Below are 55,794 nucleotides of genomic sequence, written 5' to 3' on the forward strand. Positions count from 1 at the left end.
CGACCAGGTCGAGGCCATGACCATGGGCGACCGGGTCGCGGTGATGAAGGACGGCGTCCTGCAGCAGTGCGACACCCCGCTCAACCTGTACGACAGCCCGCGCAACTTGTTCGTGGCCGGCTTCATCGGCTCGCCCGCCATGAACCTGATGGAGGGCGACGTCGCCGAGGACGGCATCCACATCGGCGACTACGTCGTGAACGTGCCGCGCGCAGTGCTGGCCAAGGCCTCGAACGAGAAGCGGCTCGTGCTCGGCATCCGGCCGGAGAACTTCTCCCTCGGTGAGGGCAACGACGGCATCGGCATCGACGTCGCCGTCGTCGAGGAGCTCGGCGCGGACGCCTTCGTGTACGGCACCGTGGCCGGTCTCGCTGACGAGGACAAGCTGACCGCTCAGCAGATCACCGCCCGCATCTCGTCGCGGAACCCGCCCGAGCGCGGCTCGACCATCCGCCTGCGCATCGATCCGGAGCACGTGCACGTGTTCTCCCAGACCGACGGTCGTCGGCTGTCGGAGAGCTACGCCCGGTAGGTCCTGACGACGAGGGGTTCTTCGTGACCAAAGGGGGCCACGAAGGACCCCTTCGTCGTTCCCGGACGAGAGTGGGTCGTCGTGTCCGGACGCGAGCTGAACCGGCCTCGGTCGACCGGCGGTCCGCCGCGCGGATGGAGCCGCACCGTGCCGGACGATGACCGCAGCCCACGGCTGGTCTCCGTGGTCCCGTTCCTGTTCGGGGTGGCGATGCGCTCGCGGCTGCCGGGCACCGTGCTGATGCGGCTGCTGGTCGACGTCGGGGCCTCCGAGAGCGCGGCCCGCAGCGTGCTGGCCCGGCTCCGCGGGGACGGCGCCGTGACCACCCACCGCCGTGGACGCACCACCGACTACGAGCTGGCCGGGCTGGTGGGGGAGGCCTTCCTGCGGGCCCGCGCCGTCGGCAACCCCGATCTGCAGCCTGCGCCTGCGGCGACTCCGTGGGCGGGGGACTTCCACGGTCTGCTCTACGGCGTGCCCGAGCACCTGCGGTCCCACCGGGACCGGTTGCGCCACGCCGCCCGGCTGGCCGGCTACGCCCCGCTGCGGCCGGGCCTGATGATCTCCGCCTGGGACGGGTGGGCGATGCTGACCGACGTGGTGGCCACGCTCCCCGAGGTGATCACGCTCTATCCGGTGACTCTGCGCCTGACCCCGGACGACGCCCGGCGGGCGGCAGGGGAGGCCTGGCGGCTGCCCGAGGTGGCCGCCTCGACCGAGGAGCTGGTCGCCCGGATGGTCGTGGCGTCCGATGCGGTGTCCGCACCCGGTCCGGACGAGCTGCGGCGCTACGTGGAGCTGGCTCTGCCGGCGTACCACTTCTTCGTGGGCATCCCGCAGCTGCCGACCGAGCTGCTGCCGGACGCCTGGCCCGTCCCGCGCCTCGTGGCGGCGCTCGCCGCCGTACGGGGCGGGGTGGGCGCGGCGGCGGAGGCGTACGTGGCGTCGGTGCTCGACGGCGCTGGACCTCCGTCGACGCCTGCGGGTGGATCCACCTGATCGGGTTCAGATCGGTTCACGGTCTGCGACACTGATGCCATGAATGATGCGGTCGTCGGGTCCGGGCGTGGCACCCTCATCCGGAACGGCGTGGTCGCCTTCGTGACCGGGGCGACGATCATGATCCTGCTGCACGAGACCAGTCACGCCGTCGCCGGCGCCCTGCAGGGCTACGGCCCGACCCAGCTGCCGTTCGCGGTCGGCTACACACCCGAGCCGCCCGCCGGGGCGGCCGCCCTGACCGCGATCGCCGGACCCCTGTTCAGCATCGTCAGCGGCCTGCTGCTCTACGGGATCGACCGCGTGGTCCGACCCCTCCGGGCGCGACCGTACTGGCGGTTGGTCTGGCTGTGGACGGTGTTCGCCAGCCTGCAGGAGGGTTTCGGGTACTTCATGATCGCCGGCCTGGTGCCGGCCGGGGACACCGCCCGTGCCTTCACCCTCTGGGGTCTGCCGACCTGGATGTTCTTCGCGGCGACGGCGTTCGGCGTCGGCGGGCTGTTCCTCACCGCCCGGCTCTTCGCCGACCCCGTCATCGAGCTGAGCTCCTCGATCACCGACCGTCGGGCGATCTCGGTCTGGCCGTGGCTCTACGGCACGATCGGGCTGGTGCTGCTGATGGGTCTGTACGTGGTCGCGAGCCCTCCGGTCGGCGCGGGAGACGTCGTGGCCGTGATGGCCGGCGCCGTCGCGGTGGGGGTGTACGCGCCGATGTCCATGATGTTCCGCAGTGGGCGGGTCGCGGCCGCGGACCCTCCGCAGGTGCCGACGCACCCGAGGGCCGGCTACGCGCTGCTGGCCGTGCTCGTGGTGATCAACCTGGTCCTGACCCGCGGCTGGCTCTGGGTCTGACCGAGCCCTCTCACCCCCCGCGGACGGTCAGCCGACGCGGCGCCACCACGGCAGCGACGTCAGCGTCACCGCGACCTCCGTCTCGGCCGGCCCGGTGATCTCGCCGCCGTCCGCGTCGACCCAACGCCCTGGCGGCACCTGCACCGTGCGCGTACGGGCGCCGGGCTCCAGCACCGGCGCCACCAACAGGTCCTCGCCGAGCAGGAACTGATCGTGGACGGTGTCGTAGCCGCGGTGGTGGTAGGCCAGGGGTCGCAGGATCGGCTCACCGCTCTCGGCGGCGTGCCGGACCAGGGCCATGATCTCGGGCAGCAACGACTGCCGCAGGTCGACCGTCGCGCGGACCGCCGCGAGGTGCTCGTCGTCCAGCACCCGCCAGGGCGCCATCGAGAACTGCATCATGGGGAACAGCGCCGAGCACTGGGCGAAGCGGACGAACAGCTCCTGGTCGACCTCGGCGTCCTCCCGCACGTACGCGACGTCACCACCGCCGATCATGTCCGGGCAGTTGAACACGGCCCCGACGAGGCCCTGCGCGATGGACTCGGGGATGAGGGAGCCGAGGCCGCCCGCACCCCACCGGCACGGCTTGTCGTGCAGCCGCTGGGCCAGCGGTCGACCGCCCATCTTCCAGCAGGCTCGCAGCTCGTTGAAGGCGTACTCGGCGGCCAGGCCGGCCCAGGCCTCGCACTGCCCGACGGGGCCGTTCATCGCCCGGGTGCGATCCTCCGGCCGGTGGTCCCGGAGATCGCCGGCGTCGAGCTTGAAGCCGTCGACCCCCAGGTCCTGCAGCGCCCGCAGCTCCCCGCGCAGCCAGTCAACGGCCGCGGGATCGGTCAGGTCCGGCACCGCGCTGTAGCCGTTCCACCAGCGCCGGATGATCGGCTCACCGTCGTCGCCGGTGATCAACCAGCCCGCGCGTACGGCGTCCCGGAAGCTGTCCCCGTCCGGGCTGAGGAAGGGCACCAGCCACAGCATCACCGGGAAGCCCCAGTCGTGCAGCCGGTCGATCATGGCCTGCGGGTCGGGGAACTGGACGCCGTCGAACTGCCAGGCGCCGTAGTCGCGGGACCAGCGGTCGTCGATCATCAGCAGACCGGGCGGGAAGCCGGCGTCGAGGATGCCGCGGGCGTAGGCGAGCACGCGGTCCTGGGTCGGCCGGTGCGGCATCTCCATCCAGGTGTTGTACTGCGGGGCGGTGAACATCTGCTCGGCCGGGAACGTCCCGCAGGCAGGGAAGTAGCGACCGGACACGGCCCGGTGGGCCGTCGCGAGCGAGTCACCGGACGCGCCCTGGACGACGTCGGTCCCGGCCACGTCGAGACCCCCGGCACCGTCGAAGGCGAAGGTGAACGGGTGCTCGGACCACAGGTAGCGGCCGGCGCTGGAGACGAGCACCGGCGCTGACTGGTTGGCGCCGTCGCCGGGGTGCTCGAGCAGGCCCGCGTTGGTGGCCAGATCGCGCCGGTGGGGGCGGTCGCCGAACGGCATGACCTGGCCGTCTGCCACCGCTCCACCCCACCAGCGCTCCCCGGGTCGCAGGTCCAGGTGCAGCGAGGTCAGCGGCGCGGCAGTCACCCGCCGGAGTCTGCTACAGCCCGGCGGGTGCCGGGAAATCCTCGACCGGACGACGGGGCCCGGTCTGGCCGCTCGGCGAGCGGCGGCGGATCGACGCCTCAGCGGGCGACCGCGCGGGTCGGGGTGGCCGACCCCCACTGCTGGCGCATGGTGCGCGGGCCCCGGGCGCGCAGCTGGGCGATGATGCCGAGCAGGGCCAGGGCCCCGTTCAGGACGTACCACCACCCACCGCGACCCATCTCGGCGTTCACGCTCTCGGTCGTGAGGCGGTCGAGGCCGAGGGTGCCGATCACCAGCATCACCCCGGTCACCGTGACGCTGGCGCCGGCCAGAGCGGTGAGCACGACCAGGAGGACCGCGGGGAGGTCGGTGACGACGGCGATCACGGCCAGCAGGGCGCCGACCACGAGGCCGACGACGACGGTGGCCGTCGGTGAGCCGGCCCCGGTCGCGGCCATCACCGAGGTGCCGATGGTGAAGCCGATGGCGGCCATCCCGATCACCACCGCGACCTGGTAGGAGAGGTAGGCCAGCACGCCGAAGACCACTGCCCCGACGAGACCGACGATCCAGCTCAGGGCCAGCTGCCCGAACCCGCTGTCGGTGGCGCCGGCCACCAGACCGGCTCCGAGCAGGAAGCCCACGAACGCGCCGAACAGGCTGATGATCAACCTCATCGTGACGTAGCCGCGGAAGCACAGCAGTGCCCCGATCAGCACGGCGATGATCCCCACCACGATCGTGTCCACGTCTGCCTCCTCGTCGGCGGCCGACGAACCGTCCGCCGTCCTCCATTCTGACGAGTCCGGCCAAGGACCGCCGCGGTCGACGGCTGAGGGAGTGCTGAAGATCAGCTCGGTTCGTGCACCCGGTGCTCGAGGGTGGTGGGCTGGTCGCTGGCGATGCGCCAGTGCGCGTTGCCGTCCTGGACCAGCCAGTCACCGATCCGTCCCTGCCAGGTGACCTGCGGTCGGGTGCCGCGCGCGCGACGCCGGAAGGTCACCTCGTCGGCGTCCAGGGTGAACGAGTCGGCGCCGAGCGCCTCCTCGATGTCCAGCAGGTTGTGCTCCAGCAGCCGGACGGCTCCTGGGTCCCGCGCGAGCGGGTGGGTGGAGTTCTCCATGAAAGACACACCTTCGTCGTCCCCGAGGCGGCCCGAGAACCCCACGATACCAAGATCAGCGGTGGGGTCGGGTCTACCGCCGAGGGACAGGCTCAGCTGCCGGTGAGGTCCCCCGGGGCGGCGCCACCGAGCTCCAGTCCGTCTCGACGAGCGGCGGCGCGGGCCTGTTCCAGCACCTCCCGTTCGGGCCGTCCCGTCGCGGCGGCCACCCGACTCACGTCGTCGAACTCGGGGTTGAGCTGTCGGATGCCGGTCGCGTCGTGGCCGATCTTGATCCGTACGGGGTGCTCGTCGACGTCGACCGAGGCCCAGCCCCGGGCGAGCGCGGACCGGGTCACCTCGTGCTGACGGACGCCGAGGGTGCTGGTGTGATCGATCATCATCTGCCGCAGCCGGGTGGCGAGCCCGGGCTGGGTCAGCACCGTGAGCACGTGGGCGGGCCGCCCCTTCTTCATCACGATGGGCACCAGCCACGCGTCGGCGGCACCGGCGCGCAGCAGGCGGTCGAGGACACCGGGCCACAGCCGCGGGTCGAGGTCGTCCACCCCGGCCTCCAGGATGATCATGGTCTGGCCCTCGGTCGCCGCGCCGGTGCTGGTGGCCAGCTCGCCCAGCAGCACCCGGGTGACGTTGGGCCGCCCGGGGAAGTCCTTGGTGCCCGCGCCGGCCCCGGACGCCTGCACCGTCATCGCCGGCAGGTCCTCGCAGCGCTCCGCCAGGGTGGCCACCAGGGCCATCCCGGTCGGGGTGGTGAGCTCGCCGGTCCCACCGGCCTGCACCCGCCAGCCGACCGACAGCCGGACGACCGCCGGCACCGGGACCGGGAGATCGCCGTGCGCGGCGCGGGTCCGACCCGAACCGACGGCGACCACGCCCGCACTGAGCGTGGTCACCCCGAGATCCGCCAGCGCCGCCGACACGCCCACCACGTCGGCGATCGAGTCCAGGGCGCCCACCTCGTGGAAGTGGACGTCGTCGACGGCGATGCCGTGGGCGGTGGCCTCCGCCTCGGCCAGCCGGGCGAACGTGGCCAGGGCCCGGTCGCGGACCGGGGTGCTGATCGGGGCCTCGACCAGCCGGTCGCGGATGGTCGCCCACCGGCGGTGCGGCAGGTCCTCGGTGATCACCTCGACGGCGATCTTGGTGGCGCGCTGGCCGGCGCGGGTGACCTCGGCGGCGTCCAGCCGGACCGAGCCCGGCACGACCGCGTCCACCGCCGCCTGCACCACCGCGAGGTCGGCGCCGGCGTCGACCAGGGCGCCGAGCAGCATGTCGCCGGCGATGCCGGCCGAGGCGTCGATCCAGGCGTGCCGACCCGAGCTGGGTCCGGTCACGGCGCCGCGATCTGGGCGGCCAGGTGCCCCGCGCCGTAGCCGTTGTCGATGTTGACCACGGCGACCCCCGGTGCGCAGGCGTTCAACATGGTGAGCAGGGCGGCCAGCCCCTCGAAGGCGGCCCCGTAGCCGACCGAGGTCGGGACGGCGACCACGGGCGCGGCCACCAGGCCTGCGACCACACTCGGCAGCGCACCGTCCATGCCGGCGGCCACCACGATCGCCGAGGCCGCCCGCAGTCGAGGCACCTGCGCGAGGATCCGGTGGAGTCCGGCCACGCCGACGTCGACGACCAGCTCGGCGTGCCGGCCGAGGTAGCGGGCGGTCAGCAGGGCCTCCTGGGCCACCGGCAGGTCGGAGGTGCCGGCGGCCAGCACCAGCACCGGCCCGCCGGTCGGCTCGGGCGGCGTGGGGGGCCAGGCGACGATGCGGGCGGTGGCGTCGTACGCGGCGTCGGGCAGCACGGCGTGGATGGCCTGCACGTGCTCCTCCCGCACCCGGGTGAACAGGGAGACCTGCCGCTGGTCGGCCAGGGCGGTGGCGATCCGTCCGACCTGGTCGGCGGTCTTGCCCTCGCAGAACACGGCCTCGGGGTAGCCGCGCCGGTCCAGGCGGTCGAGGTCGAGCTGGGCGATCTGGTCGAGCCCCCCGGCCGTTCCGCCGGTCTCGACGACGTCGGGGCGGTCAGCCATGGTGGACCGCGACCAGGGGCAGGGTGAAGGCGCCCGACTGCATCCCGGCCAGGTCGAGCGTGACGTAACGGAAGCCGGCGCCGCGGACGGCCCGGAGGACGTCGCTGCGCAACGGGTCCACCGCGATCCGGACCAGGTCGTCGACGGTCAGCTCGAGCCGGGCGATGTCCCCGTGGTGGCGCACCCGGAGATCGCCCAGACCGAGGTCGCGCAGGGCCTCCTCCGCCCGGTCGATCTGGGCCAGCTTCTCCGGCGTGACCTCCTCGAAGTGCGGGATCCGCGAGGCCAGGCAGGGGGAGGCGGGCTTGTCGGCCACGTCCAGGCCCAGCTCGCGGGCGATGGTCCGGACGTCGGCCTTGGTCAGCCCGGCCGCGGCCAGCGGTCGGCGTACGTCGTGCTCGGTCGCCGCCCGGGCGCCCGGACGGTCCGTCCGGCGGACGTCGTCGGCGTTCTCCCCGTACGCGATCGCGTCCAGGCGCAGGGAGCGGGCGACGCCGGCGTCGATGGTGGCGAACAGCTCGTCCTTGCAGTGGAAGCAGCGGTCCGGGCCGTTGGCCCGGTAGGCGGCGCGGTCGCCCTCGGCGGTCTCGATCTCCACCACCTCCGCCCCGATCTGACCGGCCACGGCGTGGGCGCCCCGGCGCTCGCTCGCGGCCAGGCTGGGCGAGACCCCGAGCACCGCGACCACCTGGTCAGCCCCGAGGACGCGGACGGCGAGGGCGAGCAGCACGGAGGAGTCGACGCCGCCGGAGAAGGCGACCCCGAGTCGGTGCACTCCGGCGAGGTCGGCCGCGACGCTCCGGACGGCCTCGGTCAGCGGCGTGGCGGGGGCGGCGAGATCGGTCACGTCTGTCACCCTAACCGCCGCCGGGGAGGGGGCGGGCCGACGTGACAACCTCTGGCAACGTCGTTGTCCGGGTTGGCCCCGGCTGCGAGAGTCAGCACCGAAGAGGCAGTCGGAGCGATGGAGGTGGCGGATGGTCAGGGCAGCGGTGATCGGGTGCGGGGACGTGTCCGTCGTGCACCTGGAGGCGATCCGTCGGATCGAGGGCAGCGAGCTCGTCGCCGTCTGCGACCTCGACCCCGGGGTGGCCCGGTCGGTGGGGGAGACGTACGGCGTGCCCGGCTTCACCGACCCGCTGGCCATGATCGAGAGCGAACACCCCGACGTCGTCCAGATCAGCACCCCTCACGACCAGCACGTCGACCCGGCGATCGCCTGCCTGGAGGCCGGGGTGGCGGTGCTGTCGGAGAAACCGGTGGCGGCGACCGTGGCCGAGGCCGAGCGGCTGGTGCGGTGGTCGGCCGAGCACCCGGAGGCCACTGTCGGGATCTGCTTCCAGAACCGCTACAACGCGACGTCCGTGGCGATCCGCGAGCTGCTGGCCTCCGGCGAGCTGGGGACCGTGCACGGGGCTTTCGCCACGGTGGCCTGGCACCGCAGTCCCGCCTACTACGAGGCTCGGCCGTGGCGCGGGCAGCGGGCCCGCAGCGGCGGCGGCACCTTGATCAACCAGGCCATCCACACCATCGACCTGCTGCAGTGGTTCCTCGGCGACGTGACCGCCGTCGGGGGCCGCGCCGGCACCTACGTGCTGGGCGACGTGATCGACGTCGAGGACTCCGCCCAGCTGGTCCTCGACCACCCGGGCGGCGTCCGCTCGGTCTGCTTCGCCACCAACACCGCGGCCGTCGACTTCCCCGTCGGCATCGAGATCGCTGCCGAGAACGCACAGCTCTCGCTCCGGGGTGACCTGACGGTCAGCTGGGCCGACGGGCGGGTCGACGTGGTGCCCGAACGCCGGGCCGAGTCGGGTGGACGCTCCTACTGGGGGGTGTCCCACGAGCTGCTGATCGCGGACTTCCACGCCCAGGCGACGGCCGGCAAGCCGTTCTGGATCGACCCGGCGGAGGGCATCAAGGCGTTGCAGATCATCGAGCAGGTCTACGCCCTGAGTCGCTGAGGGCGGGGACAGCCGTCGGCATGGTTCGCGCTGCGGAGGTGAGGTCGTGAGACCCCTGCTGCTGACCGGTCCGCCGGCCGCGGGCAAGAGCACGACGGCCCGGGCGCTGGCGGCCGGCCTCCCGCTCGCCGCGGTGGTCGACGTCGACGACATCCGGCAGCTCGTCGTGTCCGGCCACGCAGCGCCCTGGCAGGGCGTGGCCGGAGCCGACCAACAGCTGATCGGGGTCGAGAACGCCGGCGATCTCGCTCGCCGGTTCGCCGCCGCGGGCATCGACGTGGTGATCGCTGACGTGCTCACGCCGGACACGGCGGCCCGCTACCGGGCCGGCGTTCCCGGCGTGCTGATCGTCCACCTGCAGGTCTCGCTCACCGAGGCCCGGCGTCGGGCCACCCGACGTCCGGTCCACCTGACCGACGACGAGTTCGTGCTGCTGCACAGCAGTCAGCCGGACGACCGGGCTCTCTACGACCACGTGATCGACGTGGACGGCCTGGACCACGCGGCGCAGGTCGAGGCGGTCCGCCGGGTCTGGTCCTGACGCCGCCCCCTGCGTCAGCAAGCGGGTCAGAGCAGGTCGATCGTGGCGTCGACGACGGCTCGCATCCGCCCGGCACCGTCCTCCACCCGGGCCAGGGCGCGGAGACCGACGATGCTGGTCATCAGCAGCCCGGCCACGGCGTCGCTCTCCGGGGTGGACCGGAGCTCGCCCGTCCGCTGCCCCTCCCGGACGAGGGTCGCGAGGACCTGCTGGGTGTGGTCGAGCAGGCTCCGGATCGCTGTGGCCACCTCGGCGTCGGCGGCGCCGAACTCCACCGCGCTGTTGATGGCCAGGCAACCCCGGTGCTCGAGCCCGGCGAGATCGGTCTCGAGCGGGAAGAGCAGCGCCGCCCGCAAGCGGTCCTTGACCGGCCCCGAGCTCTCCAGCCAGGAGGAGACCACGGCGTGCTGGCCGTCCAGATAGCGCTGCAGGGCGAGGTCGTAGAGCTGACGCTTGCCGCCGAAGGCGTGGTAGAGACTGCCCTTGCCGATCCCCAGCGCCTCCGACAGTCCCTGGGGGGTGGTGTCGGCGTAGCCCCGTTCCCAGAACACGTTCATCGCCTGCGTCACGGCGGTGTCCGGATCGAACTCCTTGGGTCTGCCCACCGTATGAGGGTAGATCGTTGTGTACCTACGGTTCAACTAACGGTTCGGCGGGTGCCGGGCGTCATCGGCGTGCGGCCAGCTCGGCCCCGGAGGTGGGGGGCAGCCGCCAGGCCTGGACCAGCGGCACGACCATGATCAGCGCCAGCCCACCGAACGCGTACGCGTAGGCGGCGCCGCCCGTGTCGCCGCCGGGCACGAGATGCTCCCCGGTCCGCAGCAGCAGGGCACCGACCGCCACCCCGAGCCCCCCGGCCAGCTGCTGCAGCGTGGCGGACAGGGTGTTGGCCCCGGCCATGCCGGTGCCCTCGATGTCGGCGAACTGCAGGGAGTTGTAGGCGCTGAAGCCGATGGAGCGGAACACGCCGCTGAGCAGCAGCAGACCGCCGAGGACGACCAGCGACGTGCCGGGTCCGACCAGACCGAGCGCCGCGATGATCACCGCGCCCGCGGAGACGCTGCCGATCAGCACCCTCCGGAAGCCGAACCGGCGGATCAACGGGCTGGTGGCCGGCTTGATCGCCACGTTGCCCAGGAACAGCAGCAGCAGCATCGTCCCCGACAGCACCGGGGAGAAGCCGAAGCCGACCTGGAGCAGCAACGGCACCAGGAACGGGACGGCGCTGATCACCAGCCGGTAGAGACCCCCACCGAGGTTGCTCACCGCGAAGGTGTGCACCCGCAGGGCGTCGAAGCGCAGGATCGGGTGCCGAGCGCGGCGCAGCCACCAGCCGGTCAGCATGATCACGACGGTGGCGGTCAGGGCGGCGGTCAGCACGGCGCCGGTGTCCAGACCGCCCTGGGGCTGGAGCAGCTCGATGACGATCATGAACGAGGCCAGGCTGCCGGCGCACAGCAGGAAACCCCACCAGTCCAACGGTGGCTGGTCGTCGGCCCGGGTGGTCGGCACCACCCGGAGCGTGATCACGAACGCCGCCACCCCGAGCGGGACGTTGATCAGGAAGATCCAGTGCCAGCTGGCCACGGTGACGATCCAGCCGCCCAGCGTCGGGGCGATCACCGGGGCCAGCAGCGCCGGCCAGGTGAGGTAGGCGATCGCATCGAGCATGTCGGCCTTGCTGGTCTCCCGCAGCACCACCAGCCGACCGACCGGCACCATCAGGGCACCGCCGAACCCCTGCACGATCCTCATGGCCACCAGCACGGGCAGGCTCGGGGCCACCGCGCAGGCGATCGAGGCGAGGGTGAACACCGCGATGGCCACGGCCAGGATCCGACGCCCGCCGAAGCGCTCGGTCAGCCAGCCGCTCACCGGGATGCCCGCAGCCAGGGCGATCAGATAGCCCGTGATGGCGGTGTTGACGTCGACCGGGGCCACCCCCAGGTCGGTGGCGATGGCCGGGGCCGCGGTGGACAGGATGGTGCCGTCCAGGATCTCCATGAAGAAGGTGCCCGCGACCAGCAGGGCGAGCGGCCGGTTGAGCCGCGATCGGGAGGTCACGCAGGCGTGCCCTCGGGCGGTTCGGTCCGGTCCTGACCGGGGCCGGTCCAGCCGCCGCGCTGCAGCCACTCCGCGCACAGCCGACTCCAGCCGGCGACCGCGGGGTCCTCGGGAGCGAGCCCCAGACCGTGGCGGCCGTGCGGCAGCACCAGCAGCTCGGTCGGCACGCCGCGCTCGGTGAGCGCCTTGGCGTAGCGGAGGGTGTTGCCCACCGGCACCGCCTCGTCGTCGGCGGTGGACCACAGGAACGTGGGCGGGACCCGGTCGTCGACCAGGCGCTCCAGCGACAGCGCGGCCCGCGCGTCCGCACCCGGGTCCGGGCCGAGCAGGTTCTGCGCCGACCCCTCGTGCGCCTCGTCGAGGAAGGAGACCACCGGGTAGCACAAGATCGCGAAGGCGGGTCGCGGGGTCTCCGGTCCGGCGAGCCCGACGCACAGGCTGCCGGCCAGGTGGCCCCCGGCCGAGGAGCCGATGACGCCCACCGCCGCCGGGTCCACCGCGAGGCCGTGATCACCGTGGCGCACGTGGTCGAGCGCCCAGGCCGCGGCGGTCACCGGCGCGGGGTGCCGGGCGGGGGCCACCGGGTAGTGCAGCACGAACGCGTGCAGGCCGAGACCGCTGAGCCACTGGGCGTAGTCGTGCCCCTCGTGGTCGGCCAGCGTGCCGTAGCCACCTCCGGGCAGCACCAGCACGGCCGGCCGCGGACCTTCGGCGTCCGCGGGGTAGGCGTCAAGGCGGTGAGCCGGGGAGGGGTCCGGACGATGAGCCGGGGAGGCGTCCAGGCGATCCGATGGGGTCACCCGTCACTCCCCTCGAAACCGACCTCGCGACCGTCGGCCTCGCCGGCGCCGCCGGCCGCCCCGGCGCCCGCGCGCAACCGGTAGAGGACCTCGCCGGCGTGCGGCTCGACGAAGGTGTCCGGGTCGGCCTCGTACGCCGTGACGTCGACCTCGGCCGGATCGAGGTAGCCGAGGTTGACCGCCTCCACGTCCGCCCGCGGGATCCCGGTGGCCAGCGTGACCGCCACCCGGTTGCGCTCGCCGTGCTCGGTGTCCCAGGTGCCCTGCCCGCGCAGGTGGGTGGAGTGGGCGAGATCGCCCCAGGGACGGTCCGCGAACCGGTCCCACTGCCCCAGGAAGTAGTCGCGGTTGTGGTAGCCGATCTCGCTGATCTGCGGGTGCATCACCGAGATCTGGGTGATGTGCGGGGCGTAGATGATCACCTCGCCGCCGTCGGCCACGATCGGCTCCAGCTTGTAGAAGCCCTTGGCCGCGGTCCAGATGTCCTCGTACTTGGTGGGCATGATCGACAGCACCCGCCGGTAGGACCGGTCGAGGTAGCTGACGTGGGTCTCGGCGGAGACCGCCGCGCACGCCGCCCACGCGTCCTCCGGGGTGCCGAAGGCCGCTGCGTGCAGGACGTCGGAGCCGGACTGCACGACCAGGCAGAGCGCCAGCCGGTCGGCCGGGATCAACGAGGCGGCCTCGTTGACCAGCGCCCGCACCGGGGTCACGCCGCGGGTGCCGATCATCTCCGCGCTGGTGATCAGGGCGCCGACCCAGTGCGACACGTCGATCAGCTCGGGGCCGGAGACCCCGGGGAAGAAGTACTTGTTGCCGCCGGAGAAGCCGACCACCTCGTGCGGGAAGACCGGCCCGACCACGATGGCCACGTCGGCCTCGGCCACCCGGCGGTTGATCCGGACGGTGACCTCGAGGTCGGTCATCAGCCCCCCGGTGAGCTCGCCCATCCGCTCCCGGCCGATCACGCCCAGGGTGCTGAAGGTCTCCGGCAGCCAGGACTCGTGGTTGACCACCTCCCAGCCGGGATAGGTCTGCTCCAGCTCGCCGACCGGGTAGCCGAGGTGGGACCCGAGGGCCTCCTCGGACATCGCCTGGTGGGTGCCCAGCGCGATCAGCACCGTCACCTCCTTGGCCCGGCCGGCCAGGGCCCGGTGCACGGCCCCGAGGATCAGCGGCAGCGGGCAGGTGCGGGTCCGATCGGGCACCACCAGACAGATCCGCTTGTCGTCCAGGTCCGCGCCGGCGAGGGACTGCTCGACGAACGCCGCCACCTCCGCCTCGCTCAGCTGCGCGCCGACGCCGCCGATCGTGCGGGCCCGGTGGGGATCGCCGGGTTCGGTGCCGTACGCCTCGTCGCTCATCTCAGATGCCTCCGGTCAGCCGATCGCGGACAACTGGATGATGACCGCTGCTACCAGATCGTCGTCGCTCTGCAGGTCGGCGGCAACCTCGTCGGCCGGACCCAGCAGCGCCAGCACCGCCCGGACCGCGGTCTCGTCGTCGTCGCCGACCACGGCCAGGTAGGGCTCGGCGCCGCCGTCGTTGAGCGGGGCACCAGCACCGCGCAGGTGGCGGATCCAGGCGGCCACCACGGTGGCGCACCCCAGCGGCACCCGACCGGCGGCGCGCTCGGCGCGGATCACCGGCACCGTGCGGACCACCACCTTGGTGGATCCGTCGGCCACGATCTGGGCCAGCTGGTGGCGGATGCGGGAGTTGGCGTAGCGCTGCAGCAGCGCCGACCGGTACGCCGCCACGTCCTCGGCGGGGAGCGGCAGGTGCGGGGCGGCCTCGTCCCACAAGGCCTCCACCCACTCCCGGCAGGCGGGGTCGGCGATGGCCTCGTCGATGGAGGCGTGGCCGCGGATGCTGCCGGCGTAGGCGAGCAGGGAGTGCGAGCCGTTGAGCAGCCACAGCTTGCGCTGCTCGAACGGGGTGACGTCGTCGACCACCCGGGCCCCGGCGTCCTCCCACCGCGGCCGCCCGGCCGGGAACCGTCCCGACATGACCCACTCGTGGAAGGGCTCGGTGGCGACCGGTGACGCGTCGACGTAGCCGAGCTCGGCGGTCACCAGCGCCCGGTCGGCGTCGGTGGTGGTCGGGGTGATCCGGTCCACCATCGAGGAGGCGAAGTCCACGTGCTCGGCGATCCACTCGGCCAGGGCCGGGTCGACCGCCTGGGCGAGCTGGGTGACGACCGAGGCCGCGACCTCGCCGTTCTCCGGCAGGTTGTCGCAGGACAGGATGGTGATCGCTCCGGCACCGGCCGCGCGACGGGCGGCCAGGCCGCCGACCAGGCGAGCGGGCAGAGTGGTCACCGGTGCTGCCGGATCCCCTTGCAGGGCGGCGATGTCGGCGACCACGGCCTCGGTGCGGCGCAGTTGACGGGCCGCGTCGGCCAGGTAGCCCTGCTCGGTCACGGTGATGGTCACCACGGCGACCTCGGGACGTCTGAGGTAGTCCAGCAGCGCCTGGTGGTCGGCGGCGGCGTGCACGGCGGTCAACGAGCCGACCAGCTCGAACGCGTCGCCGTCGGAGGCCCGGGTGATCAAGGTCGACAGGCCGTCCTGCGGGGCCAGGGCGTCGGCGGCATCGGGGCGCCGTCCGGTGAAGGCGGCGATGCCCCAGTCGGCGGCGTCACCGGCGTGCGCGGTGTACCAGGCCTGGTGGGCCCGGTGGAAGTTGCCGAGACCCAGGTGCACGATCCGCACCGGGGCGGCCGGCGGGGTCCCCGGCAGGGCCCGGGACAGCCGGGGCGGGGAGTCGGTGGTCCGCTCGGGGGAGGTGCTCACAGCTTGAACGCCCTTCGGGGGTTGGTGTCCACCAGGTCGTGGATCGCTTCTCGGGCCTCGTCCTCGTCCAGGCGGTGCTCGGCGACCAGCCGGGCCAGGTAGGTGGCATCCAGCCGGCGGGACATGTCGTGGCGCGCGGGGATCGAGCAGAAGGCGCGGGTGTCGTCGATGAACCCGGACGTCTTGGCCAGACCCGCCGTCTCGGTGACCGCGGCGCGGTAGCGCAGGATCGCGTCCGGCGCATCCAGGAACCACCACGGCGCTCCGGCGTACACGCTCGGGTAGAAGCCGGCCAGGGGGGCGATCTCGCGGGAGAAGGTCGTCTCGTCCAGGGTGAACAGCACCAGCTGGAAACCCGGGTGGGTGCCCACGGCGTTCAGCAGCGGCCGCAGCGCGTCGGTGAACTCCACCGCCACCGGGATGTCGGTGCCGATGTCGTGGCCGTACGCCTGCGAGCTCGGGAGGTGGTGGTCCCGCCGCACAGCGGGGTGCAGGGTCATCACCAGCCCGTCCTCGGCCGACATCAGACCCATCTGGAACAGCAGGTGCCGCCGCAGGGCGACGGCCTCGTCGGGCCCGATGTCGCCCTGGCGGGCCAGCGCGTAGAGGTGCCGGGCCTCGGCGTCGGTGAGCGGGTCGGTCCGGGGGTCCAGGTGGCTGTGGTCGGCCGACACGGCGCCGTGGGCGATGAAGTGCGCCCGTCGGGCGGCCATGGCCGCGAGCCAGCCGGCGTACTCGCCGGTCTCGATGCCGGACGTCTCGGCCAACCGGTCCACGTCGGTGTTCCAGGTCGGGCTCAGCGGCTCGAGGTAGCGGTCGGGCCGGAAGGTGGGCACCACCCGGGCGTCCCAGCTCGGGTCGTCGGCCAGCCGGCGGTGCGCGGCCAGGTCGTCGCACGGGTCGTCGGTGGTGGCCAGCACCTCGATGCCGAAGCGGTCGAACAGGGCCCGGGCGCGGTAGTCCGGGTGACCCAGCCGCTCGGCGATCTGGTCGTAGACCGCGTCGGCGGTCGCGGCGCTGGGTCGCACCTCGATGCCGAAGATGTCGCCGAGCTGGGCGTCCAGCCAGAACCGGACCGGGGTGCCGCGGTAGGCGCCCCAGTGCTCGCACAGGATCCGGAACGCCCGCCGGGAGGCGGCCTCGTCGAAGGAGTCCTGTCCGACCCCGAGGTCGGCGAGGTCGACCCCGTGGCCGTGCAGCAGGCGGGTGACGTAGTGGTCCGGGGTGATCAGCAGCGAGGTCGGGTCGGCGAACGACACGTCGTCGGCCAGCCACTGCGCCGGCACGTGGCCGTGCGGGGAGATGATCGGCAGCTCCCGTACGCGGTCGTACAGCGACGACGCCAGGCGGCGGACGCCGGGGTCGGCCGGGAACAGGCGGTCGGGGTGCAGGGCGAGCGGCGGGGTGGTCACTCGTTCATCGTGGCGGAGGGGCGGCACGCCCACCCAGCGGTTGCCGGGAGTTGCCGAACTGCGGGCCCCCGGGGTCGGTCGGTGCGGTCAGTGCGCCGGACCGGTCGAGCCGCGGACGACGAGCCGGCTCGGCAGCAGCAGGGGCGCCGGCTCCGCGGTGGCGTTCCGGGGACGCTGCAGGTGCTGGACCGCCGCGGACCCGAGGCTGGCCAGTGGCGAGGCGAGCGTGGTGAGTCCGGGCACGACCAGCTCACCGTCCCGGATGTTGTCGAAGCCGATCACGCTGACGTCGTCGGGGACCCGTCGGCCGGCCTCGGACACCCCCTGCAGGAAGCCGATCGCGACCAGGTCGTTGTAGGCGATCACCGCCGAGGTCGGGTTCTCCAGCCACTCGGCAGCCGCCTCCCGACCGCCGGCGATGGTGGGGCGGTGCGGTCCGCTCCGCCGGACCCGGAGGGCGAGCTGCTGCCCGGCCTCCAGCACCCCGCGCCAGCGCATCCCGTCCGACCAGGACGCCTCCGGCCCGGCCAGGTAGGTCAGCGAGCGGTGGCCGTGGCTCAGCAGGTGGTCCGCGGCGAACCGCACCGCCTGCACGGTGTCGGTGGCCACGGACGGCACCTGGTCCACCATCCGGTTCAGCACCACCACCCGGACCGACTTGGCCAGCGTGCGGATGGCGGCGTCGGACATCCGCGAGGAGGCCAGGATGACCGCGTCGACGGCCGGGACGATGCGCTCCAGGGCCTCGTGCTCCGCCGCGGCGGACTCCTGGCTCTCGGCCAGCACGAGTGTGCAGCCGGCGTGCCGGGCAGCCCGCTCGGCGCCGCGGATCATGCCGTAGAAGACGGGGTTGGTGATGTCGGCGACGACCATGGCGATCAGCGACGTGTCGGTCTTCGGGTCCCGCTCGGTCTCCTCGGTCCGGTAGCCGAGACGGGCGGCGACCACGCGCACGTGCTCGGCGGTCCGGAAGCTGACCCGACCCGGCTTGGACAGCGCCCGCGACACCGTCGACGCCGCCACGCCGGCCGCCTCGGCGACGTCGTAGATCGTGACCGGTCCGTTCTCCGCCTCGCCGCCGTCGGAGCCCACCCTGCTCACCTTAGTGTCGCCGCCCACCCCTCGCTCCGACCGGATCCCGGCGAGTGTGTTGACGTTCACATGCGGAGGTACAACGATGTAGCGATGTCCACCGCGCGCGCCGTCATCAACCTCGACCTCCCCGGCCCGACCATCAGCCGTCACGTGTACGGCCATTTCGCCGAGCACCTGGGTCGCTGCATCTACGGCGGCTTCTGGGTGGGTGAGGACTCCGACATCCCGAACCAGGGCGGCATCCGGCTCGACGTGGTCGAGGCGCTGCGGGCGCTCCGGATCCCCAACCTGCGCTGGCCCGGCGGCTGCTTCGCCGACGACTACCACTGGCGGGACGGGATCGGTCCCCGGGAGCAGCGGCCGCGGATGGTGAACTCGCACTGGGGCGACGTGGTGGAGGACAACGCCTTCGGCACCCACGAGTTCCTGGCCCTGTGCGAGCTGCTGGATGCCGAGCCGTACGTGAACGGCAACGTCGGCTCCGGCACCGTCCGTGAGATGGGCGAGTGGGTCGAGTACCTGACCCGGGCGGACGACTCGCCGATGGCCTCGCTGCGGCGGGAGCACGGACGGGACGAGCCCTGGCGGGTGCCGTTCTTCGGCATCGGGAACGAGCCGTGGGGGTGCGGCGGGAACATGCGGGGAGAGGCGTACGCCGATCTGGCCCGGCAGTACTCCACGTACGTGCGGGACCACGGCGGCAACCACGTCTACCGGATCGCCGCCGGGGCGCACGACGACGACGTGACCTGGACCCGGGCGCTGATGGAGGCGCTGACCCCGTTCGGCACCCCGCTGGCCCGACCCGGTGTCTTCCAAGGGATCTCGCTGCACTACTACACGACGGCGGGTCCGTGGACGGACAAGGGCTCGGCCACCGTCTTCGACGACGACGACTACTGGCGGACCATGGCCGCCTCGCGGCGGATCGAGTCGATCCTCGCCGCGCACATCAGCGTGATGGACGCCTACGACCCGCAGCGGCTGGTCGGGCTGGTGCTGGACGAGTGGGGCACCTGGTGGGACGTCGAGCCCGGCACCAACCCCGGGTTCCTGTACCAGCAGAACACCCTGCGGGACGCCCTCGTGGCGTCGGTGCACTTCGACGTCTTCCACGCCGTCGCCGAGCGTCTGGTGATGGCCAACATCGCCCAGACCGTCAACGTGCTGCAGGCGATGATCCTGACCGATCCCGACTCCGGTGCCCTCGTGCTGACCCCGACCTACCACGTGTTCGCCATGAACGCCGGACACCAGGACGCCGCCCGGTTGGACGCCCACCTGCTGGCTCCCGACCACGTCCGGCGGGTGGCCGAGGAGGAGGTGCCGACGGTCTCGGTGTCGGCCAGCAGCAAGGACGGCGGCGTGCTGATCTCGGCCTCGAACCTGGACCTGACCGAGCCGGTCGAGCTCACCCTGGACCTCCGGGGCGGGCGGCTGGCCGAGGCGACCGGGCTGGTGCTCACCGCCGACCGGGTCGAGACCTACAACGACGCGGACCGCGCGGACGCGGTGACTCCACGGCCCCTGGACGTGATCACCGACGGCGACGTCCTCCGGATCACCCTGCCGCCGCACGCGTTCGTCACCGTACGCGGGACACTGGTCTGATCGTGGTCGGAGCGGCGACGCCCCTCGCCCGACGACCGTGTCGCGGCTGCGGTCCGGACGAGGCCCTGACCCCGGAGCGGGTGCACGCCGAGGTGGTCGATTAGCTGCGCTACGAGGTCGACCTCGCGGCTGACGACGTCCGCGACGCCCGCCTGCGGGTCTGTGCCGGCTGCTCCCGGCTGGCCACCCACACCTGCCTGGACTGCGGTTGCTACGTCGAGTTCCGGGCGTCGCTGCCGACGAAGCGGTGCCCGCGGGGACTCTGGTCGGCCTGAAGCGTGCGGAGAAGTCTCTCCGGCTGACGCCCCGCGCGGCGTGGCGCGGCCGCCCCGGCCCGATCGGGGAGACTTCTCCGTGGTCGGTGCGGATGCCGCCGATGCGCCACCCGACAACTTGCGGCAACCCCTACCGCCGCGGCGGTGGGCGATGAGGGAATGGCTGTGTTCCCTCCCAGCAAAGGACTGACACCCGATCATGTGGACCCTCTCCGGATTCTCCGACGAGATCGACGACGACTTCGCCACCCAGTGCCGGGTCGTCACCGACCTCGGCCTGACGCACATCGAGATCAGGAGCGCGTGGGGGACCAACATCCTCGACCTCGACGCCGACCAGCTCGCCACCGTGCAGCGGCTCCTCGCCGAGCACGGGCTGCGGGTCTCCAGCATCGGGTCGCCGATCGGCAAGATCGCGATCACCGACGACTTCGGGCCGCACCTGGAGCGGATGCGGCACGCCGCCGAGATCGCGCAGCTGCTGCAGGCGCCGTACATCCGGCTGTTCTCGTTCTTCATCCCGGCGGGCGACGACCCCGACGACCACCGCGACGAGGTGATCACCCGGATGCGGGCGATCGCCCGGGTCGCCGAGGAGGCCGGCGTGGTCGCCGTGCACGAGAACGAGAAGGACATCTTCGGCGACATCCCCCGCCGGGTCCTCGACATCGTCACCACTGTCGACTCCCCGAACCTCAAGCTGGCCTGGGATCCGGCCAACTACGTCCAGTGCGGGGTCAAGCCCTACACCGAGGGCTACGCCGACCTGCGACCGCACACCGTCTACATCCAGATCAAGGACGCCCTGTTCGCCGACGCCTCGGTGGTCGTGGCCGGCGCCGGTGACGGCGAGGTGGCTGAGACGATCCGCGCGCTGCGGGTGGACGGCTTCGACGGCTTCTTCTCCCTGGAGCCGCACCTGGGGACGCAGAACGCCCTCGGCGGCTTCTCCGGCGCCGACCTCTGGATCCAGGCGCACACCGCCTTCACCGACATCCTCCGCCAGGAAGGGATCGCGTACGCATGAGTGACGCCGCACCGACGAACCGCCGTCGGATCGCCCTGGTCGGCGCCGGGGTGATCGGACGCCACCACGGCCGTGTGATCGACCGGCTGGCCGACCGGCTCGAGCTGGTCGCCGTGGTCGACCCGCACCCGGATCGGGCCCAGCAGATCATCGACGAGCACGGCGGCACGGCGTACGCGAGCCTGACCGCGGCGCTCGCGCAGGCCGACGTCGACGTCGTGGTCGTGTGCACCCCGACCGGCACCCACGGCGAGCTGGCCATCGAGGCGCTGCGGTCCGGCAAGGACGTGATCATCGAGAAGCCGGCGGAGATCACCGTCGAGCGGACCGACGAGATCATCGCCGCCCAGCGGGAATCCGGCCGGCTGGTCACCGTCATCTCCCAGCACCGCTTCGACCCCGCCACCGAGGTGACGGTGGACGCCATCGCCGCCGGTGAGCTCGGCCGCCTGACCTCCGGCATCGCCTCCGTCGACTGGTGGCGCGGCCAGAGCTACTACGACTCCGGCGACTGGCGCGGCACCTGGGAGCTCGACGGTGGCGGCGCGCTGATGAACCAGGGCGTGCACACCATCGACCTGCTGGTCGCCACCATGGGCCGTCCGGTCGAGGTGTTCGCCTACACCGGCACCCTGGCCCACGAGCGGATCGAGGTCGAGGACGTCGCGGTCGGGGTGGTGCGGTTCGCCAGCGGTGCCCTGGGGGTGCTGCACGCGACCACCGCCGCCTACCCGGGGATGAGTGCCCGGCTGCAGGTGCACGGCGACAAGGGCTCGGTGATCATCGACAGCGACGTGCTGAGCTTCATCCACCGGACCCCGGCCGAGGCGAGCGCCGACGAACGCGCGTACGGGGAGTCGTCCAAGACGATCAACCAGCTGGACGAGTTCCCGGAGGCCTCGGGCGCGACCCTGAGCGCCGGCGCCGACCCTGGTCAGCTCGGTGCGGTCGCGCACCGTCGCCAGTACGAGAACTTCCTGTCGGCGTTGGACGGTGAGGCCGAGCTGCGGGTGAGTCTGGAGACCAACCGGCAGGCGATCGCGATCATCACCGGGGTCTACGAGTCGGCCCGGACCGGGCGTCCGGTGGCCCTGACGTGACCCGGTTGGCCGTCAACCCGATCCAGTACTGGGCCAGGGCCGGCCGGACCCGGGAGGTGCTGGACGCAGCGTTCGCCGAGCTCGCCGCGATCGGCTTCACCGCCGTCAAGGGCGACGTGCCCGACGGGATGACCGCCCCCGAGTACCTGGACTGGTTGGCCGGCTACGGGCTGGCGCCCTCGGTCAGCCTGTTCAGCTCGGCCTTCGACGAGACCGTCGACATCGCCGCCGAGACCGAACGGGCCAAGCGGTTCGCCGCCACCCAGGTCGCCCTGGGTCTGGACCGGACCATGGTGTCCTCGGTGGCCGTGCCGGCCCGGATGGAGCGTCCCGCCGTCGGCGCGGACTTCAGCCGGAGCCGGCTGAACCTGGCCATCGAGAACTGCGGCGTGATCTGCCAGGTGCTGCGGGCCGAGGGGCTGCGCCCACTGCACCACTCCCACGTCGGCGGTGTCTTCGAGACCGAGCAGGAGATCACCGCCCTGCTGGACGATCTCGGGCCCACGCTGATCGGGATCGGTCCCGACACCGGGCACCTGCGCTGGGCCGGTGCCGACCCCGCCGCCGTGCTCACCCGCTACGCCGACCGGGTCGGCGCCCTGCACCTCAAGGACGTGTACGCCGACTTCCTCGACGGGCGGGCGGGGGACGCCACCTACCGCGACCAGTCCGACTCGGGGCGGTTGTGGGCCGAGCCGGGGCTCGGCGTGCTGGACATCCCGGCGATCCTGGCCGCCCTGCCGGCCGACTACGACGGCGATGTGATGATCGAGGTCGACCACCCCAGCACCCCCACCAGGCGCGAGTCGCACGAGATCTCGTACGCGTGGGCCCGGCAGCACCTCCCGACGCTCGTCTGACCCACCCTCACCCGCTGGAGCTGCTCGGGTTTGTCGGCTCTGCTCGATCTATAGACCGAGCAGAGCCGACAAACCCGAGCAGATGGGTCGCCAGGGGAGCGGCGGTCAACGGGTCTCGAGCACCTCGACCTGGTCGCCCACCCGGACCGACCCGTACAGCGCCTCCGGCACCCCCGCCCCGTACGGCGCCTCCGGCACCCCTGACCCGTACGGCGCCTCCGGCACCAGGTTCACCGCGAACCAGGTCTTGCCGTCCCACCGTCGATGACGGGCCAGGCTGACCAGGGGCTCCTTGGTGCGCGTCGCGGTCACCGGGTCGATGGTGGTCAGGACGCACCGGTCGCAGAGCTTCACGACCCGGAACACGACCTCACCGACCCGGACCCGCCGCCAGGTGTCTTCGGCGAACGCGTCCTCTCCCCGCACGATGAGGTTGGGCCGGAACCGGGTCATCGGGAGCGGACCGTCCGCGGAGCGCGGACCCTCGGCGATCCAGGTGTTCAGCTGCGTCAGGGACTCCTCGGTGGCCAGCAGCAGCGGGTAGGCGTCGGCCAGGGACACGGTGTCGTCCGCCGCACCGTACGCCGGGTTCACCGGACGGCGCCGCGGGTCGTCCAGGTACACCAGCCGCAACGACCGACCGATGACCCCGGAGAACCAGTCGCCGGCGACCGGGTCGGCCGCCCGGGCCAGCAGTCGGTCGTCCCAGATCTTCACCTCCACGAGAGGGCCGGACGCTGGTCGGTCGACGTCGAGGTCCTCGATGTCGGGGGCGCTCAGCAGCAGACCGCTGTCGGTGATCGACGGCGTGATCAGCACCAGCCGGTTGGCCTCGCGGGCCGTCACCGCCTCACCGGACGGGTCGACGACCATCCAGCGTCGGTCGCCGGTGAGTCCCCAGGGTTCCACGGTGGCGACGTCCAGGTCCTCGCCCCGGCACGACTTGACGGGGTAGCGGCGGAGCCCGGTCAGCCGGAGCCCGCCGGTGTCGGTGACGGTCAAGGGTTGGTCAGTCGACGATGGAGTTGATGCTCCGCTGCACGATGAGCGGATCGGGCGGGTAGACGACGGCGGCGTCCTTGCCCTCGTAGTCGAACTGGTTCAGGAAGAAGCGCATCGCGTTGATCCGGGCCCGCTTCTTGTCGTTGCTCTTGATCGAGGTCCACGGGGCCTCGTCGGTGTCGGTCCGCAGCACCATCGCCTCCTTGGCCTCGCTGTAGGCGTCCCACTTGTCCAGCGACTCCAGGTCCATCGGGGACAGCTTCCACCGTCGTACGGGATCGATCTGCCGGATCGCGAACCGGGTGCGCTGCTCGGACTGCGTCACCGAGAACCACAGCTTGGTCAGGGAGAACCCGCTCTCCACGAGCATCGACTCGAACAGCGGCGCGTGGTTGAGGAACTGCTCGTACTGCTCGTCGCTGCAGAAGCCCATCACCCGCTCGACCCCCGCCCGGTTGTACCAGGACCGGTCGAACAGCACGATCTCCCCGGCGGTCGGCAGATGGCTGACGTAGCGGTGGAAGTACCACTGCCCGAGCTCGGTCTCGGTCGGCTTGGTCAGGGCCACGGTCCGCGCCGCCCGCGGGTTGAGGTGCTCCATGAACCGCTTGATCGTGCCACCCTTGCCGGCCGCGTCGCGTCCCTCGAAGAGCACCACGATCTTGCCTCGGGTGTCGGCGACCCAGTACTGCAGCTTCAGCAGCTCGATCTGCAGGGCGTACTTCTCCGCGTCGTAGGCGTCCCGGTCCATCCGCTCGTCGTACGGGTAGTCCTCCCGCCAGGTCTCGACCGGGTCGCCGCCGGGGTCGATCAGATCCGGGTCGGAGCCGTGGTCGTCGTGGTTGACGGTGAAGCCGTCGCGCAGGAGCTGGTCGAGGTACTCACGAAAGTTCTCCCGGATGATCACGGGCTCAGTATCGTCCCGGCGGGCGAACAGCCGGTGAACGGGTCGGGGCCCCGCTGCCCCACCTCCGGGACGAGGAACGGGCTTGACGGATGCACAGGACCTTTCCACGATGGTCCCATCGGTGACGAGGGATCCTGGGGGTCGCGATGTCGGAGGCAGTGCTGCTGGTCGGGACGAAGAAGGGCCTGTGGATCGGTCGCAGCGACGAGCGACGACGACAGTGGGAGTTCGGTCCGTCGGAGTTCCTGATGGAAGGCATCTACGCGACCTGCATCGACACCCGAGGGGCGACCCCGCGGGTGTTCGTGAGCGGCCACAGCGAGCACTGGGGTCCGGGTGTCTACCGCTCCGACGACCTGGGGCGGACCTGGACCGAGACGCAGGGTGCGGCTGTGCGCTTTCCCACCGACGTGGGCGAGAGCGTCGAACGCGTCTGGCAGATCCAGCCGAGTCCCGCCGACCCGGACGTCGTCTGGGCCGGGACCCAGCCGTCCGCGCTGTTCCGGTCCACCGACCGCGGTGAGTCGTTCGCGCTGGTGCGTTCCCTGTGGGACCACCCGCACCGGCCCGAGTGGGGGGCGGGTTTCGGCGGCCAAGCCATCCACACGATCGTGCCGGACCCGACCGACCCGGACCGGGTCACGGTCGCGATGTCCACGGGCGGGGTCTACCGGACCGAGGACGGCGGCGCGTCCTGGAACCCGTACAACACCGGCATCAAGGCCTACTTCTTCCCCGACCCGTGGCCGGAGTTCGGCCAGTGCGTGCACAAGGTGGCGAGCCACCCCGACCGGCCCGACCTCATGTACGCCCAGAACCACCACGGCGTCTACCGCACCGACGACGGCGGATCCACCTGGACCTCGATCGCCGAAGGGCTGCCGGCCGACTTCGGTTTCCCGATCGTGGTCCACCCGCACGACCCGGAGACCGTCTTCGTGTTCCCCCTGGTCGCCGACGGGGCCCGGATCCCGCCCGACGGCGAGGCGCGGGTCTGGCGCTCCACCGACGCCGGCCGCACCTGGGCGGCGTCCAGCAGGGGGCTGCCCGACGAGTTCTACGCCGCCGTCATGCGCGACGCGATGTCGGCCGACAACGCCGAGCAGACAGGTCTCTACGTCGGCGCCCGAGACGGCTCGGTGTGGGGCAGCACCGACGACGGCGACTCGTGGTCCGAGATCGCCCGCCACCTGCCCGACGTGCTCTGCGTCCGCGCGGCGGTCCTGTGATGGTCGCCTTCACGGGTGTCTCCCACGTGGCGTTCACCGTCACCGACCTCGACGTGAGCCAGCGCTTCTACACCGAGGTGCTCGGGTTCGTCGCCGTCCTGGACATGGGCTACGGCCGGATCTGCATGCATCCCGCCACCGGGTTCAGCATCGGTCTGATCCGTCCCGAGGGAGCCGAGGGTCGTCCGTTCACCGAGCTGGCCACGGGTCTGGACCACCTCGGCTTCACCGCCGCCTCCCGCGCCGAGCTGGAGGACTGGCAGCGCCACCTCGACGAGCACGGCGTCAGCTACACCCCGATCCGGGACATGGAGCTGGGCTACCACCTGAACTTCCGTGACCCCGACGGCATCGCCCTCGAGCTGGACGCACCCAACGAGCTCGGCCGGCAGGCGCGGCTGGCGATGGCGGCGGGACCGACGCCGGCAGAGGTCGCGGCGTTCGTGGCCGCGAACCTCGGACCGGAGCTCGTGCCGCAGCACCCCTGAGCGTCGTCGGGCGACCGTCATCAGCGGTCCTGCCCGTAGAGGGCTGTCAGTGAGCTGCGGCACAGTGAGGTCCACCTGCCGGATCGCGCAGGCCCGAGAGCGTCCCGACCCGAGGAGCCGAACGTGCCCGGAAACCCGCCTCCCTTCGACAACGAGACCGACGGTCTCCTGCTCTACCTGGTCCAGCAGCGCGACGGGCTGCGCTTCGCGGCGTACGGGTTGACCGAGGAGCAGCTCCGGCTGAGAGCCACCCCGGCCAGCGCGCTGACCGTGGGAGGGCTGCTCAAGCACGCCACCGTGACCGAGCGGGGGTGGATCGACATCCTGGCCGGGGAGCTCGCGCAGCCGTCGCAGGAGGAGTACGGCGCCGACTTCGTCATGGCCGACGACGAGAGTCTCGCGTCGCTGCTCGAGCTGCAGGCAGCCACGGCGGCCCGCACCGAGGCCGTGGTCCGGGGACTGCCCGACCTGGAGCAGGCGGTGCAGCTGCCCGACGCGCCCTGGTACCCGAAGAACACCGCGGGGTACTCCGCCCGCTGGATCCTGCTGCACGTGATCGAGGAGGTGGCGCGGCACGCCGGCCACGCCGACATCGTCCGCGAGCACATCGACGGCGCCACGATGTACGAGCTGATGGCCGGGGCCGAGGGCTGGCCCGCCACCGACTGGTTGACCCCCTGGCAGCCGCCGGGTGACCGTCCCTGAGGTGCTCGGCACAGGTCGTGCACAGGAAGTAAGGGTAACCTTCCTCCCATGGCTGACAGTCCCCGCACGTCCCGTCCGACCCGTTCCGCGACCGTGCTGCGCAAGGAGTGGCTGAGTCCTGGCATGGTGCGGCTGCACCTCGGGGGCGACGACGTCCGGGGGCTCGCCGAGCTCACCTTCACCGACCACTACGTGAAGCTGCTCTTCCCCCCGGCCGGGGCGGACTACAGCTGGCCGTTCGACCTCGAGCAGGTCCGGGCCGAGCGCCCCGCCGACGAGTGGCCGGTCACCCGGACGTACACGATCCGTGCCTTCGACCCGGCGACGGGGGAGATGGCTATCGACTTCGTCGTGCACGGCGACGCCGGGTTGGCCGGACCGTGGGCCGCGACGGTCGAGCCGGGGGAGTCCATCGGCTTCCACGGTCCGGGTGGGGCGTACGCGCCGGATCCGGCCGCCCCCACCCACCTCCTGGTGGGGGACGAGGCGGCGCTGCCGGCCATCGCCGCCGCGCTGGACGTGCTGGCGGCCGACGCCGCCGCGGAGGTGTTCGTCGAGGTGGCCGACGCCGCTCACCGGATCCCGCTGCGGGAGACCAGCCGGACCCGGCTGACTTGGGTGCACCGCGGCTCGCAGCCGTACGGTGCGTCGCTGGCCGCCGCGGTCCGGCAGGAATGGGTTCCCGACCCCGAGGCGCAGGTCTTCGTGCACGGCAACGCGGAGCTGGTCAAGGACCTGCGGCGCTTCCTGTTCGTGGACCAGCGCCACGACCGGACGCGCGTGTCGATCTCCGGCTACTGGCGCACGGGCCTGAACGAGGACGGCTGGCAGAGCTCCAAGCGCGTCTTCACCCAGCAGATGGAGAACGAGGAGCAGGCCGCCCTGTGCTGATCGCCGGACGGGGGCCCGGGGGCGGTGACGGTATCGTCCCGGCTGGGACTCCGCCGCAGAGATGAGGATCCGATGAGCAGCAACGTCGCCGGTTGGCGTGCCAGCCACGTGCCCGGCCGGTGGCCCGTGCTGATGGGGCCCTCGAGCCTGGTCGTGCTGGATCCGTCGACGTCGCTCGATCTGACCGGGTTGTGGGAGAAGGTCGTCGGGAGCGCCTCCATGGTCGAGCTGGTCACGGCCCTGGCCGCTGTCGGTCCGGACCAGAGCCCCGATCTCGTGGCGCTGTTCTGGTCGTCCACCGGGATGCGGTCGCTGGTGCGCGGCAACATCCGGCTGCTCGATCCGACGACGGCCGAGGTCGTGGCCGACGGCGCGGGGATGCTCACCTGGCGCGAGGTCGGTCTGGACGACCGGCACCAGCTCGAGATCGACCTGGGCGCTGGTCCGGTCGGGACCCGGGGTCTGCCGCTGGTGGTCGGTGCCGTGCGGGCCGGGGCGATCAGGGTCGAGGCCGGGGCCGCCTCCGTGGTCATCTCGCCGCAAGCCACCTCCTTCGAGCACACGATCCCGCCGGACGAGATCCCGGGCTGGTCGTCCGCGGGCGCTCACGATGCGACCCCGTTGGAGTCGTCCGAGGCCGATCCCGTGGCGGCCGGGGCTCTCTGGCCACCGGCCCGGCGGCCACCCCTGGCCGTTCCAGCCCTCTCGCCCCCCTCGGCCCCGATGGACACCCCGGCACCCGTCACCCCTGCCGCCCCGACCCCGGTGTCCGCCTCCGCCACGAACAGCACGTCATCCTCGGGTTCGACGCCCGCGGAGGACGATCCGGACTCCCCGCTGGGGGAGAACCTCACCCGTCGCACGTCGCCGCCCACCCCGGTCGAGGTGGTGGACCCGGACCGCTACGAGATGGAGAACGCCGACACCGCCTTGATGGCACCGGTGACCGCCCCCCCGTCGACCCTGGAGCCGTCGCACCCGCACGACCACGGCGACGTCCCGCTGGTCCAGGCGGCGATCTGCCTCGCGGGGCACCCGAACCCTCCGTACGCGGACCGATGCGGGCTCTGTGGTGCACCGGTCCCCCCGCAGACCACGCAGCCGGTGCCGCGACCGGTTCTCGGTGTGCTCCGTTCGCCGGACGGCTCCAGCGTGCCCATCGACCGACCGATCCTGGTCGGGCGGGCGCCGGTGCTGCGCGACGACCTCGCCGAGGTGCCGGTCTCGATGAAGGTGCCGAGTCCCGGTCAGGACATCAGCCGCACCCACCTGCTGGTCAGCCCGGACGACTGGGAGATCCGGCTGACCGATCTGCACTCGACCAACGGCACGACCGTCGTGCGTCCCGGGCCTGGGGTGGAGCGCAATCAGCTGCAGCCGGGGGAGCCGTACGCCGTCGGTGTGGGCACGGTGGTCGAGCTCGGGGACGGCGTCGCCGTCCTGGTCGACGGACCACCCCCGCCGGGGGCCTGATCGCTCGGCGAAATCGTCGCGGTTGGTCAGTGAAGCCATACCCCCGGTGGCTTGGGTAGGGTCAGGGCACCACCCGCGGGGCGATGGGAGATCACGTCATGCCCAACTCACGTACGACTGGTCTGCCACCGGGCGTTCAGGTCGGCGCCACCGGCCCGAGAGCGCTGGCCGCTCTCGTCGAGGTCGGCCCGGTCTGGCTGCTCGGCGGGCTGGCGCTGCTCTTCGGACTGGTGCTCGACGGCTCGGTCGTCGTGGTCGTGCTCTGTCTCGTCGTGGCCGTCGCCTGGGGGGCGCTGGTCTGGGCCCAGCGAGCCTCGCGCGCCGCCGGGCCGGGCATGCGCCTGGACGGCGTCCAGATCGTCGGGCTGAGCGACGGACGACCGCTGGGCTGGGGCCGGGTGCTGGTGCGCTGGCTGGTCTTCGCCGGACTGACCGTCACCGTGGTCGGCCTGATCGCGATGCTCGTGGTGATGACCCGACACCCACGCCGGCAGGGTTGGCACGACCTCGCCGCCAACGCCGTGGTGATCAAGGAGCGCCCGCTGGCGCCCCCGCGGTCCAAGTCTGCGGTGGGTCGGGCGACTGCGGGCACCAAGGCAGGTGCCCGACCACCGGCCTCGAAGGCTCCCGCGGCCACCAAGGCCGCCGCCACGGCGAAGCCGTCCGAGGCGATGTCCACGAACGGCGGCTCGGCTCGCCCGGGCGAGGTCGAGGAGACCGTCGTCGTCGCGGAGCCGGCTGGGGATGCCGACCGGTCCGTCGCCGACGAGACCTCGGTCGACGGTCGGGATCCGGTCGACGGAGAGAGCGCGGACGACGGCGGGAGCGCCGGTGACGGCGCAGACCCGGAGACGGCGGACCCCGTTGTGCTGGCCGAGTGGATGCTGCGTCTGGACGACGGGCGCGACGTGGCCGTCGAGCGCCTCGTCCTGCTGGGCCGCAACCCGCAGCCACGGGTGGGCGAGGAGGACGCGACGCTGATCAAGGTGAGCGACGAGACCCGTACGGTGTCGAAGTCGCACCTGGCGGTCGGCGTCGACGCCAGCGGTCTCTACGTGATGGACCGCGGTTCGACCAACGGCACCATGGTGACCGCCCCGGACGGTGGCCAGCGACCCTGCCCACCCGGTGACGTGGTGGACGTGCCCGGCGGCTCGGTGGTCTCCTTCGGTGATCACTGGCTCGAGGTCCGTCGACCCGGCCACTAAGGTCGTCGTCATGCTGCTGTCCGACCGCGACATCAAGGCCGAGATCGCGACCGGCCGGATCGGCCTGGAGCCGTACGCCCCGGACCTGGTGCAGCCGTCCAGCATCGACGTCCGGCTGGACCGCTTCTTCCGGGTGTTCGAGAACCACCGTTACCCCCACATCGACCCGGCCGAGGACCAGTCCGAGCTGACCCGGCCGATCGACGTGCAGCCCGACGAGCCGTTCATCCTGCATCCGGGCGAGTTCGCGCTCGGCTCCATCTACGAGGTGGTCACCCTGCCCGACGACGTCGCGGCCCGGGTCGAGGGCAAGTCGTCGCTGGGTCGCCTCGGACTCCTCACCCACGCCACGGCCGGCTTCATCGACCCCGGCTTCAGCGGCCACGTCACCCTGGAGCTCTCGAACGTCGCGACCCTGCCGATCAAGCTCTGGCCGGGGATGAAGATAGGCCAGCTCTGCTTCTTCCGGCTGAGCTCACCGGCCGAGCACCCGTACGGCTCGGCCGTCCACGGCTCGCACTACCAGGGGCAGCGGGGTCCGACGCCCAGCCGATCGCACGTGAACTTCCACCGGACCCGGATCTGAGTCAGCTCGCCCGGTAGACCGCGATCTCCCCCGACGCGGTGCGGCCCCGGATGCTCACGTAGGGCTCCCCGGCGGCGGGAGCGCTGCAGGCGTCCATCGCCACCCGGACGGCTCCGCTGGTCGAGCTGAGGTCGAGCCAGGCCGGCAGCCCGTCGGCGATCCCGACGGTCAAGGATCCCGACGCCGTCCGCAGGTCCACCGACCCACTCGTCGAGGGCAGCGAGATGTCACCGGAGCCCGACGACGCCCGCAGGTCGGCAGCGGCCAGGCACCGGACCAGCAGGTCGCCCGAGCCCGACTTCGCGATCACGGCGCACCGCGCCTCGTTGATCACGATGTCGCCGGAGCCGCTGGTCACCCGGGCAGCAGTGCCGGCCAGCACCCCCACCGACACCCCGCCGGAACCGGAGGTGAGATCGAGGTCGACGGCCTCGCTCAGGCTGATGTCGCCGGAGCCCGTGGTGAGCCGGCTGCGGCCGAGCGGCACGGTGGCGGTCACGTCGGCCGACCCGGTCCGCGCCGTCAGTGCGGTGCCGGCGGGTACGCCGATCCGGATGTGAGCTGTGTGCTGGCGGAACACCTGGTCGGGGAACCAGATCCGCAGGGTGTCGCCGTCGTGCCGGATCCGAGCCTGCTGCAGCAGCTCGTCGTCCCCGCTGACAGTGCCCTCCACCATGTCCTGGCGTGGTCCGGGCTCGACGTTCACCGAACCGCGGCCGAGGTTCTCGATCAGGACCGACCGGACGCCGACGGCGTCGAACGTGCGGGCGGTCATCGGACCCAGCCCTGGACCGAGCCGCGGCGGCCCGGCTCGGGTTCGGGCAGGTCACCCGGTCGGCGACCGCGGCCACCGAAGAACCCGCCGGCGCCGAACGGCCCGTTCGGTCCGAACACCCCGTACGGTCCGAAGGGGCCGCCGTCGCCGGGCGGAGTCGGCGGTGCGGGCGGCGGGGGTGCGACCGGGCGCTCCCCGAGGGCGTCCATGATCGCGCGCAGCAGCCAGGCGTTGGTGGAGAGGCCATCCCGATCGGCTTTCTCGTCCACCTTCGTCTTGACCGAGGCCGGCAGGCGCAGGCTGATCCGGGACACCGGCTCGTCCTCGTCGATCTCTGTGGGCTCGTCGGTGTCCGGGGCCCCGGGGGAGGCGCCGTCGGGGGTGGCGTGGTCGTCGGGGAGCAGCAGCGTGGGCTCCGGGCCCGGGGCGGGCACGACGACCACCAGCTCGGGGTCGGGGCCGCTCATCCGCAGCTCCACCGACGTCGGCGCGGTCTCGGCGCTGATCTGTGCGGCGGCATCGGCCAGGGCGCGGATCAGAGCGAGCCGGGTGCTGGCCTCCACAGCCCCTCCGAGGCGCTCCGCGGTGAGCCGGGTCGTGTCGTCACCGAGAGCGGCCGCGTTGCTGACCCCTTCTCGTACGGTCTCCAGATAAGGCGAAAGATCCATGACATCACTATGACGTCATGGTGATGTCAAAATCAAGACCTTTGGCGTCGCCACGATGCCGGTCGATCCGGGGAGAAGGTGGGGGCCACGCCGCAGCGCCTACCTGGCTGTCCCGGACGCGGCGCTTAGGGTCGACGTGGTCGGCGGCGCGGGCGACGACCGGTCGTGGCCCGACCCGCACGGGGCGTCGAGGCCTACCACGTCGAGGTAGCAGAGGTTTCGCGTGATCCAGTTCGAGTCAGTCTCCAAGACCTTCCGGGACGGGACCACGGCGGTCGACGACCTGAGTCTGACGGTGCCCTCCGGCCAGATCACCGTCATCGTCGGCCCGTCGGGCTGCGGCAAGACGACGACGCTGCGGATGGTGAACCGGATGCTGGAGCCGTCCAAGGGCAAGGTCACCTGGGACGGCAAGCCGATCAAGTCGCGCCGCAAGACGGCGCTGCGGCGTCAGATGGGCTACGTCATCCAGAGTGGGGGGCTGTTCCCGCACCGCACCGTGCTGGAGAACATCGCCACCGTTCCCGATCTGCAGCGCTGGGACCGGCAGAAGTCGCGCAAGCGGGCCATCGAGCTGCTCGGCAGCGTCGGGTTGGACCGCAAGCTGGGTGACCGCTACCCGGCGCAGCTGTCCGGTGGCCAGCAGCAACGCGTGGGCGTGGCGCGGGCGCTGGCGGCCGACCCGCTGGTGCTGCTGATGGACGAGCCGTTCTCCGCCGTCGACCCGGTGGTCCGGGGCGAGCTGCACGAGTTCTTCCTCGCGCTGCAGCGCGACCTGAGCAAGACGATCATCATGATCACCCACGACATCGACGAGGCGATCAAGCTCGGCGACCAGGTGGCGATCCTGCGGGTGGGCGGACGGCTCGCCCAGGTCGGCACCCCGCAGCAGCTGCTCGACGAACCGGCCGACGCCTTCGTCGAGGGCTTCGTCGGTCGGGACCGCGGCTACCGGTCGCTGTCCTTCCAGCCCGCCTCGGGTCTGACCCTGGGCGGTGTCCAGGTCGTCCGCGAGGCCGGCTACTCCGGTGGGGACGAGCCCGTCCTGGTGGTGGACGGCGACGCCCGACCGGTCGGCTGGTCCGACCCGTCCCGACCCGGCACGATGCTGGCCCTCGGGGCCACGTTCGACGCCGAGACCGACTCCCTGCGGACCGCACTGGATGCCGCCCTCACGTCCCCGGTCGGCCTGGCCGTCGCCGTGTCCGGCGGGTCCCACCGGTATGCGGGTGTCGTCGACGCCGACATGATCCTGCGGCAGGTCACCCAGACGCGGGCTCGGATCGCGGAGTCGATCGCGGTCCGCGCGCACGACGAGCAGCCGCTGCCGGTCGGACCGGCCACGGCAGGACCATCCGCCGAGGGCGGGTCCGAGACCCCCCGGGGTCCGGGAGCCGGCGACGAGACGGCAGCTGGCGACCGGGCGGCTGCGGGGGAGGACCTCGATGCCACCTCCATCCGGGACGACTCCGACGCGACGTCCGTCCGCGGGGTGCCGCCGGTCGCGGCCGTGGGCACGGTCGGCGCCGTCTCCGTGGCGGGTGTGGTCGCCGCGCAGTCGGCGGACGAGGACCCCGACGCCACCCGGATCTCCGGTCCGTTGCCCGCCGACGACGTCCACGCGCGCGAGGACGAGGAGTCTGCGGCGTGGTCACGGCCCGACGACGCCGCCGCCGACCAGCCCTGGTCCGCCGCCGACGCCACCTCCGACAAGCGCTGGTCCGCCGCCGCCGACGACGCGCTGAGCAGCGACCGGAGCGGGCAGGACCGACGCCAGCTCGCCGACGACACCTCGGACCCGACCTCGGCCGGACCGGAGCCGTACGGCAGTGAGGTGCCGCCGGCCGGCGACGAGTCGATCGGCACCGCCTACGACCGGCAGCTGGCCGAGGACGACGAGTCGTGGTCCGGCGCCGCCGGGGCCCCCGACGACACGCCCGGCACCCACCCCGCCCAGCCGGTCGTGGAGCCTCCTGTCGCCGAGAGCGCCAGGGCTGACGACTCGACCCCGCCCCCCTGGCCACCGCGGACCGAACCCGGCCAGGAGCCGGCTCCCGACGACCCGTCCCAGGGCGACGGGTCGGGGTATGCGTCGCAGACACCGCCACCGGATCCGTACGACACGCCCCTGTCCCCGACACCGGACCCGAGCGGGGTATCGGGGCCGTTCGGCGGCGACGTGTCCCAGGACGATCATGATCTGGAGACGCCGGCTCCCGCCCCGGAGTCCCGGCCCGCCGAGGATCCGGCTCCGGCGGACGGTCCCGCTCCCGTCGACCGGCAGGCCGACGACGATCACGAGCGCGGGTGGCCGCGATGATCGACTGGGTCTGGATCCAGCGGAACCTGGGCAACATCGCCCAGCTGCTGGGCCAGCACGTCGTGCTGGCCGTCGTGCCCGTGCTGGCCGCGATCGTCATCTCGATCCCGCTGGGCTACCTGGTGTTCCGGACCGGTCGGTTCGCCAACGTCCTGGTGGCCCTGCTCGGGGTCGTCTACTCGATCCCGTCGCTGGCGCTCTTCGTGGTCATGCCGGTGCTGCTGGGCACCAAGATCTTGAACCCGGTGAACATCGCCGCGGCGCTGACGGTCTACTCCGTGGCCCTGCTGGTCCGCAGCGTGGTCGACGGCCTGCGCTCCGTGCCGGGCTCGGTGAACGCCTCGGCGTCGGCGGTCGGCTACGGCCGGCTGCGACGGCTGTTCCGCGTCGAGCTGCCGCTGGCCATGCCGGTGATCTTCGCCGGTCTGCGGGTGGTCACGGTCTCCAACATCGCCCTGGTCAGCGTGGGTGCGGTGATCGGCACCGGTGCCCTCGGTGAGCTGTTCACCCGCGGGCTGAACAGCGCGTTCCTGACCCCGATCCTGGTCGGTCTGGTGCTCAGCCTGCTGCTGGCGCTCGTGGCCGACGCGATCATCCTGCTCATCCAACGCGGCGCCCTGCCGTGGTCCCGGGGACGGAGGACCGCATGATCTGGGAGTACCTGCTGGACCCCACCAACTGGACCAACCCCGACGCGGGCATCTTCGTCCTGATCGGCCAGCACCTCGCGTACACCGTGCTCGCCGTGCTCGCCGCCGCCGTGATCGGCATCCCGTTCGGGATCCTCATCGGACACACCGGCCACGGACGCTTCGTCGGCATCGGCCTGAGCAACGCGGCCCGGGCCATCCCGAGCCTGGGTCTGCTGGTGCTGGTCGTGACCCTCCTCGACACGGGCATCGGCCCGGTCATCGGGGTGCTGGCCATCCTGGCTCTGCCGCCGATCCTGACCGCCACGGCGGCCGGGGTCAGCGGTGCCGACCCGGAGGCCGTCCACGCGGCGCGAGCGCTCGGCATGAACGGCAACCAGATCGTCGCCAAGGTCGAGTGGCCGCTCGCGCTGCCCCTGGTCATCTCGGGTCTGCGGAGCGCCACGCTCCAGGTCGTGGCCACCGCGACCATCGCGGCCTTCGTCTCCTCCGGCGGACTCGGCCGGCTGCTGATCAGCGGCCAGGCCACCGCGAACTACTCCGAGATGTTCGCCGGTGCCGTGCTGGTCGCCGCCCTGGCCATCCTGCTCGACCTGCTGCTCGGCCTGATCGGCTGGCTGGCCGCGCGTCGCAGCCACCCGGGCCGGGCCGGTGCTCCGGCTTTCGCTGCCTCCACCTAGGCTCAGTAGGGAATCGGACCTACCCAGATCGACGCCCCCCAGGGCGGCAGGAGACGGAGTGCACGACATGACTCTCACGCATCGCATGCTCGGCCGGGGGAAGCGGACGTTCGCAGTCGCCGGTCTCGGGGTCGCGGCCCTGGCCCTGGCCGCCTGTGGAGCCGGCTCCGACCCGCTGGCGGAGCCCTCGACGGAGACGGGCGGGTCGGGCGGCACCGCGGGCGCGATCATCGTCGGCTCGGCCGACTTCACGGAGAGCCAGATCCTCGGCGAGCTCTACGCCCAGGCGATCAAGGCCAAGGGCGGGGACGCCTCGACCAAGCCCGGCATCGGCTCCCGTGAGGTCTACATCAAGGCGCTGCAGGACAACTCGGTCTCCGTGGTCCCGGAGTACACCGGCAACCTGCTGCTCCACTTCGATCCCGCCGCGACCGCGACCACCGAGGCGGAGATCGCGTCGGCGTTGCCGAGCGCCGTGGGGTCGGACCTGACGGTGCTGGAGCCGTCGCGGGCCCAGGACCAGGACGTCTACGTGGTGACCAAGCAGACGTCCCAGGAGAAGGGCATCACCTCGCTGGACGACCTCAAGAAGATCTCGGCGACCTCGATCCTGGGCGGACCCGCCGAGCTGCAGGACCGTGCCTACGGGCCGCCCGGTCTGGAGAAGATCTACGGCGCGAAGTTCCAGCAGTTCAAGCCGTACGCGTCGCCGGCGGTGAAGGTGAAGGACCTGAACGGGAACAAGATCCAGGTCGCGAGCTTCTTCACCACGGAGGCGGCGATCCCGGACAACGGCTACGTGAAGCTGGACGACCCGCAGTCGATGATCCTGCCGCAGAACGTGGTGCCGCTGGTCCGGGCCGACGTGGCCTCGGACACGACCGCGGTGGAGGCGATCAACGCGGTGCAGAAGGCCCTCACCACCGAGGAGCTCACCGCGCTGAACACGTCAGTGGACGCCGACAACTCCGACCCCGACCAGGTCGCGGCCGAGTGGCTGAAGGCCAAGGGCCTGGCCTGACCCACCGCCCCGCCGGACGCAGGTCGGCGGGGCTGTCTCACCTCCAGCGTGCGGAAGCCTCACCCCGATCGGGCTGCCGGGGCGCGACCCGCCGAGCCGACCTCGCGGTCGGGGAGAGCTCTCAGCAGCCGGTCAGCTGTCGAGCATCGTCCAGAGCTTGGCGATGCGTCCGTCCACGACCTCGATGACGTCCGTCCCGCCGAGCACCGGCTCCCCGCCGGGCGGACCGAGCTGCCAGGCCCGGATGCCCAGGCTGCCCACGCCCCGGAACGGCCCGGCCGGGGTGAAGACGAAGCCCGGTCCCTGGGCGAGCAGCCCCGTGACCGCAGCCGCCAGATCGGCGCGTCCGGACACCGTCCGCTCCGGGTCGGTGAACACGACGTCCTCCGCGAACACCTCGGCGATGACCGTCTCCCGGCGGGCGGTGTCGGGTTCGTTGAAGACCTCCTGCAGCATGCGGTCCAACAGCACCGCCGAGGTCGTCACGTCAGTCGTCCTGGAGTCGCGTCGCGCACGAGTTCTCCCCGACGAAGGTTCACCCGACCACCGTACGCAACTCCGGTCGGCCGGTGCTGCCCGTCGTGCCCATCGTGGACGACTGGTCGCCGAGGGCGACCCCGACCAGGTGGCGGGGGGAGTCTGACGTCGAGAGGTCTCGCCCGGCCGGCTGACGTCGGCCCCACCGTTCGGCAGGATGGGCGGGTGAGCAACGGACTGGTCGGCGACCACGTGCTGCGGGGCGACCCCACGCGGCTGGCCAGCCAGCACCGGTTCGCCCGGACCACATCGATCGTGCTGTTCGTGCTCACCGGCTGGATCGTGGTCTCCGGGGTCGTCATCGGTCTGACGGTGGGGCGCCTGCTGTGGATCGGGTTCGCCGTGAGCGCTGCGGTCGTCGGCGCCATCGGTGTCCTGATGCTCGGCGCCCTGCGACGGTCCACCCCCGACGGCACGGGCTCGCTCGTGCTGGCCACGCTCCACCCGGACGGGGTGCTGGATCTCGCGGACGGCACCAGGCTGTCGCTGACCGAGGTGACCGGCATCGAGCGTCGTGTCCAGGGTCCCATCGGGCGTCCCGCGAGCCCCGGCGCTCGCCTGGGTGAGCGGCTGGTGAGCAGCGTGGAGGGACGTCGTCCCGAGCTCTCCCGCAGCTCGCTGCTGCTCACCTTCCACCGCGGTCGGCTTCCTCCGGTGCTGATGCAGATCGGTCCGGTCGCTCTGCCGGGTGACGTGGACGGGTTCCTCGCTGCGCTCGCCGCGGCGGCCGGCCGTCGCGGGATCCCCCTCTGGTCGGCACCGACGTCCGAGGACTGAGTCCGGCCGACGCCGTCACCGGGGGGATGGTCGAACCTCGGGCAGCGGTGATGATGGAGCGGTGAGCCGAGCCCGCGAGGATTCCAACCGCCGGATGCTGCGCGCCCGGGACGCGATGGATCGTCGGTACGCCGAGCCGCTCGACGTGCCCGGCCTGGCACGTCTGGCGCACGTCACGGAGTCCCACTTCATCAGGACGTTCCGCGCCACCTTCGGGGAGACGCCGAACCGGTACCTCCAGCGGCGCCGGATCGAGCGGGCGATGTTCCTGCTCCGCAGCGACGACGCGACCGTCACCGACGTCTGCATGGCGGTCGGGTTCTCGAGTCTCGGCACGTTCAGCCGCGTGTTCACCGCCATCGTCGGAGAGCCGCCGAGCGTCTACCGCCGGCGCGGTCTGCTGGCTCCGGTGCCGACCTGCTTCGCCATGGCCTGGTTGCGGCCCGGGTCCGAGACCGCAGGATCGGAGAAGCCTCGCGCTGCCTGCGACCCCTAGCGTTGCCTGCATGTTGAACACCATCTCGATCACGCAGATCTTCGTCCCTGATCAGGACGCCGCCCTCCACTTCTACGTCGACCAGCTCGGCTTCGAGGTCCAGACCGACATGGCGTTCGGTCCGATGAGGTTCCTGACCGTCGCGCTGCCGAGCGACCCGGGCCACGCCGTCCTGCTGGAAAAGCCAGGCCCCCCGGGCTACAGCGAGGAGACCGCCGCCCAGGTGCGTGACCTCGTCTCCAAGGGTGCGGGCGGCGGCCACCTCTTCTTCACCACCACGGACGCGCACCGGACCCATGCCGAGCTGAAGGAACGTGGGGTCGAGCTGCCCGACGAACCGACGGAGCAGCCGTACGGGATCGACTTCGGCTTCCGTGACCCCTTCGGCAACCACATCCGCGTCGCTCAGATGGCGGCTGCGCCGACGCCTTGATCGCCGGCACCGCGCACCTGGACCGTCCCGCGGGCCCGGTCGGGAGCCGCCCGCCGGACGCGGGCTGACCCCGGGGGCCGGCGAGCGCCGCTGGCACCGCCGGTCAGGCGAACAGGGCGACCACCAGCACCAGGGGCAGCGAGACCACCGACCCGATCACCGTCACCGCGGTCAGGGTCTTGAGCGCCCCGCGGGTGGACAGGCCCAGCAGGCTCTTGAACATCCAGAAGAAGTTGCTGTTGACGTGGACGGCGAACATCGCGCCGGAGGCGATGGCCAGGCCGATGGCGACGGGCGCCACGTCCAGGGAGGCCAGGATCGGGGCCAGGATGCCGGCGGCGGTGATGGCGGCCACCGAGACCGAGCCGATGGCCAGGTGCAGGACCGCGGCGACGAACCAGGCCAGCAGGATGGTGATCACGATCGGGGCGCCCGCGTCGGCGGTGAACAGCTGGGCGAGGACGTCACCCAGGCCGGTCGCCTCGATCACGGCACCGAGCGAGCCACCCACGCCGGTCACCAGCAGGATCTCGCCGGTGGTGTGGAAGCCCTCGCTCATCGCCTCACCGGTGCGGTTCATGCCCAGACTCCGTCGCGTCAGCACGTAGGCCCCGAGCAGACCGACGAACAGGGCCACGTTGGCGTTGCCGATGAAGGAGAGCAGATCGGACTTGATGCCGACCAGACCCAGGAAGGCTGCGGTGGCGATCATCAGCAGCGGCACGATGATCGGCAGCATCCCGACGCCGAGCGGCACCGGCGGTCGCGCACCGACCTTCGTCGGCTCGGGCACGGCGTGCTCGATCACGTTCTCCTCGTCGACCTCGTCCACCTCCGGTTTCCAGTAGCGCATCCGCAGCAGCCAGCCGAACAGCAGCGTGGTGACGATGGCGGTGACCGGTCCGAGCACGATCCCGAAGAGCAGCCAGGTGCCGAGCGGCACACCGAGGAGGCCGGCGATCGAGATCGCGGCGAGACCGGGGACGACGAACACGTAGCCGGAGAAGATGCCGACCCCGATGGCCCCGGCCATCCGGGCGACGCCGGTCGGACCGATCGCCGGACCGGCCGTCCGCGCGATGGGGGAAGCCAGCACCACCTGCACGTCGACGTAGATCGAGGGGAAGATCAGCGCCATCGTCGACGTCATCGCGTACGGGAGCCGGCGTGCGCCGACCACCCGGACGAGGGCGTTGACCAGCAGACCGAACACGCCGCAGGCGTGCAGCAGCGAACCGATCAGCACCCCGAAGCCGATCAGCAGACCGACCTTGGTCATGATCTCGCCGAAGCCGGTGGTGATCGCCTTGATCGTCTCGGAGAACCCGACCCCGGTGGCCAGCCCGAGGTAGAGGGAGCTGATCACCAGCGAGATCACCGGGTCCACCTTGAACCGGATGATCAGCACGATCACCGCGACGATGGCGATGACGGTGTGCAGAACGACCATGACGTTGCTCTCCCGCGCTGCCGGTCTTCCTCGGATCCTGTGGTGAGCAACCTATGGCCCGGCAGCGGCGACTCACCAGGGGGGTCGCCTCGCTGCCGACGAGCGGATCGGGCCGACGCGGTGACTCAGTCGGTCGGCTCCGCCGGTGCCTTCCCGGACCGCTCGTCCCGCTCAGCCCACTCCAGCAGCGTGTCCAGCGCGTACGGGTGGTCGTCGATGTCGGCGTGCAGGTCCCCGAGCTCGGCGAACCGGGCCGGCACCGTGGCGATCGTGAAGTCGCGGGGATCGGCGTCCGCGATCTCGTCCCAGCGCACGGGCGTGGACACCACTCCGAGCGGCGTCCCCCGGACCGAGTACGCACTGGCGATCGTGTGGTCCCGGGCGTTCTGGTTGTAGTCGACGAAGATGCTGGCCTGATCGCGGTCCTTGCGCCACCAGGTCAGGTCGACCAGCCCGGCGCACCGCCGTTCCACCTCGCGGGCGAACGCCCAGGCCGCCCGACGGACGTCGGCGAAACCGTGCACCGGCGGGATGCGGACGTAGATGTGCAGCCCCTTGCCGCCCGACGTCTTGGGGTAGCCGACGGCGCCCAGCTCGGCCAACACCTCCTGGACGACCAGCGCCACGCGGCGGACGTCGTCGTAACCCGCCTCCGGCATCGGATCCAGGTCGATCCGCCACTCGTCGGGGGACTCGGTGTCGTCGCGCCGGGAGTTCCAGGGATGGAACTCGACGGTGGACATCTGCACCGCCCAGACCACGTCGGCGGGGTGGCTGACGCAGAGCTCGTCGGCGTAGCGCTGATAGCGCGGGAAGTGCACCCGCACGGTCTCGACCCACTCCGGCGCCCCGCGGGGGAGCCGCTTCTGGTGCACCTTCTCCCCGTCCACGCCGTCGGGGAACCGGTGCAGCATGCAGGGCCGGTGGTAGAGCGCGTTGACGATCCCGTCGGCCACGGCCAGGTAGTAGCGGGCCAGGTCGAGCTTGGTCTCGCCGCGGGCGGAGAAGTAGATCCGGTCCGGGTTGCTGATCTTGACCACCCGGTCGCCGACCTCGAGCTCGATCCGTCCGTCCGCCTTCGCCGCCACGGGACCGAGACTACGGCTCAGCGCGGACAGCCGGTTCCGCCGCCGCGTCGTCGTCGGCGGGGTCAGGTCGCTCGGACCGCCGAGGTCGATCCATCAGCTGCCGGAGGACGACGAACCGGACGACTGTGGAGACGGCGTTGGCGAGCAGCAGCACCGTGACCTCGAGGACCCGAGCGGGTGTCGGCGACAGCAGGTGCAGCACGGCCAGCGAACCGCTGGTCAGCATCAGGCCCACGCCGAACGCGGTCAGCCCGCCGAGGTGGTGGGTCAGGACCCTACCCCGGCCGGTGATGCCGAACGTCAGCCGCCGGTTCGTCGCCGTGTTGGCGACCGCGGTGACCAGCAGCGCGACGACGTTGGCGATCTGCGCGGGCGCGACCTGGCGCAGCAGCAGGTAGAGCAGCAGGTAGGCCACGGTGCTCAGCACCCCGACCGCGGCGAACCGGACGACCTGACCGGTGAGGCGTCGGGGCACCCCGGGCACCACCGACGGCACGTCCGCCCGGGCGGCCAGCTCCGCGCGCAGCCGCTGCACCGGGAGCTGACCGGTGAGCAGACCCCGGGCCAGCCGGGCGATCCCGGCCAGGTCCTCCCGAGTCGCGGCGACGACGTCGACCCGGCTGTCGGGGTCGTCCACCCAGTCCACCGGCACCTCGTGGATCCGCAGACCGGCCCGCTGGGCCAGCACCAGCAGCTCGGTGTCGAAGAACCAGCCGGTGTTCTCGATCAGCGGCAGCAGCCGCGCCGCCGCGTCGGCCCGCACCGCCTTGAACCCGCACTGGGCGTCGGAGAAGGAGACCGCGAGCGTGCCCCGGAGCAGCAGGTTGTAGCTGCGGGAGAGGAAGGTCCGCTTCGGTCCCCGCACCACCCGGCTCGAGCGGGCGAGCCGGGTGCCGATGGCCACGTCGGAGTGCCCGCTGATCAGCGGCGCCACCAGGGGCAGGAGGGCCCGCAGATCGGTGGACAGGTCCACGTCCGTGTACGCCAGCACCGGTGCCGAGGACACCGACCACACCGCCTTCAGCGCCAGCCCCCGTCCCTTGCGGTCGAGCCGCACCGCCCGGACCCGCAGTGACTCCGTCGTCAGCTGCTGCGCGATCTCCCAGGTGCTGTCGGTGCTGGCGTTGTCGGCGATGGTGATCAGGCACGGGTACGGGACCTCCGTCGCCAGGTAGGCGTCCAGCCTGCGCACGGAGGCGGCGAGGTCCTCCTCCTCGTCGTGGACCGGGACGACGATCTCGACCGCGACGGGGGAGCGCTGGTGCCGGTCGACGATCTGCAGGGCGGGTGGGGCGAGCACGGGTGCCGTGGTGGTCATGCCCTCACCGTCTGCCGCCGGGCTGTGCCGACCTCCGCTCCGGACTGTGGCGGACGTGTGAGATCGGGCGCCGGGTTGACCTCGAGTCGACTCGAGGTTGCATGCTGGCGGGCATGCTGTCAGAACCCCGCTCTACGGTGACGCCATGACCACCGCCGCCCGCGCACCACGTACGCGCCCCGCACCGGCAGGGTCCCGCCGATGAGCATCCAGTCCGCCGCCTGGAGCTCGCTGTACCACATCAGGACCGCGCAGCAGGATCGGCGACCGTTCAGCTGGGCCACCGTCCGGCGCATCATGGGCTTCGCCCGCCCCCACACGACGCCACTGGTCGGCTTCCTCGTCCTCAGCGTGGTCGGGGCCTTCCTGGCCGTGGCCACCCCGCTGCTGGCCGGCCGGGTCGTCAACATGATCTTCGCCGCCGCCCCGTTCGCCCAGGTGCTCCAGATCGCGATCGCCATCGGCGTCATCGCCGTCGCGGAGGCCGGTCTCGGTCTGCTGCAGCGCTGGCTGTCCGCCCGGCTGGGGGAGGACCTGATCCTCGATCTGCGTCGCGCGGTGTTCGACCACGTGCTCTCGATGCCGGTGGCGTTCTTCACCCGGACCCGGACGGGTGCCCTGGTGAGCCGACTCAACAACGACGTGATCGGCGCCCAGCGCGCCTTCTCCGAGACCCTCTCCGGGGTGGTCAGCAACATCGTCGCCCTCGTCCTCGCGCTGGTGGTGATGGTCGCCCTGTCCTGGCAGATCACGTTGCTGGCCCTGGTGCTGCTGCCGATCTTCGTCGTCCCGGCGCGCCGGATGGGGCGCCGGCTCGCCCAGCTCCAGCTGGAGGCGGCCAACCACAACGCGGTGATGGGCAACCAGATGACCGAGCGCTTCTCCGCGCCGGGAGCCACCCTGGTCAAGCTGTTCGGCCGGCCGGAGCGGGAGTCCGACGAGTTCGCCCTCCGGGCCCGCCGGGTCCGCGACATCGGCGTCCGCAGCGCCATGGTGCAGACGGTGTTCGTCACCGCTCTCACCCTGGTCTCCGCCCTCGCCCTCGCGCTGGTCTACGGTCTGGGCGGCTGGTACGCGCTGCGCGGAAGCCTGACCGCCGGCTCCGTGGTCACCCTCGCGCTGCTGATCACCCGGTTGTACGCCCCGATGATCGGACTGGCCTCCGCCCGGGTCGAGGTGATGAGTGCCCTGGTCAGCTTCGAGCGGGTCTTCGAGATCCTGGACCTGAAGCCGTTGATCACGGAGGCGGAGCGGCCGGTGCCGTTGCCCGACGGACCGTTGTCCGTGCGCTTCGACGGGGTGACGTTCGCCTACCCGTCCGCGGAGAAGGTGTCGCTGGCCTCGCTGGAGGAGGTGGCCGTGCTGGACACCCGCGGCGGGGTGGACGTGATCCACGACGTCAGCTTCGAGATCGGCGCCGGGCAGATGGTCGCCCTCGTCGGGTCGTCCGGGGCCGGCAAGTCCACCATGGCCCAGCTGGTCGCCCGGTTGTACGACGTCGACGACGGGTCCGTGCGGCTCGGCGGCGTGGACGTCCGCGACATCGCTTTCGCCGATCTCCGGCAGAACCTGGGCATGGTCACGCAGGACGGTCACCTGTTCCACGAGTCGGTCCGGGAGAACCTGCTGCTCGCCCGACCGGAGGCGGACGAGGCGGACCTGTGGGAGGCGCTGCGCCGGTCCCGGCTGGAGGCGTTGATCGCCTCGCTACCGGACGGGCTGGACACGGTGGTGGGCGAGCGGGGCTACCGGTTGTCCGGCGGCGAGCGGCAGCGGCTGACCATCGCCAGGCTGCTGCTGGCCCATCCGCGGGTGGTGATCCTGGACGAGGCCACCGCGCACCTGGACTCCACCTCGGAGGCCGCGGTGCAGGCAGCGCTCGGGGAGGCCCTTGCCGGTCGGACCGCGGTGGTGATCGCTCACCGGCTGTCGACCATCCGGGCCGCCGACCTCATCCTGGTGGTCGAGGACGGGCGGGTCGTGGAACGCGGCAGCCACACCGACCTGCTCGCCGCGGGCGGTCGTTACGCCGAGCTGTACGAGACCCAGTTCGCCACGCAGGAGGGGTGACGACCTCACCGGTGGCTGCGTCGTCGCCGGCGGGGCCCGTCAGTCCAGGATCGGGGTGGTCACCTCGGCCAGCGGGAGACTGACCACGAACCGGGTGTCACCGGGCCGACTCTGCACGGTCACGGTGCCGTGGTGGGCTTCCACCACCGCCGCGACGATGGCCAGGCCGAGCCCGGTGCTGGCGCCCCGGGGGGCGCCGGCCGCACGGACCCGGCTGGTGTCGGCCCGGGTGAACCGCTCGAACACGCGGTCGACGATGTCCGGGGCGATGCCGGGGCCGTTGTCGGCCACCGTGATCACCGCGCGTTCACCGTCCGTCTGGAGCCGGGCCTGCACGCTGGTGCCTGCCGGCGTGTGCGTGCGGGCGTTGGCCAGCAGGTTCGCCACCACCTGGTGCAACCGGAAGTGATCGGCCGGCACGACCACCAGAGCCTCGGGCAGCGACAGCGACCAGGAGTGCTCGGGCCCGGCGACCCGGCCGTCGCTGACCGCGTCGATCAGGAGGGCGTTCAGGTCGGTGGGCCGGATGTCCAGCGCCGGGCCGGCATCCAACCGGGCCAGCAGCAGCAGGTCCTCGACCAGCCGCGACATCCGTTCGGCTTCGGACTCCACCCGCGACATGGCGTACGCGGCGTCCGGCGGGATCGCCTCCCCGCTGCGCTGGGTGAGCTCCGCGTAGCCGCGGATGGCGGCCAGCGGGTTGCGCAGCTCGTGCGAGGCGTCGGCCACGAACTGCCGGACCTTCGTCTCGCTCGCCTGCCGGGCGGCCAGGGCCTCCTCGACGTTGTTGAGCATGTGGTTGAGGGCCAGACCCACCCGGCCGACCTCGGAGTCGGGATGGGTGTCGGCCGGCGGGACCCGCACGGCGAGAGCCACCTCGCCCCGGTCCAGGGGCAGCCGGGAGACCTGCTGGGCTGTCGCGGCGACCCGGTTGAGCGGGCGGAGACTCCGTTCCACCAGGGAGCGCCCGACCACGGCGGCCGTTCCGACGGCGACCACGGCGAGGACGATCTCCACCGCGATCAGGTTGGTGAGCAGGCTGTCGACCTCCTTCAGCGGCAGCCCGACGCCGTAGGTCGCCCCGTCGTCGCTGGTCCAGCTCACGTACCGGTAGCGGCCGAGCTCGGGGAGGTCGACGCTGGTGGGGCGGGGGGCGTCGGTCTCGGCCAGCTGGAGCGCGGTCTCGTCGCTCGCCCAGGTGGGTTGGGCCTTGCGGCCGCTCTCCTTCAACACCGAGGCCCTCGGAAGATCACCGTCGGCGCCGACCAGCACGAGCGTGCCGACCGACTGGCCGGGCAGCTCGATGCCGGGCGGCGGCTTGCCCGGCCCGCCGTAGGACCAGCGGGCGTCGCCGCGCATGATGCGGCCCTTGGAGGCGTTCAGCTGCTCGTCGAGCTGGCCGATGAGCAGCGCCCGGGTGGCCAGGGCGGTGAAGAGCGACAGCAGCACGGCGCTCAGCGCCACGAGGGCGACGACGCGCAGCACCAGCTGACGGGCCAACGTCCCGTGCCCGGCCGGGACCGGCGGGGCGGGAGGGCCGAGGACCTGGGGAGGGGCGACCGTCGTCGGAGCGCCGAGGGTCTGCGGTGGTGAGGACATCAGCCTGCCGGGCGGAGCACGTACCCGGCACCTCGCATGGTGTGGATCATCGGCGCCCGGTTGGCATCGATCTTCTTGCGCAGGTAGGAGATGTAGAGCTCGACCACGTTGGCCTGGCCGCCGAAGTCGTAGTTCCACACCCGGTCGAGGATCTGGGCCTTGCTCAGCACCCGCCGCGGGTTCCGCATCAGGTAGCGCAGCAGCTCGAACTCGGTGGCGGTCAGCTGGATCGGGTCGCCGGACCGGCTCACCTCGTGGCTGTCCTCGTCGAGGGTGAGGTCACCGACCACCAGGAGCGACTCGCTCCGCCCGGTCGACGCACCGCTGCGGCGCAGCAGGGCCCGCAGCCGCGCGATCACCTCCTCCAGGCTGAACGGCTTGGTCACGTAGTCGTCGCCGCCCGCGGTGAGCCCGTTGATCCGGTCGGAGACGGCGTCCTTGGCGGTGAGGAAGATGACCGGCACACCGGGATCCTCGGACCGGACCCGGCGCATCACCTCGAGCCCGTCGAAGTCCGGCAGCATCATGTCGAGCACGATCGCGTCCGGGCGCACCTCCCTGGCCGCCTTGACCGCCTCGTTGCCCGAGGCGGCGGTGGAGACCTGCCAGCCCTCGTAGCGCATCGCCATCGACAGCAGCTCGGTCAGGCTGCTCTCGTCGTCGACCGCCAGGATCCGGATCGGCGTCCCGTCGGGACGGGTGATCGGCTCCGGCGAGGTCTGCGTGCGGCTCATGCCGTCCATGGTCGAGGTGCCACCTCCGTGAGAACTGTGGCTTCACTGTGACACACCTGTGAGCCGGCCGACCCGCAACGACGAACCACCGGCCCGATCCGACCGCGTGGGTCGAACCGAGCCGGTGGCTCGTCGTGCTCGGTGGGCTGCGTCACCGACGGAGCCGGTCAGCAGCAGTCGGTCACCAGCTGGAGGCGCTCACCATCGGGGAGGTGGCGGTGGTGGACGAGCCGGTGGCCGTCTCGTCCTCGGTCTCGGTGCTCTTGGGCCGACGGAAGAGCCGGTCGATGGCGACCCGCCCCGGGCCGAAGCAGAGCAGGGTCAGCGCGAGCAGCGCGAGGGCGACGTTGTACTCCCAGCCGCCCACGTACGCGCCGGCGGCGTCGACCAGGTTCGGACCCCGCCAGTAGTTCGTGTACGAGATCAGCGCGACCTGCTGCACCAGCGCCAGCAGCGCCACCAGCGGTGTCAGGGCCCCGAGGACGAGGAAGATGCCGCCGACCAGCTCGAGGATGGTGAATCCCCAGCCGACGTAGATCGGGTAGGGCACCGCGAACTGGGTGAGGTAGTCGATGTACTTCGGCACGCCTTCGGTGGTGAAGAGCCACCTGGTGAGTCCGTGCCAGATCATGATCCCGCCGAGACCGAGGCGGATCAGCAGGAGGGTGATGTCGCGGAGGACCTGGATGAAGGCGGTCATGGCGCTGTCTTTCCTTCGAGGGTGAGGCTGCCGCTTACGGTACGCAGGGACACCCCCGTTGGCCCGGCACCACGCCGTCCGTCACGTGCGCGTACGAGGACGACACCGCGCGGACCCGCGTGCACGCCACCTGGGCCGGGCGCCTAGGTTGCTGGGATGGCCGACGAGCGCGAGGTGCTGACCTGGTCCGACTTCGGGGTGGCGAGCCGCGCGCTGGCCACCGAGATCGCCGGGACGGGCTACCGCACCGACATCGTGGTGGCGGTGGCCCGGGGCGGTCTGCTGCCGGCCGGGGCCCTGGCGTACGCACTGGGGACGAAGGCGGCGGGGACGCTGAACGTCGAGTTCTACACCGACGTCGAGGAGACGCTGCCGGCGCCGGTGGTGCTCGAGCCGTTGCTGGACACCGCCGCGCTGGCCGGCAAGAACCTGCTGGTCGTCGATGACGTGGCCGACAGCGGCAAGACGCTCGCCCTGGTGATGGAGCTGCTGACGCCGCACGCGGCGTCGGTCCGGTCGGCCGTGCTCTACACCAAGCCGCGGACGGTGATCCGACCCGATCACTCCTGGCGGGAGACGGATCTGTGGATCACGTTCCCGTGGTCGGCCGAGCCGCCCGTCACCGCCGGCACGTCCCACGCCGGTGGCTAGTCGGTGGTGCCGGCACACCACCCGACTCCGGCGTCAGCCGACCACCCGCTGATCCTGCGCGGTCAGCGCCGCGGCTGCCGAGCTGTCCTTCAGTGTCACCCCGGAGCGGCCGAGCCGCCGGGCTCCGGCCACCAGAGCGGCTGCCACCCGGGCTGCCTGCTCGTAGCCCAGCCCGTCCGGCGGGTGGATGTTGGAGATGCAGTTCCGGTCGGCGTCGGTGCGGCCCGGCCCGGGGCGGTAGGTGAGGTAGACCCCCAGGCTGTCGGCCACCGACAGCCCCGGGCGTTCGCCGATCAGGACCAGCACGGTCTCCACGCCCATCGCCGCGGCCAGGTGGTCGGCCAGCGCGACCCGGGCCTGGACCGCGATCACCGGCGGGGCCAGGGACAGGGTCGGTCGCAGCTCGGCGACCAGGGCCGCCAGCAGCGCGACCCCGTGGTCGGTCAGGGCCCGCGGGGACAGCCCGTCGGCCAGCACGAAGCCGACCTGGTGCTCGCCGCCGGGGATCGTGGCCAGCGACTCGGCCTCCGGCAACCGACCGAGATCGGGACGACGCAGGTACTCGCTCCGGCTGCCGGCCCGACTCCGGACGACTGTCGCCGGCCCCAGCCCGACCTCGGCCACGGCGGTGGCGAAGGAGTCGACGTCGAGCGGCTCGTGCACCGCGTCGCGGGCGTCGGCGTGCGCGGCGCGCAGCTCCAGCACCCGTCGGCTGGGCAGGGCGTCGCCCGCCCGACCGAGACCGATCCTGGCCTGGGTGGTCAGCCGCAGCACGTCCCAGAAGTCGGCGGCGCCGGCCTCATCCGGTGGGGCTGGGCTCTCCTGGGTGGCCAGCACGTCGTCGGAATCCGCCTCAGCCACCCCGGCCCCCGGTCAGCTGGCGCAACGGGGAGGCGATCACGTCGATCGGTTGCACCCGCCCCGCGTCGTCGGCCAGGCCCAGCTGCTGCAGCCACTGCTCGAACTCGGGCGCCGCGCGCAGCCCGAGCACCTGCCGGGCGTAGAGGACGTCGTGGAAGGACAGACTCTGGTAGCCGAGCATGATGTCGTCGGCGCCCGGGACCGCGATGACGAAGGCCGCGCCGGCCACCCCGAGCAGGGTGAGCAGGACGTCCATGTCGTCGGCGTCGGCCTCGGCGTGGTTGGTGTAGCAGACGTCCACGCCCATCGGCAGTCCCAGCAGCTTGCCGCAGAAGTGGTCCTCCAGCCCGGCCCGGATGATCTGCTTCGCGTCGTACAGGTACTCCGGCCCGATGAAGCCGACCACCGTGTTCACCAGCAGCGGATCCAGCGTCCGGCACACCGCGTACGCCCGGGTCTCCAGCGTCTGCTGATCCACCGGCCGGTCGCCCACGCCGAGGTGGGCGCCGGCGCTGAGCGCGGACCCCTGCCCGGTCTCCAGGTACATCACGTTGTCGCCGACGGTGCCGCGACCCAGCGAGCGGCCCGCGGCGTTCGCCTCCCGCAGCACGGCCAGGTCGACCCCGAAGCCCGAGTTCGCCCCCTCGGTGCCCGCGACCGACTGGAAGACCAGATCGACCGGGACCCCGGCCTCGATCAGCTCCAGCGTGGTGGTGACGTGCGCCAGCACGCACGACTGGGTGGGGATGGCGTACCGCTCCCGGATCTCGTCGAGCAGGTGCAGCAGGGTGGCGGTGGTCTGGGGCGAGTCGGTGGCCGGGTTGATGCCGATCACCGCGTCCCCGCAGCCCAGCAGCAGACCGTCCAACGTCGCGGCGGCGATACCGCGGGGATCGTCGGTCGGGTGGTTCGGCTGCAACCGGGTGCCGAGGCGGCCGGGGAGTCCGATGGTGGTGCGGAAGGCGGTGACCACGCGGACGGCGCGGGCCACGGCGACGAGGTCGCAGTTCCGCATGATCTTGGAGACCGCGGCCACCATCTCCGGGGTGAGGCCGCGCGCCACACCGGCCAGCGCCACCGGGCCGTCCGGCCGGGCCGCCCGCTCCAGGAGCCAGTCGCGGAAGCCGCCGACGGTCAGCGAGGACACCGGGGCGAACGCCGCCGGGTCGTGGTCGTCCATGATCAACCGGGTGACCTCGTCGGTCTCGTACGGCACCACCTCCTCGCTCAGGAAGGTGGTCAGCGGGACGTCGGCGAGGGCCCACTGGGCGGCCACCCGCTCGGCGTCCGAGCTCGCCGCGCAGCCCGCCAGCTCGTCGCCGGAACGACGTGGCGTGGCCTTGGCCAGCAGGTCGACCAGGCCCTCGAACGCGTACGTCGTGCCGCGGAGCGTCGCGGTGTAGCGGGTCACGTCAGGTCGGCCTCCGCCTCGGCGAGGGCCGCGAACTCCTCGTCGGGGGAGCTCGCGACCAGATGGTGCCGACTGTAGAGGCCGAAGTAGGCGAGGAAACCGGCGAAGGCCAGCAGGCAGAGCAGGGCGGCGAGGCTGTCGACCAGGAAGGTGGCCACCACGGCCAGGGCGGCGATGACCAGGGCGAACCCGGTGGTGGCCACGCCGCCGGGGGTGCGGTAAGGACGCGGCATGTCCGGTTCGCGGCGACGCAGCACGATGTGGCTGATCATCATCAGCACGTACGACAGGGCGGCGCCGAAGACGGCCATGTTGAGCAGCGTCGCGCCCTGACCGGTGAGGGAGAGCACGAAACCGATCAGACCCGGCACGATCAACGCCAGCACCGGCGCCTTGCGGCGGTTGGTGACCGACAGCCGCCGCGGCAGGTAGCCCGCGCGCGACAACGCGAACAGCTGGCGGGAGTAGGCGTAGATGATCGAGAAGAAGCTGGCGATCAGGCCGGCCAGACCGATGTAGTTGACCACCCGGGCGGCGGCGGTGTCACCGAGCGCCTCGACCAGCGGGTTGCCCGAGGACTTCATGGCGTCGGCACCACCGGCCCCGGTGACCAGGACCAGGACCATCGCGCCGGTGACCAGCAGCACCGCCATCGCGGCGATGATGCCGCGGGGCACGTTGCGGGCCGGGTCCTTGGCCTCCTCGGCGGCCAGCGGCACCCCCTCGATGGCCAGGAAGAACCAGATCGCGTACGGCACCGCGGCCCAGACACCCAGGAAGCCGAACGGCAGCAGCGGGCTGGCCCCGGCAGCGTCGGTCGGCGCGATGTCGGTCAGGTTGGCCGGGTCGAACTGGGGCGCCGCGGCCACCGCGAAGACCAGCAGCCCGACCAGCGCGATCGCGGTGATCACGAACATCACCTTGAGCGCCTCGCCGACCCCGGCCAGGTGGATGCCGACGAAGAGCGCGTACGCCGCCAGGTAGACCCACCAGCCGTCGGTGATGCCGAACAGGCCGAGTGACTCCACGTACGCGCCGATGAAGGTCGCGATGGCCGCGGGGGCGATGGCGTACTCGATCAGGATCGCCGTGCCGGTGGCGAAGCCGCCCCACGGGCCGAGGGCGCGGCGGGCGAACGTGTAGCCGCCGCCCGCGGCGGGCAGGGCCGAGGACATCTCGGCCATCCCCAGCACGAGGGCGAAGTACATCGCCGCGATGATCACCGCGGCGATGGCCAGACCACCGAAGCCGCCCTGCTCCAGACCGAAGTTCCAGCCGGAGTAGTCGCCGGAGATGACGTAGCTGACCCCGAGGCCGGCCAGCAGGACCCAGCCGGCCGTGCCGCGGCGCAGCGACCGCTTCGCCAGGTAGTCGGCGTCCTCGGACGTGGTGGACGTGGTGATCGCCATGGCTGCGACCTTCCGGCTGGGAGGTGATCACCCGACGCTAGTCACGCCGTGCCCACGGGGCGTTTCGTCGCCGTTACGTTCCGATTCCGGCGACCCCCGGATCTGCCCGTGGGGTCTACAGGGCGCCCTTGTCCGGGTCGCCGACGGGCCGTGGGACCAGCCGGGTGACCTCGACCGGACGCTCGAGCAGTCCCTCCAGGGCGGGCCCGAGCCGCCGGACCGGCTCTCCCTGGCCGTGGGCATCGAGGAGCTCGACCGAGGTCCACTTCTCCAGCATCACGATGCTGCCGTCCGGGGCGTCGTGGATGGCGTAGAGCTCACAGCCGTCCTCCTGGTGCACGCCCGCGATCGCCGGCTCCAGGGCGGCGATCACCTGGTCGCGCGCGTCGGGACGGGGGAAGAAGTAGGCCGTGACGATCACGGGCACGGTGGCATCGCTCATGACCGCCACTCTGGCACGGCCGGATCCGCCATGCTGGTCGGGTGCAGCTGTCCGAGACGCCCCGAACGCGACTGACCAGACTCAGCGAACGCGGCCGCGCCGAGCTCGCCGACCTGTACGCCGTCCTCGACGCCGGCCTGGTGGGCCATCTGGGGGTGGTCCGCTACGGAGCCCCGCTGGTGCTGCCGATGGGGTACGGCCGACGCGGCGACACCCTCTACCTGCACGGCTCCAGCGGGGCCGGCTGGGCCCGCACCCTGGACGGCGCCGAGGTCTGCTTCACCGTCACCCACGTCGACGGCGTGGTCTACGCCCGGTCGGTCTTCGACCACTCCCTGAACTACCGCAGTGCCGTGGTGCTGGGCACCGCCCACCGCGTCACCGATCCCGACCGGCAGAACGAAGCGCTGGCGGCGGTCACCGAGCAGCTGTCCCCGGGGTCCTGGTCGTACGCCCGGCTGCCGACCAGGCGAGAGCTGGCCGCCACGTCGGTGTTCGCCCTGGAGCTGACCGAGGCCAGCGTGAAGATCCGGACCGGACCACCGCACGACGAGCCGGCGGACGTGACGACGGGCGGTCGCTGGGCCGGGGTGGTCGGTGTCCGCACGGTGTTCGACGAAGCCGAGCCGGCCCCCGATCTGGAGGCCGGTCTGACCGTGCCCGCACACGTCAGCGAACGCCGCCCCGCCTAGGATCCTGGCGGTTGACCCGTCGGCAGACGCCACCCCAAGGTGGAGCCATGGGCTCCTGGAGCGACGAGACCGCCGGTCTGGTGACGTTGCCGGACGGACGCCGGGTCCGTGGCCGCGGTCTGAGACGGGATCTCGTCGCGTCGGCTGAGCCGCCCGAGCTCGGGGTCTACCTGTCCGGTCGCCGGCCCGAGGAGGCGGACTGGGAGTCGATCTGGATCCGCTGGTCCGACTTCCGACGTCCCCGCGATCCCGTCGCCGCGGTCGAGACACTGCGTCGCGTCCATGCGGAGGCGGCAGGCCGGCGGGTCGAGATCGCCTGCCCCGGCGGCATCGGTCGGACCGGCACCGCGATCGCCGTGCTCGCCCGGTTGGCCGGCGTGCCGGCCGGCGAGGCGGTGGCCTGGACGCGGGACCACTACCGTCCCGGCGCGGTGGAGACACCGGGACAGCGCCGGTTCGTCACCGAGCTCGACCTGTCCGGTTGAGTCGGTGACCCGGCCGGCGATCCGACCGGGGACCGGTCAGCCGCCGTGCTCGGTCCGGGGGACCGGGACGGTCATGAGCAGGAAGGAGACCGGCTCGGCGTCGGCCGGGCGGTTCGCGTGCTGACCGATCCGGCGGCGGGCGGCCAACGGTTTGATCAGGCCGTCGAGCTCGGCACGGAGGTCCGCCCATCCTCTGAGTGTGGAGCGCCTGGTCAGGAGCCGATGAGTCGGACGCCGCCGGCGGGTCACCACCGGTATGACCTTTCACCGTCTTCTGGCTCAGGCCGTCGTCACCGATATCGAGGTCGCCGAGCGGTGGTACGCCACCGTGTTCAGCGGCGGGCCGGACGCCCGGCCGATGGACGGGCTGCTCGAGTGGCACCTCGCCGGCACCTTCGGTGTCCAGGTCTGGCTCGATCCGGCCCGGGCGGGGAGGAGTGCCATGGTGATCGAGGACTCCGATCTGGACGCGTTCGCCGCCCGGCTCGCCGCCGCCGGTGTCGACCACGACGGGCCGCAGCTCGGCGGGGGTGCGCGGTTGCTGCTGCTGTCGGACCCGGACGGGAACTACGTCGCCGTCAGCGGCCGGTGAGCGAGCCGGTCACGGGAGCAGGGCCTCCAGGTCCCGGCGGCGGCTGAACAGCTCCGGCAGCCCACAGATCCCGGCGCGGGCGATCTCGTCGGACAGGGCGAGCTCGGGTCCCGTGATCGCCTCGACACCGGTCAGGCAACGGAGGACGTTCGTCCGGGTGTGCCCAAGCCACCCGGCGATCACGTACGCGAACCAGCTGGGTCCCGAGGGCGGCAGTCGGCCGCCGCCTGCCACGTAACCGTCGAGGACGGCACGGAAGACGGTCGGTCGGACGTCGTCGAAGCCAGGACCCTTGGCCAGTCCCAGCGCTGTCGACCCGAGCTCGCCGGAGAGGTCGAGCAGCCCCGAGAGCTCCCAGTCGAGCAGCACCGGTCGGCCGTCGCGTGCCAGCAGGTTCCACGGCTGGACGTCGGAGTGGGTCAGGACGACCGGTCCCGGCCGCACGCAACCGTCCACGAAGTCGGCGATGGTCTGGAACACCTCGACCCGGGCGGCGAGCTCGCCGGCCCACGGGCGGCTGGTTGCCGTGGCCCGTGCGGCGAGCGCAGGCCAGTCCCGCGGTGTCGGTTCGTCAGCCGGCTCCGGGTCCCACGCGATGGCGAGGGCGTGCAGTCGCGCCAGGATCTCGCCGACCTCGAACGCGTACGCCGGCGCCACCGGTTCCTCCGGCACCCGCTCACCGTCCACCCACCGGTGGACCAGGGTGCGCGGATCGACAGCGATCGGCTCGGGCATCGGGATACCGGCGGCGAAGGCGGCCCGCTCGAACCGGAACACGTCCTCGGCCCGGTA

59 protein-coding genes (1 of these 59 only partly in view) are annotated in these 55,794 nt (G+C 72.1%); 29 read left to right on the forward strand and 30 right to left on the reverse strand.

Going from position 1 to position 55,794, the window contains the following annotated elements:
- The 3 genes from ABD714_RS10450 to ABD714_RS10460 form a co-directional block, all read left to right on the forward strand.
- Positions 1 to 532 (forward strand): TOBE domain-containing protein (locus ABD714_RS10450; RefSeq protein ID WP_344812274.1); only part of this gene is annotated, 532 nt, incomplete at its 5' end.
- A gap of 147 nt (positions 533 to 679) precedes the next feature.
- Positions 680 to 1,531 carry a hypothetical protein gene (locus tag ABD714_RS10455; protein ID WP_344812275.1) on the forward strand — a complete coding sequence of 284 codons (852 nt, stop codon included), beginning with the start codon at positions 680 to 682 and terminating at the stop codon, positions 1,529 to 1,531.
- Positions 1,532 to 1,570: 39 nt separating this feature from the next.
- A complete protein-coding gene (locus tag ABD714_RS10460; RefSeq protein ID WP_344812276.1) occupies positions 1,571 to 2,383 on the forward strand; it encodes a hypothetical protein in 813 nt (270 codons plus the stop codon).
- 27 nt (positions 2,384 to 2,410) lie between these two features.
- On the opposite strand, the gene ABD714_RS10465 is transcribed toward ABD714_RS10460, so the two are convergent.
- The 6 genes from ABD714_RS10465 to larE all read right to left on the reverse strand — a co-directional run bounded on the left by ABD714_RS10465 (position 2,411) and on the right by larE (position 7,957).
- A complete protein-coding gene (locus tag ABD714_RS10465) occupies positions 2,411 to 3,961 on the reverse strand; it encodes a glycoside hydrolase family 31 protein (RefSeq protein WP_344812277.1) in 1,551 nt (516 codons plus the stop codon).
- Between the two features lie 98 nt (positions 3,962 to 4,059).
- Positions 4,060 to 4,710, reverse strand: coding sequence for a TM7S3/TM198-like domain-containing protein (locus ABD714_RS10470; RefSeq protein WP_344812278.1), 651 nt, complete (start codon positions 4,708 to 4,710; stop codon positions 4,060 to 4,062).
- 101 nt (positions 4,711 to 4,811) lie between these two features.
- Positions 4,812 to 5,084, reverse strand: a complete 273-nt coding sequence (locus ABD714_RS10475) for a hypothetical protein (RefSeq protein ID WP_344812279.1) — start codon at positions 5,082 to 5,084, stop codon at positions 4,812 to 4,814.
- 92 nt (positions 5,085 to 5,176) lie between these two features.
- On the reverse strand, positions 5,177 to 6,418 hold the full coding sequence (larC, locus tag ABD714_RS10480; protein ID WP_344812280.1) for a nickel pincer cofactor biosynthesis protein LarC: 1,242 nt from the start codon (positions 6,416 to 6,418) through the stop codon (positions 5,177 to 5,179).
- Positions 6,415 to 7,110: a nickel pincer cofactor biosynthesis protein LarB gene (gene larB, locus ABD714_RS10485; protein WP_344812281.1), complete on the reverse strand. Its 696-nt coding sequence runs from the start codon at positions 7,108 to 7,110 to the stop codon at positions 6,415 to 6,417. The genes larC and larB overlap by 4 nt, the downstream gene beginning before the upstream one ends.
- Positions 7,103 to 7,957, reverse strand: a complete 855-nt coding sequence (gene larE, locus ABD714_RS10490) for an ATP-dependent sacrificial sulfur transferase LarE (protein ID WP_344812282.1) — start codon at positions 7,955 to 7,957, stop codon at positions 7,103 to 7,105. Before larE ends, larB begins: the two co-directional genes overlap by 8 nt.
- Before the next feature lie 130 nt (positions 7,958 to 8,087).
- Between larE and ABD714_RS10495 the strand changes: the two genes are divergently transcribed.
- Positions 8,088 to 9,074 carry a Gfo/Idh/MocA family protein gene (locus tag ABD714_RS10495; protein ID WP_344812283.1) on the forward strand — a complete coding sequence of 329 codons (987 nt, stop codon included), beginning with the start codon at positions 8,088 to 8,090 and terminating at the stop codon, positions 9,072 to 9,074.
- 46 nt (positions 9,075 to 9,120) lie between these two features.
- Positions 9,121 to 9,615, forward strand: a complete 495-nt coding sequence (locus ABD714_RS10500) for an AAA family ATPase (RefSeq protein WP_344812284.1) — start codon at positions 9,121 to 9,123, stop codon at positions 9,613 to 9,615.
- A gap of 26 nt (positions 9,616 to 9,641) precedes the next feature.
- On the opposite strand, the gene ABD714_RS10505 is transcribed toward ABD714_RS10500, so the two are convergent.
- From ABD714_RS10505 to ABD714_RS10535, 7 genes are all read right to left on the reverse strand, one after another.
- Positions 9,642 to 10,220: a TetR/AcrR family transcriptional regulator gene (locus tag ABD714_RS10505; RefSeq protein WP_344812285.1), complete on the reverse strand. Its 579-nt coding sequence runs from the start codon at positions 10,218 to 10,220 to the stop codon at positions 9,642 to 9,644.
- A gap of 61 nt (positions 10,221 to 10,281) precedes the next feature.
- Complete coding sequence (locus tag ABD714_RS10510) at positions 10,282 to 11,679, reverse strand: MFS transporter (RefSeq protein ID WP_344812286.1); 1,398 nt, start codon at positions 11,677 to 11,679, stop codon at positions 10,282 to 10,284.
- Positions 11,676 to 12,479 (reverse strand): alpha/beta hydrolase, encoded by an 804-nt coding sequence (locus ABD714_RS10515; protein WP_344812287.1) that lies wholly within the window; start codon positions 12,477 to 12,479, stop codon positions 11,676 to 11,678. Before ABD714_RS10515 ends, ABD714_RS10510 begins: the two co-directional genes overlap by 4 nt.
- A complete protein-coding gene (locus ABD714_RS10520) occupies positions 12,476 to 13,843 on the reverse strand; it encodes a lactate racemase domain-containing protein (RefSeq protein WP_344812288.1) in 1,368 nt (455 codons plus the stop codon). The genes ABD714_RS10515 and ABD714_RS10520 overlap by 4 nt, the downstream gene beginning before the upstream one ends.
- A gap of 15 nt (positions 13,844 to 13,858) precedes the next feature.
- On the reverse strand, positions 13,859 to 15,274 hold the full coding sequence (locus ABD714_RS10525; RefSeq protein ID WP_344812289.1) for a mannitol dehydrogenase family protein: 1,416 nt from the start codon (positions 15,272 to 15,274) through the stop codon (positions 13,859 to 13,861).
- Positions 15,271 to 16,686 (reverse strand): glucuronate isomerase, encoded by a 1,416-nt coding sequence (gene uxaC / locus ABD714_RS10530; protein ID WP_344812290.1) that lies wholly within the window; start codon positions 16,684 to 16,686, stop codon positions 15,271 to 15,273. The genes ABD714_RS10525 and uxaC overlap by 4 nt, the downstream gene beginning before the upstream one ends.
- 87 nt (positions 16,687 to 16,773) lie before the next feature.
- Complete coding sequence (locus tag ABD714_RS10535) at positions 16,774 to 17,805, reverse strand: LacI family DNA-binding transcriptional regulator (protein WP_344812291.1); 1,032 nt, start codon at positions 17,803 to 17,805, stop codon at positions 16,774 to 16,776.
- Positions 17,806 to 17,871: 66 nt separating this feature from the next.
- Between ABD714_RS10535 and ABD714_RS10540 the strand changes: the two genes are divergently transcribed.
- The 5 genes from ABD714_RS10540 to ABD714_RS10555 all read left to right on the forward strand — a co-directional run bounded on the left by ABD714_RS10540 (position 17,872) and on the right by ABD714_RS10555 (position 22,654).
- The gene (locus ABD714_RS10540; protein WP_344812292.1) at positions 17,872 to 19,392 is read left to right on the forward strand and encodes an alpha-N-arabinofuranosidase; all 1,521 of its coding nucleotides are present in this window, start codon (positions 17,872 to 17,874) and stop codon (positions 19,390 to 19,392) included.
- A 104-nt stretch (positions 19,393 to 19,496) separates the two neighbouring features.
- Complete coding sequence (locus ABD714_RS23065) at positions 19,497 to 19,667, forward strand: DUF6171 family protein (protein WP_425562383.1); 171 nt, start codon at positions 19,497 to 19,499, stop codon at positions 19,665 to 19,667.
- Positions 19,668 to 19,866: 199 nt separating this feature from the next.
- A complete protein-coding gene (locus ABD714_RS10545; protein ID WP_344812293.1) occupies positions 19,867 to 20,694 on the forward strand; it encodes a sugar phosphate isomerase/epimerase family protein in 828 nt (275 codons plus the stop codon).
- The gene (locus ABD714_RS10550; protein ID WP_344812294.1) at positions 20,691 to 21,794 is read left to right on the forward strand and encodes a Gfo/Idh/MocA family protein; all 1,104 of its coding nucleotides are present in this window, start codon (positions 20,691 to 20,693) and stop codon (positions 21,792 to 21,794) included. Before ABD714_RS10545 ends, ABD714_RS10550 begins: the two co-directional genes overlap by 4 nt.
- Entirely contained in the window at positions 21,791 to 22,654 is an 864-nt protein-coding gene (locus tag ABD714_RS10555) for a sugar phosphate isomerase/epimerase family protein (protein ID WP_344812295.1), read from the forward strand. Before ABD714_RS10550 ends, ABD714_RS10555 begins: the two co-directional genes overlap by 4 nt.
- A 105-nt stretch (positions 22,655 to 22,759) precedes the next feature.
- Here the strand turns inward: ABD714_RS10555 and ABD714_RS10560 are convergent, their stop codons facing one another.
- Positions 22,760 to 23,656, reverse strand: a complete 897-nt coding sequence (locus tag ABD714_RS10560; protein WP_344812296.1) for an MOSC domain-containing protein — start codon at positions 23,654 to 23,656, stop codon at positions 22,760 to 22,762.
- 7 nt (positions 23,657 to 23,663) lie between these two features.
- A complete protein-coding gene (ppk2, locus tag ABD714_RS10565; RefSeq protein ID WP_344812453.1) occupies positions 23,664 to 24,557 on the reverse strand; it encodes a polyphosphate kinase 2 in 894 nt (297 codons plus the stop codon).
- A 152-nt stretch (positions 24,558 to 24,709) separates the two neighbouring features.
- On the opposite strand from ppk2, the gene ABD714_RS10570 reads away from it, so the two are divergent.
- The 7 genes from ABD714_RS10570 (at position 24,710) to dcd (ending at position 31,143) form a co-directional block, all read left to right on the forward strand.
- Positions 24,710 to 25,792 carry a WD40/YVTN/BNR-like repeat-containing protein gene (locus ABD714_RS10570; protein ID WP_344812297.1) on the forward strand — a complete coding sequence of 361 codons (1,083 nt, stop codon included), beginning with the start codon at positions 24,710 to 24,712 and terminating at the stop codon, positions 25,790 to 25,792.
- Positions 25,792 to 26,280 (forward strand): VOC family protein, encoded by a 489-nt coding sequence (locus ABD714_RS10575; RefSeq protein ID WP_344812298.1) that lies wholly within the window; start codon positions 25,792 to 25,794, stop codon positions 26,278 to 26,280. The genes ABD714_RS10570 and ABD714_RS10575 overlap by 1 nt, the downstream gene beginning before the upstream one ends.
- 123 nt (positions 26,281 to 26,403) lie before the next feature.
- On the forward strand, positions 26,404 to 26,985 hold the full coding sequence (locus tag ABD714_RS10580) for a DinB family protein (protein ID WP_344812299.1): 582 nt from the start codon (positions 26,404 to 26,406) through the stop codon (positions 26,983 to 26,985).
- Positions 26,986 to 27,033: 48 nt separating this feature from the next.
- Entirely contained in the window at positions 27,034 to 27,876 is an 843-nt protein-coding gene (locus ABD714_RS10585) for a siderophore-interacting protein (RefSeq protein WP_344812300.1), read from the forward strand.
- Positions 27,877 to 27,948: 72 nt separating this feature from the next.
- On the forward strand, positions 27,949 to 29,349 hold the full coding sequence (locus ABD714_RS10590) for an FHA domain-containing protein (RefSeq protein WP_344812302.1): 1,401 nt from the start codon (positions 27,949 to 27,951) through the stop codon (positions 29,347 to 29,349).
- Positions 29,350 to 29,447: 98 nt separating this feature from the next.
- Positions 29,448 to 30,557: an RDD family protein gene (locus tag ABD714_RS10595; RefSeq protein WP_344812303.1), complete on the forward strand. Its 1,110-nt coding sequence runs from the start codon at positions 29,448 to 29,450 to the stop codon at positions 30,555 to 30,557.
- A gap of 10 nt (positions 30,558 to 30,567) precedes the next feature.
- On the forward strand, positions 30,568 to 31,143 hold the full coding sequence (gene dcd, locus ABD714_RS10600; RefSeq protein WP_344812304.1) for a dCTP deaminase: 576 nt from the start codon (positions 30,568 to 30,570) through the stop codon (positions 31,141 to 31,143).
- A 1-nt stretch (position 31,144) separates the two neighbouring features.
- On the opposite strand, the gene ABD714_RS10605 is transcribed toward dcd, so the two are convergent.
- Both ABD714_RS10605 and ABD714_RS10610 read right to left on the reverse strand, forming a co-directional pair.
- Positions 31,145 to 31,918 (reverse strand): DUF4097 family beta strand repeat-containing protein, encoded by a 774-nt coding sequence (locus tag ABD714_RS10605; protein WP_344812305.1) that lies wholly within the window; start codon positions 31,916 to 31,918, stop codon positions 31,145 to 31,147.
- On the reverse strand, positions 31,915 to 32,586 hold the full coding sequence (locus ABD714_RS10610; protein WP_344812306.1) for a hypothetical protein: 672 nt from the start codon (positions 32,584 to 32,586) through the stop codon (positions 31,915 to 31,917). Before ABD714_RS10610 ends, ABD714_RS10605 begins: the two co-directional genes overlap by 4 nt.
- A gap of 223 nt (positions 32,587 to 32,809) precedes the next feature.
- Here ABD714_RS10610 and ABD714_RS10615 point away from each other — a divergent pair, with 223 nt between their 5' ends.
- The 4 genes from ABD714_RS10615 (at position 32,810) to ABD714_RS10630 (ending at position 37,257) form a co-directional block, all read left to right on the forward strand.
- A complete protein-coding gene (locus ABD714_RS10615) occupies positions 32,810 to 34,906 on the forward strand; it encodes an ATP-binding cassette domain-containing protein (RefSeq protein ID WP_344812307.1) in 2,097 nt (698 codons plus the stop codon).
- Positions 34,903 to 35,556, forward strand: a complete 654-nt coding sequence (locus tag ABD714_RS10620; protein WP_344812454.1) for an ABC transporter permease — start codon at positions 34,903 to 34,905, stop codon at positions 35,554 to 35,556. Before ABD714_RS10615 ends, ABD714_RS10620 begins: the two co-directional genes overlap by 4 nt.
- On the forward strand, positions 35,553 to 36,236 hold the full coding sequence (locus ABD714_RS10625) for an ABC transporter permease (protein ID WP_344812308.1): 684 nt from the start codon (positions 35,553 to 35,555) through the stop codon (positions 36,234 to 36,236). The genes ABD714_RS10620 and ABD714_RS10625 overlap by 4 nt, the downstream gene beginning before the upstream one ends.
- 67 nt (positions 36,237 to 36,303) lie before the next feature.
- Positions 36,304 to 37,257 (forward strand): ABC transporter substrate-binding protein, encoded by a 954-nt coding sequence (locus ABD714_RS10630; protein WP_344812309.1) that lies wholly within the window; start codon positions 36,304 to 36,306, stop codon positions 37,255 to 37,257.
- 132 nt (positions 37,258 to 37,389) lie between these two features.
- On the opposite strand, the gene ABD714_RS10635 is transcribed toward ABD714_RS10630, so the two are convergent.
- Positions 37,390 to 37,743, reverse strand: a complete 354-nt coding sequence (locus ABD714_RS10635) for a nuclear transport factor 2 family protein (RefSeq protein WP_344812310.1) — start codon at positions 37,741 to 37,743, stop codon at positions 37,390 to 37,392.
- A 216-nt stretch (positions 37,744 to 37,959) separates the two neighbouring features.
- Between ABD714_RS10635 and ABD714_RS10640 the strand changes: the two genes are divergently transcribed.
- The 3 genes from ABD714_RS10640 (at position 37,960) to ABD714_RS10650 (ending at position 39,500) form a co-directional block, all read left to right on the forward strand.
- Positions 37,960 to 38,571, forward strand: coding sequence for a hypothetical protein (locus tag ABD714_RS10640; RefSeq protein ID WP_344812311.1), 612 nt, complete (start codon positions 37,960 to 37,962; stop codon positions 38,569 to 38,571).
- Between the two features lie 61 nt (positions 38,572 to 38,632).
- A complete protein-coding gene (locus tag ABD714_RS10645) occupies positions 38,633 to 39,067 on the forward strand; it encodes a helix-turn-helix domain-containing protein (RefSeq protein WP_344812312.1) in 435 nt (144 codons plus the stop codon).
- Positions 39,068 to 39,077: 10 nt separating this feature from the next.
- A complete protein-coding gene (locus ABD714_RS10650; protein WP_344812313.1) occupies positions 39,078 to 39,500 on the forward strand; it encodes a VOC family protein in 423 nt (140 codons plus the stop codon).
- Positions 39,501 to 39,603: 103 nt separating this feature from the next.
- Here ABD714_RS10650 and ABD714_RS10655 read toward each other — a convergent pair whose 3' ends face one another.
- The 3 genes from ABD714_RS10655 to ABD714_RS10665 all read right to left on the reverse strand — a co-directional run bounded on the left by ABD714_RS10655 (position 39,604) and on the right by ABD714_RS10665 (position 43,356).
- Positions 39,604 to 40,950: a GntP family permease gene (locus ABD714_RS10655; protein WP_344812314.1), complete on the reverse strand. Its 1,347-nt coding sequence runs from the start codon at positions 40,948 to 40,950 to the stop codon at positions 39,604 to 39,606.
- A gap of 125 nt (positions 40,951 to 41,075) precedes the next feature.
- Entirely contained in the window at positions 41,076 to 42,038 is a 963-nt protein-coding gene (ligD, locus tag ABD714_RS10660; RefSeq protein ID WP_344812315.1) for a non-homologous end-joining DNA ligase, read from the reverse strand.
- A gap of 10 nt (positions 42,039 to 42,048) precedes the next feature.
- The gene (locus ABD714_RS10665; protein ID WP_344812316.1) at positions 42,049 to 43,356 is read right to left on the reverse strand and encodes a glycosyltransferase; all 1,308 of its coding nucleotides are present in this window, start codon (positions 43,354 to 43,356) and stop codon (positions 42,049 to 42,051) included.
- Positions 43,357 to 43,557: 201 nt separating this feature from the next.
- Here ABD714_RS10665 and ABD714_RS10670 point away from each other — a divergent pair, with 201 nt between their 5' ends.
- Positions 43,558 to 45,426 carry an ABC transporter ATP-binding protein gene (locus tag ABD714_RS10670; protein WP_344812317.1) on the forward strand — a complete coding sequence of 623 codons (1,869 nt, stop codon included), beginning with the start codon at positions 43,558 to 43,560 and terminating at the stop codon, positions 45,424 to 45,426.
- 39 nt (positions 45,427 to 45,465) lie between these two features.
- On the opposite strand, the gene ABD714_RS10675 is transcribed toward ABD714_RS10670, so the two are convergent.
- The 3 genes from ABD714_RS10675 to ABD714_RS10685 form a co-directional block, all read right to left on the reverse strand.
- The gene (locus ABD714_RS10675) at positions 45,466 to 47,025 is read right to left on the reverse strand and encodes a sensor histidine kinase (protein WP_344812318.1); all 1,560 of its coding nucleotides are present in this window, start codon (positions 47,023 to 47,025) and stop codon (positions 45,466 to 45,468) included.
- Positions 47,025 to 47,759 carry a response regulator transcription factor gene (locus ABD714_RS10680; protein ID WP_344812319.1) on the reverse strand — a complete coding sequence of 245 codons (735 nt, stop codon included), beginning with the start codon at positions 47,757 to 47,759 and terminating at the stop codon, positions 47,025 to 47,027. Before ABD714_RS10680 ends, ABD714_RS10675 begins: the two co-directional genes overlap by 1 nt.
- Before the next feature lie 181 nt (positions 47,760 to 47,940).
- A complete protein-coding gene (locus tag ABD714_RS10685) occupies positions 47,941 to 48,459 on the reverse strand; it encodes a DoxX family protein (RefSeq protein WP_344812320.1) in 519 nt (172 codons plus the stop codon).
- A gap of 156 nt (positions 48,460 to 48,615) precedes the next feature.
- Here ABD714_RS10685 and ABD714_RS10690 point away from each other — a divergent pair, with 156 nt between their 5' ends.
- The gene (locus ABD714_RS10690) at positions 48,616 to 49,110 is read left to right on the forward strand and encodes a phosphoribosyltransferase (protein WP_344812321.1); all 495 of its coding nucleotides are present in this window, start codon (positions 48,616 to 48,618) and stop codon (positions 49,108 to 49,110) included.
- Between the two features lie 33 nt (positions 49,111 to 49,143).
- Here the strand turns inward: ABD714_RS10690 and eutC are convergent, their stop codons facing one another.
- The 4 genes from eutC to ABD714_RS10710 form a co-directional block, all read right to left on the reverse strand.
- On the reverse strand, positions 49,144 to 49,971 hold the full coding sequence (gene eutC, locus ABD714_RS10695; RefSeq protein ID WP_344812322.1) for an ethanolamine ammonia-lyase subunit EutC: 828 nt from the start codon (positions 49,969 to 49,971) through the stop codon (positions 49,144 to 49,146).
- On the reverse strand, positions 49,964 to 51,382 hold the full coding sequence (locus tag ABD714_RS10700; protein WP_344812323.1) for an ethanolamine ammonia-lyase subunit EutB: 1,419 nt from the start codon (positions 51,380 to 51,382) through the stop codon (positions 49,964 to 49,966). The genes eutC and ABD714_RS10700 overlap by 8 nt, the downstream gene beginning before the upstream one ends.
- Entirely contained in the window at positions 51,379 to 52,791 is a 1,413-nt protein-coding gene (eat, locus tag ABD714_RS10705; RefSeq protein WP_344812324.1) for an ethanolamine permease, read from the reverse strand. The genes ABD714_RS10700 and eat overlap by 4 nt, the downstream gene beginning before the upstream one ends.
- Positions 52,792 to 52,906: 115 nt before the next feature.
- Complete coding sequence (locus tag ABD714_RS10710; protein ID WP_344812325.1) at positions 52,907 to 53,233, reverse strand: putative quinol monooxygenase; 327 nt, start codon at positions 53,231 to 53,233, stop codon at positions 52,907 to 52,909.
- A gap of 41 nt (positions 53,234 to 53,274) precedes the next feature.
- On the opposite strand from ABD714_RS10710, the gene ABD714_RS10715 reads away from it, so the two are divergent.
- Together ABD714_RS10715 and ABD714_RS10720 are read left to right on the forward strand one after the other, a co-directional pair.
- A complete protein-coding gene (locus ABD714_RS10715) occupies positions 53,275 to 53,925 on the forward strand; it encodes a pyridoxamine 5'-phosphate oxidase family protein (protein ID WP_344812326.1) in 651 nt (216 codons plus the stop codon).
- Between the two features lie 47 nt (positions 53,926 to 53,972).
- Positions 53,973 to 54,410, forward strand: a complete 438-nt coding sequence (locus tag ABD714_RS10720; RefSeq protein WP_344812327.1) for a protein-tyrosine phosphatase family protein — start codon at positions 53,973 to 53,975, stop codon at positions 54,408 to 54,410.
- Between the two features lie 36 nt (positions 54,411 to 54,446).
- Here the strand turns inward: ABD714_RS10720 and ABD714_RS10725 are convergent, their stop codons facing one another.
- Positions 54,447 to 54,662 (reverse strand): hypothetical protein, encoded by a 216-nt coding sequence (locus ABD714_RS10725; RefSeq protein WP_344812328.1) that lies wholly within the window; start codon positions 54,660 to 54,662, stop codon positions 54,447 to 54,449.
- Positions 54,663 to 54,666: 4 nt separating this feature from the next.
- Between ABD714_RS10725 and ABD714_RS10730 the strand changes: the two genes are divergently transcribed.
- The gene (locus ABD714_RS10730) at positions 54,667 to 55,002 is read left to right on the forward strand and encodes a VOC family protein (RefSeq protein WP_344812329.1); all 336 of its coding nucleotides are present in this window, start codon (positions 54,667 to 54,669) and stop codon (positions 55,000 to 55,002) included.
- Positions 55,003 to 55,011: 9 nt separating this feature from the next.
- On the opposite strand, the gene ABD714_RS10735 is transcribed toward ABD714_RS10730, so the two are convergent.
- On the reverse strand, positions 55,012 to 55,794 hold the 3' portion of the coding sequence (locus ABD714_RS10735) for a phosphotransferase (protein WP_344812330.1). It continues 141 nt past the right edge of the window; the window shows 783 of its 924 coding nt (coding positions 142-924); its start codon lies off the right edge, out of view; the stop codon is at positions 55,012 to 55,014.

It is taken from the genome of Microlunatus aurantiacus (assembly GCF_039536605.1).
Lineage (GTDB): Bacteria > Actinomycetota > Actinomycetes > Propionibacteriales > Propionibacteriaceae > Microlunatus > Microlunatus aurantiacus.

Excerpts from the sequence above, each read along its gene's own strand:
- ABD714_RS10655 (WP_344812314.1), bottom strand. The coding sequence starts at position 40,950 with ATGGTCGTTCTGCACACCGTCATCGCCATCGTCGCGGTGATCGTGCTG.
- ABD714_RS10605 (WP_344812305.1), bottom strand. The coding sequence starts at position 31,918 with ATGACCGCCCGCACGTTCGACGCCGTCGGCGTCCGGTCGGTCCTGATC.
- ABD714_RS10475 (WP_344812279.1), bottom strand. The coding sequence starts at position 5,084 with ATGGAGAACTCCACCCACCCGCTCGCGCGGGACCCAGGAGCCGTCCGG.
- ABD714_RS10665 (WP_344812316.1), bottom strand. The coding sequence starts at position 43,356 with ATGACCACCACGGCACCCGTGCTCGCCCCACCCGCCCTGCAGATCGTC.
- ABD714_RS10710 (WP_344812325.1), bottom strand. The coding sequence starts at position 53,233 with ATGAGCGATGCCACCGTGCCCGTGATCGTCACGGCCTACTTCTTCCCC.
- ABD714_RS10690 (WP_344812321.1), top strand. The coding sequence starts at position 48,616 with ATGGCCGACGAGCGCGAGGTGCTGACCTGGTCCGACTTCGGGGTGGCG.
- ABD714_RS10680 (WP_344812319.1), bottom strand. The coding sequence starts at position 47,759 with ATGAGCCGCACGCAGACCTCGCCGGAGCCGATCACCCGTCCCGACGGG.
- ABD714_RS10720 (WP_344812327.1), top strand. The coding sequence starts at position 53,973 with ATGGGCTCCTGGAGCGACGAGACCGCCGGTCTGGTGACGTTGCCGGAC.
- ABD714_RS10610 (WP_344812306.1), bottom strand. The coding sequence starts at position 32,586 with ATGGATCTTTCGCCTTATCTGGAGACCGTACGAGAAGGGGTCAGCAAC.
- ABD714_RS10595 (WP_344812303.1), top strand. The coding sequence starts at position 29,448 with ATGCCCAACTCACGTACGACTGGTCTGCCACCGGGCGTTCAGGTCGGC.
- ABD714_RS10630 (WP_344812309.1), top strand. The coding sequence starts at position 36,304 with ATGACTCTCACGCATCGCATGCTCGGCCGGGGGAAGCGGACGTTCGCA.
- ABD714_RS10550 (WP_344812294.1), top strand. The coding sequence starts at position 20,691 with ATGAGTGACGCCGCACCGACGAACCGCCGTCGGATCGCCCTGGTCGGC.
- ABD714_RS10460 (WP_344812276.1), top strand. The coding sequence starts at position 1,571 with ATGAATGATGCGGTCGTCGGGTCCGGGCGTGGCACCCTCATCCGGAAC.
- ABD714_RS10545 (WP_344812293.1), top strand. The coding sequence starts at position 19,867 with ATGTGGACCCTCTCCGGATTCTCCGACGAGATCGACGACGACTTCGCC.
- ABD714_RS10585 (WP_344812300.1), top strand. The coding sequence starts at position 27,034 with ATGGCTGACAGTCCCCGCACGTCCCGTCCGACCCGTTCCGCGACCGTG.
- ABD714_RS10520 (WP_344812288.1), bottom strand. The coding sequence starts at position 13,843 with ATGAGCGACGAGGCGTACGGCACCGAACCCGGCGATCCCCACCGGGCC.
- ABD714_RS10625 (WP_344812308.1), top strand. The coding sequence starts at position 35,553 with ATGATCTGGGAGTACCTGCTGGACCCCACCAACTGGACCAACCCCGAC.
- ABD714_RS10620 (WP_344812454.1), top strand. The coding sequence starts at position 34,903 with ATGATCGACTGGGTCTGGATCCAGCGGAACCTGGGCAACATCGCCCAG.
- ABD714_RS10570 (WP_344812297.1), top strand. The coding sequence starts at position 24,710 with ATGTCGGAGGCAGTGCTGCTGGTCGGGACGAAGAAGGGCCTGTGGATC.
- ABD714_RS10590 (WP_344812302.1), top strand. The coding sequence starts at position 27,949 with ATGAGCAGCAACGTCGCCGGTTGGCGTGCCAGCCACGTGCCCGGCCGG.
- ABD714_RS10685 (WP_344812320.1), bottom strand. The coding sequence starts at position 48,459 with ATGACCGCCTTCATCCAGGTCCTCCGCGACATCACCCTCCTGCTGATC.
- ABD714_RS10495 (WP_344812283.1), top strand. The coding sequence starts at position 8,088 with ATGGTCAGGGCAGCGGTGATCGGGTGCGGGGACGTGTCCGTCGTGCAC.
- dcd (WP_344812304.1), top strand. The coding sequence starts at position 30,568 with ATGCTGCTGTCCGACCGCGACATCAAGGCCGAGATCGCGACCGGCCGG.
- larB (WP_344812281.1), bottom strand. The coding sequence starts at position 7,110 with ATGGCTGACCGCCCCGACGTCGTCGAGACCGGCGGAACGGCCGGGGGG.
- eat (WP_344812324.1), bottom strand. The coding sequence starts at position 52,791 with ATGGCGATCACCACGTCCACCACGTCCGAGGACGCCGACTACCTGGCG.
- ABD714_RS10540 (WP_344812292.1), top strand. The coding sequence starts at position 17,872 with ATGTCCACCGCGCGCGCCGTCATCAACCTCGACCTCCCCGGCCCGACC.
- ABD714_RS10670 (WP_344812317.1), top strand. The coding sequence starts at position 43,558 with ATGAGCATCCAGTCCGCCGCCTGGAGCTCGCTGTACCACATCAGGACC.
- ABD714_RS10575 (WP_344812298.1), top strand. The coding sequence starts at position 25,792 with ATGGTCGCCTTCACGGGTGTCTCCCACGTGGCGTTCACCGTCACCGAC.
- ABD714_RS10730 (WP_344812329.1), top strand. The coding sequence starts at position 54,667 with ATGACCTTTCACCGTCTTCTGGCTCAGGCCGTCGTCACCGATATCGAG.
- ABD714_RS10650 (WP_344812313.1), top strand. The coding sequence starts at position 39,078 with ATGTTGAACACCATCTCGATCACGCAGATCTTCGTCCCTGATCAGGAC.
- ABD714_RS10675 (WP_344812318.1), bottom strand. The coding sequence starts at position 47,025 with ATGTCCTCACCACCGCAGACCCTCGGCGCTCCGACGACGGTCGCCCCT.